Origin of the sequence: Trinickia sp., from assembly GCF_051953405.1 — a bacterium.
Lineage (GTDB): Bacteria > Pseudomonadota > Gammaproteobacteria > Burkholderiales > Burkholderiaceae > Trinickia.
Window position 1 is genome coordinate 1 of sequence record NZ_JBQCIV010000098.1, and the last position, 42,468, is coordinate 42,468.

At 64.2% G+C, this 42,468-nt stretch carries 40 protein-coding genes; 18 read left to right on the forward strand and 22 right to left on the reverse strand.

Annotated features, from left to right (window positions below):
- Positions 1–595 (reverse strand): APC family permease (locus ACTHN9_RS16940; RefSeq protein ID WP_440537935.1); only part of this gene is annotated, 595 nt, incomplete at its 3' end.
- A gap of 445 nt (positions 596–1,040) precedes the next feature.
- On the opposite strand from ACTHN9_RS16940, the gene ACTHN9_RS16945 reads away from it, so the two are divergent.
- Positions 1,041–1,244, forward strand: coding sequence for a cold-shock protein (locus tag ACTHN9_RS16945; RefSeq protein ID WP_102645243.1), 204 nt, complete (start codon positions 1,041–1,043; stop codon positions 1,242–1,244).
- A 114-nt stretch (positions 1,245–1,358) separates the two neighbouring features.
- Here ACTHN9_RS16945 and ACTHN9_RS16950 read toward each other — a convergent pair whose 3' ends face one another.
- Positions 1,359–2,609, reverse strand: a complete 1,251-nt coding sequence (locus ACTHN9_RS16950) for an Hsp70 family protein (protein WP_440537971.1) — start codon at positions 2,607–2,609, stop codon at positions 1,359–1,361.
- 192 nt (positions 2,610–2,801) lie between these two features.
- Here ACTHN9_RS16950 and ACTHN9_RS16955 point away from each other — a divergent pair, with 192 nt between their 5' ends.
- A complete protein-coding gene (locus ACTHN9_RS16955; RefSeq protein ID WP_440537936.1) occupies positions 2,802–4,274 on the forward strand; it encodes an MFS transporter in 1,473 nt (490 codons plus the stop codon).
- A gap of 20 nt (positions 4,275–4,294) precedes the next feature.
- Here ACTHN9_RS16955 and ACTHN9_RS16960 read toward each other — a convergent pair whose 3' ends face one another.
- On the reverse strand, positions 4,295–5,584 hold the full coding sequence (locus ACTHN9_RS16960; RefSeq protein ID WP_440537937.1) for an MFS transporter: 1,290 nt from the start codon (positions 5,582–5,584) through the stop codon (positions 4,295–4,297).
- A 260-nt stretch (positions 5,585–5,844) separates the two neighbouring features.
- Here ACTHN9_RS16960 and ACTHN9_RS16965 point away from each other — a divergent pair, with 260 nt between their 5' ends.
- Complete coding sequence (locus tag ACTHN9_RS16965) at positions 5,845–6,507, forward strand: TetR/AcrR family transcriptional regulator (RefSeq protein WP_440537938.1); 663 nt, start codon at positions 5,845–5,847, stop codon at positions 6,505–6,507.
- A gap of 78 nt (positions 6,508–6,585) precedes the next feature.
- Entirely contained in the window at positions 6,586–7,221 is a 636-nt protein-coding gene (locus tag ACTHN9_RS16970; protein ID WP_440537939.1) for a DUF1415 domain-containing protein, read from the forward strand.
- Between the two features lie 3 nt (positions 7,222–7,224).
- On the opposite strand, the gene ACTHN9_RS16975 is transcribed toward ACTHN9_RS16970, so the two are convergent.
- On the reverse strand, positions 7,225–8,061 hold the full coding sequence (locus ACTHN9_RS16975; RefSeq protein ID WP_440537940.1) for a class I SAM-dependent methyltransferase: 837 nt from the start codon (positions 8,059–8,061) through the stop codon (positions 7,225–7,227).
- Positions 8,062–8,404: 343 nt separating this feature from the next.
- Here ACTHN9_RS16975 and ACTHN9_RS16980 point away from each other — a divergent pair, with 343 nt between their 5' ends.
- Positions 8,405–8,728 (forward strand): DNA-binding protein, encoded by a 324-nt coding sequence (locus ACTHN9_RS16980; RefSeq protein WP_440537941.1) that lies wholly within the window; start codon positions 8,405–8,407, stop codon positions 8,726–8,728.
- Between the two features lie 64 nt (positions 8,729–8,792).
- Here the strand turns inward: ACTHN9_RS16980 and ACTHN9_RS16985 are convergent, their stop codons facing one another.
- From ACTHN9_RS16985 to ACTHN9_RS16995, 3 genes are all read right to left on the reverse strand, one after another.
- Positions 8,793–9,944: a methyltransferase gene (locus tag ACTHN9_RS16985; protein ID WP_440537942.1), complete on the reverse strand. Its 1,152-nt coding sequence runs from the start codon at positions 9,942–9,944 to the stop codon at positions 8,793–8,795.
- Positions 9,945–10,236: 292 nt separating this feature from the next.
- Positions 10,237–12,150, reverse strand: coding sequence for a methyl-accepting chemotaxis protein (locus ACTHN9_RS16990; protein WP_440537943.1), 1,914 nt, complete (start codon positions 12,148–12,150; stop codon positions 10,237–10,239).
- 214 nt (positions 12,151–12,364) lie between these two features.
- A complete protein-coding gene (locus ACTHN9_RS16995) occupies positions 12,365–14,263 on the reverse strand; it encodes a putative bifunctional diguanylate cyclase/phosphodiesterase (RefSeq protein WP_440537944.1) in 1,899 nt (632 codons plus the stop codon).
- A 431-nt stretch (positions 14,264–14,694) separates the two neighbouring features.
- On the opposite strand from ACTHN9_RS16995, the gene ACTHN9_RS17000 reads away from it, so the two are divergent.
- Both ACTHN9_RS17000 and ACTHN9_RS17005 read left to right on the forward strand, forming a co-directional pair.
- A complete protein-coding gene (locus tag ACTHN9_RS17000) occupies positions 14,695–15,216 on the forward strand; it encodes a hypothetical protein (RefSeq protein ID WP_440537945.1) in 522 nt (173 codons plus the stop codon).
- A gap of 152 nt (positions 15,217–15,368) precedes the next feature.
- Positions 15,369–15,899 carry a hypothetical protein gene (locus ACTHN9_RS17005; RefSeq protein WP_440537946.1) on the forward strand — a complete coding sequence of 177 codons (531 nt, stop codon included), beginning with the start codon at positions 15,369–15,371 and terminating at the stop codon, positions 15,897–15,899.
- Positions 15,900–16,052: 153 nt separating this feature from the next.
- Here the strand turns inward: ACTHN9_RS17005 and ACTHN9_RS17010 are convergent, their stop codons facing one another.
- From ACTHN9_RS17010 to ACTHN9_RS17025, 4 genes are all read right to left on the reverse strand, one after another.
- Positions 16,053–17,705 carry an L-lactate permease gene (locus ACTHN9_RS17010; RefSeq protein WP_440537947.1) on the reverse strand — a complete coding sequence of 551 codons (1,653 nt, stop codon included), beginning with the start codon at positions 17,703–17,705 and terminating at the stop codon, positions 16,053–16,055.
- A 252-nt stretch (positions 17,706–17,957) separates the two neighbouring features.
- A complete protein-coding gene (locus ACTHN9_RS17015; protein WP_440537972.1) occupies positions 17,958–20,132 on the reverse strand; it encodes a malate synthase G in 2,175 nt (724 codons plus the stop codon).
- A gap of 49 nt (positions 20,133–20,181) precedes the next feature.
- Entirely contained in the window at positions 20,182–20,589 is a 408-nt protein-coding gene (locus ACTHN9_RS17020) for a heme-binding protein (RefSeq protein WP_440537948.1), read from the reverse strand.
- Positions 20,590–20,950: 361 nt separating this feature from the next.
- Positions 20,951–21,646, reverse strand: a complete 696-nt coding sequence (locus ACTHN9_RS17025) for an aspartate/glutamate racemase family protein (RefSeq protein ID WP_440537949.1) — start codon at positions 21,644–21,646, stop codon at positions 20,951–20,953.
- A gap of 83 nt (positions 21,647–21,729) precedes the next feature.
- Here ACTHN9_RS17025 and ACTHN9_RS17030 point away from each other — a divergent pair, with 83 nt between their 5' ends.
- The 3 genes from ACTHN9_RS17030 (at position 21,730) to flhC (ending at position 23,605) form a co-directional block, all read left to right on the forward strand.
- Positions 21,730–22,548 (forward strand): helix-turn-helix domain-containing protein, encoded by an 819-nt coding sequence (locus ACTHN9_RS17030; protein ID WP_440537950.1) that lies wholly within the window; start codon positions 21,730–21,732, stop codon positions 22,546–22,548.
- 201 nt (positions 22,549–22,749) lie between these two features.
- Positions 22,750–23,067 carry a flagellar transcriptional regulator FlhD gene (gene flhD / locus ACTHN9_RS17035; protein ID WP_440537951.1) on the forward strand — a complete coding sequence of 106 codons (318 nt, stop codon included), beginning with the start codon at positions 22,750–22,752 and terminating at the stop codon, positions 23,065–23,067.
- Positions 23,068–23,080: 13 nt separating this feature from the next.
- Positions 23,081–23,605 (forward strand): flagellar transcriptional regulator FlhC, encoded by a 525-nt coding sequence (gene flhC, locus ACTHN9_RS17040; protein WP_440537952.1) that lies wholly within the window; start codon positions 23,081–23,083, stop codon positions 23,603–23,605.
- A 78-nt stretch (positions 23,606–23,683) separates the two neighbouring features.
- Here the strand turns inward: flhC and ACTHN9_RS17045 are convergent, their stop codons facing one another.
- The gene (locus tag ACTHN9_RS17045) at positions 23,684–25,252 is read right to left on the reverse strand and encodes an MFS transporter (RefSeq protein ID WP_440537953.1); all 1,569 of its coding nucleotides are present in this window, start codon (positions 25,250–25,252) and stop codon (positions 23,684–23,686) included.
- Positions 25,253–25,432: 180 nt separating this feature from the next.
- On the opposite strand from ACTHN9_RS17045, the gene ACTHN9_RS17050 reads away from it, so the two are divergent.
- Positions 25,433–26,332 (forward strand): LysR substrate-binding domain-containing protein, encoded by a 900-nt coding sequence (locus tag ACTHN9_RS17050; protein WP_440537954.1) that lies wholly within the window; start codon positions 25,433–25,435, stop codon positions 26,330–26,332.
- A gap of 42 nt (positions 26,333–26,374) precedes the next feature.
- On the opposite strand, the gene ACTHN9_RS17055 is transcribed toward ACTHN9_RS17050, so the two are convergent.
- Complete coding sequence (locus ACTHN9_RS17055; RefSeq protein WP_440537955.1) at positions 26,375–26,917, reverse strand: Spy/CpxP family protein refolding chaperone; 543 nt, start codon at positions 26,915–26,917, stop codon at positions 26,375–26,377.
- A gap of 295 nt (positions 26,918–27,212) precedes the next feature.
- Here ACTHN9_RS17055 and ACTHN9_RS17060 point away from each other — a divergent pair, with 295 nt between their 5' ends.
- From ACTHN9_RS17060 to ACTHN9_RS17080, 5 genes are read left to right on the forward strand one after another with little or no spacing between them, the layout of a single operon-like run.
- Positions 27,213–27,476, forward strand: a complete 264-nt coding sequence (locus ACTHN9_RS17060; RefSeq protein ID WP_440537956.1) for a DUF1924 domain-containing protein — start codon at positions 27,213–27,215, stop codon at positions 27,474–27,476.
- On the forward strand, positions 27,421–27,594 hold the full coding sequence (locus ACTHN9_RS17065; protein ID WP_440537957.1) for a hypothetical protein: 174 nt from the start codon (positions 27,421–27,423) through the stop codon (positions 27,592–27,594). The genes ACTHN9_RS17060 and ACTHN9_RS17065 overlap by 56 nt, the downstream gene beginning before the upstream one ends.
- The gene (locus tag ACTHN9_RS17070) at positions 27,566–28,297 is read left to right on the forward strand and encodes a cytochrome b/b6 domain-containing protein (protein ID WP_440537958.1); all 732 of its coding nucleotides are present in this window, start codon (positions 27,566–27,568) and stop codon (positions 28,295–28,297) included. Before ACTHN9_RS17065 ends, ACTHN9_RS17070 begins: the two co-directional genes overlap by 29 nt.
- Positions 28,298–28,322: 25 nt before the next feature.
- The gene (locus tag ACTHN9_RS17075; RefSeq protein WP_440537973.1) at positions 28,323–28,997 is read left to right on the forward strand and encodes a response regulator; all 675 of its coding nucleotides are present in this window, start codon (positions 28,323–28,325) and stop codon (positions 28,995–28,997) included.
- Entirely contained in the window at positions 28,994–30,376 is a 1,383-nt protein-coding gene (locus ACTHN9_RS17080) for an ATP-binding protein (protein ID WP_440537959.1), read from the forward strand. The genes ACTHN9_RS17075 and ACTHN9_RS17080 overlap by 4 nt, the downstream gene beginning before the upstream one ends.
- Positions 30,377–30,525: 149 nt before the next feature.
- On the opposite strand, the gene ACTHN9_RS17085 is transcribed toward ACTHN9_RS17080, so the two are convergent.
- From ACTHN9_RS17085 to ACTHN9_RS17095, 3 genes are all read right to left on the reverse strand, one after another.
- Entirely contained in the window at positions 30,526–31,467 is a 942-nt protein-coding gene (locus ACTHN9_RS17085) for a cation diffusion facilitator family transporter (protein ID WP_440537960.1), read from the reverse strand.
- A gap of 118 nt (positions 31,468–31,585) precedes the next feature.
- Positions 31,586–32,227, reverse strand: coding sequence for a hypothetical protein (locus ACTHN9_RS17090; protein ID WP_440537961.1), 642 nt, complete (start codon positions 32,225–32,227; stop codon positions 31,586–31,588).
- 255 nt (positions 32,228–32,482) lie between these two features.
- The gene (locus ACTHN9_RS17095) at positions 32,483–33,022 is read right to left on the reverse strand and encodes a cytochrome b (RefSeq protein ID WP_440537962.1); all 540 of its coding nucleotides are present in this window, start codon (positions 33,020–33,022) and stop codon (positions 32,483–32,485) included.
- Between the two features lie 558 nt (positions 33,023–33,580).
- On the opposite strand from ACTHN9_RS17095, the gene ACTHN9_RS17100 reads away from it, so the two are divergent.
- Complete coding sequence (locus ACTHN9_RS17100) at positions 33,581–36,163, forward strand: glucose/quinate/shikimate family membrane-bound PQQ-dependent dehydrogenase (protein WP_440537963.1); 2,583 nt, start codon at positions 33,581–33,583, stop codon at positions 36,161–36,163.
- Between the two features lie 367 nt (positions 36,164–36,530).
- On the forward strand, positions 36,531–38,849 hold the full coding sequence (locus ACTHN9_RS17105; RefSeq protein ID WP_440537964.1) for a dockerin: 2,319 nt from the start codon (positions 36,531–36,533) through the stop codon (positions 38,847–38,849).
- Positions 38,850–38,991: 142 nt separating this feature from the next.
- On the opposite strand, the gene ACTHN9_RS17110 is transcribed toward ACTHN9_RS17105, so the two are convergent.
- From ACTHN9_RS17110 to ACTHN9_RS17135, 6 genes are all read right to left on the reverse strand, one after another.
- Positions 38,992–39,843 (reverse strand): hypothetical protein, encoded by an 852-nt coding sequence (locus ACTHN9_RS17110; RefSeq protein ID WP_440537965.1) that lies wholly within the window; start codon positions 39,841–39,843, stop codon positions 38,992–38,994.
- Positions 39,844–39,984: 141 nt separating this feature from the next.
- Positions 39,985–40,563, reverse strand: coding sequence for a hypothetical protein (locus ACTHN9_RS17115; protein WP_440537966.1), 579 nt, complete (start codon positions 40,561–40,563; stop codon positions 39,985–39,987).
- Between the two features lie 197 nt (positions 40,564–40,760).
- The gene (locus ACTHN9_RS17120) at positions 40,761–41,051 is read right to left on the reverse strand and encodes an addiction module antidote protein (protein ID WP_440537967.1); all 291 of its coding nucleotides are present in this window, start codon (positions 41,049–41,051) and stop codon (positions 40,761–40,763) included.
- Positions 41,052–41,053: 2 nt separating this feature from the next.
- Complete coding sequence (locus ACTHN9_RS17125) at positions 41,054–41,194, reverse strand: type II toxin-antitoxin system RelE/ParE family toxin (RefSeq protein ID WP_440537968.1); 141 nt, start codon at positions 41,192–41,194, stop codon at positions 41,054–41,056.
- Between the two features lie 28 nt (positions 41,195–41,222).
- Positions 41,223–41,597 (reverse strand): HVO_A0114 family putative DNA-binding protein, encoded by a 375-nt coding sequence (locus tag ACTHN9_RS17130; protein ID WP_440537969.1) that lies wholly within the window; start codon positions 41,595–41,597, stop codon positions 41,223–41,225.
- Positions 41,594–41,890, reverse strand: coding sequence for a toxin-antitoxin system TumE family protein (locus ACTHN9_RS17135; protein ID WP_440537970.1), 297 nt, complete (start codon positions 41,888–41,890; stop codon positions 41,594–41,596). The genes ACTHN9_RS17130 and ACTHN9_RS17135 overlap by 4 nt, the downstream gene beginning before the upstream one ends.
- Between the last annotated feature and the right edge of the window lie 578 nt (positions 41,891–42,468).

The window sequence follows — 42,468 nt, forward strand, 5'->3', positions numbered from 1 at the left end:
ACCAGCCATACGGCGCGAACGAACTCGTGGTGCCGAAGTTCTCGCTATGAAAGCCCGACGCCATCAAGCCGAGGATCGTGAGGCCCGGAATGATGAACTTGAAGACGGTGATGGTCGTGGTCGCGCGCGCGGGCACGATTACGCCCCCGTATTTGAGCAATAAGTAGACGATCACCACAAACCCCCACCACAACAACCCGGGTGGTGTCGACGAGCCGTTCACGAACAGCGAGTGCGCCCAGGGATAAGGCCACGTGCTCATGTACTGGATCGACGCCTCGGCTTCGATCGGGATCACCGACACGATGGCGATCCAATTCGCCCATGCGCTAATGAAACCGACAAGCGCACCGTGCGAATAGCGCGCGTAGCGCACCATGCCGCCCGACTCCGGGAACATGGCACCCAGCTCGGCATACGTAAGCGCGATGGCGAGAATCACGACTGCGCCGATGATCCACGCGCACAACGCCGCCGGCCCAGCGATCTTGGCCGCCTTCCACGCACCGAACAGCCAGCCGGACCCGATGATCGAGCCCAGGCCGGTGAGCATCAGCGCAAATGGCCCGATGTTCCGTTGAATAGAACTTTTCACAACCTCTCCTTGGGGATAGACGAACGGCGCGCGGGTGCGAGGACACGCGCGCCGTTCTGCAAGAAACGTGCAACCGACGCAGGCACAGCGGCGAGGGGGAACCGCAACTAGGTGCAACCACATCGCGCGGCGCGTAGTTTACCGGCTGCAATCACTTAAATGGTGCAAATTGATCCGTCACCAAGAAAAAAACATCATGAAATGAAAGGTTTGTAAGAGGCACGGCCGGCTGGTCGGACGAATGCCGATGCTGCGCCGCGAAATTGTGTTGACCTTGAGACGATTTCGCCGTATAAAGATTCCCAAGCAGGATTTCAAGTGGCGAGTGTTGATTGGTCTTTCGTAGGTCGCCCCCATCAGGTACTCCGGTTGTCCTATTACCCTTCCTTGATTTTCATGCGCTCCCAGGCTTCGGCCATTTTTACCCAATTTAGGAATTTGTAATATGGAAACCGGTACCGTCAAGTGGTTCAACGACGCTAAGGGCTTTGGCTTCATCACCCCCGATGGCGGCGGCGAAGACCTCTTCGCGCACTTCTCGGAAATCCGCGTCGACGGCTTCAAGACGCTCCAAGAAAACCAAAAAGTGTCGTTCGAAGTGAAGACGGGCCCCAAGGGCAAGCAAGCTGCGAACATCAAGCCGCTGTAAGCATTCAGTTGCTTTAGCGCGCTTTATGCGCCGCGAAGCGCATTGCGCTTCGCCACGATAAAAACCCCGCACTTAGCGGGGTTTTTGCTTTTTGGGCGATGGGATGACCGAGGCCTAGGCAAAGAGGCGCTGAGCGTGGATGCCGAGCCCTGCCGCCACGCTCGCCAGCCGGTCGCCGAATACCGGCTTGGCATCGGGAAACGCCGCGCACAGCGCCTGCGTCAAAAAGCGCAGCCCGGTCGTGCCGCCGGTGAAATACAGCGCATCGACATCGCCTAGCGCCACGCCCGCCGCCTTCGCAGTCTCGCGCGCCGCAGCGGCGATCCGTTGCGCATCCTCGGCGCCGGCCGCGATCAATTGGGCCTCGTCGAAGGCGATGCGCAGGTCCGCTTCCACGTCATCGAGGTCGATCGAGGTGGCGCCGCCGGCCGCCACGCCGATCTTCGCCTCTTCGGCCCGCGCGGCAAGCGCGTGCCCCAGCCGCCGCTCGACGACGCGCATGAGCCGCTCGTGGTGGCGCACGTCTCGATAAAGATGCCGCATCAGGGCGAGTTCGCCCACGCGCTTGCCCGTATAGATCGTATTGATCAGATGCCAGGTCGCCAGGTCGAAATAGATGCGGTTCGGCACTTCGCGGCCTTCCGGATCGAGCGACCGGTAGCCGAGTTCGGGCAAGATCGTCTCCAGTTCCACGCGACGGTCGAAATCCGTCCCCGCCACGTGCACACCGTGATGCGCCAGCACGTCGTCCTTGCGCTCGATCCGTCGCATGCGGTCCGGGCCCACCCGCACGAGCGAAAAGTCCGAGGTGCCGCCGCCGATGTCGGCGACCAGCACCAGCGCTTCGTCATGTAGGCGCGATTCGTAATCGAATGCGGCGGCGATGGGCTCATACTGGAAGTGAATCTCGTTCAGGCCCGCCGCGCGGGCGGCCGCTTCGAGTTGTTGCTGTGCCAGCCGGTCGGCACGCGGATCGTCGTCGACGAAAAACACGGGGCGTCCCAACACGGCGCGGTCGATCGATACGCCCGCGCAGGCTTCGGCCTGCCGTTTCAGGAAGGCCACGAAGATCGAGATGATCTCGGTGAACTTGATCGCGCTGCCGTCGCCGAGATCGGTCGCGGTTTCGGCGAGCGACGACCCGAGGATGCTCTTGAGCGAGCGCATCAGGCGTCCGTCGAAACCGTCGATGTATTCGGCCAGCGCGGCGCGTCCGTACGCCCGCGTATGTTCGTCGGCGTTGAAGAAGACGGCGGTGGGCAACGTCGTGTGCACGCCCTCCACGGGGGCCAGCATCATCGTCTCGCCGCGCGGCAGCGCGACGGCGGAGTTCGACGTACCGAAGTCGATCGCACAATAGGGCATCGCTTGCATCGCAACTCGCTTTATGCGAACAGAAGGGAGCGGCTTTTTAACACGAACTGCCCTGCGCTAGCAATCGGTGCGCCTTCCGAGCCGCGCCCGTTCGGGCGTCAGGCACGCCGCGTGCGACGCAGCGGACGCCCCGCCGCTCGCGCGGCTCGCCCGACACCGCATCCCTCAGGAGATTGACTCGATATGAGCCTGAAGACCGCGGCGAGCGTTCCCGCCTCCCACGAGGACGTCATCGCCACCGATTTGCCCTCTCGGCTCGATCGCCTCCCGTGGGGCCGTTTCCATACGCTGATCGTGGCCGCGCTCGGCATCACGTGGCTCCTGGACGGCCTCGAAGTCACTTTGGCCGGGGCCGTGGCCGGTGCGCTCAAGTCGAGCCCCGTGCTGCGGCTCACCGATGCCGATATCGGCTTGGCCGGCAGCGCGTATATCGCCGGGGCCGTGCTCGGCGCGCTGGTATTCGGCTGGCTCACCGATCGCCTCGGCCGCCGCAAGCTCTTTTTCGCGACGCTGGGCCTGTATCTCATCGCCACCGCGGCCACGGCGCTGTCGTGGAACTTCGCCAGCTTCGCGACGCTGCGCTTGCTGACCGGGGCGGGCATCGGCGGCGAATACGCGGCGATCAACTCGACGATCCAAGAATTCACGCCCGCGCGGGTGCGCGGGTGGACCGATCTGGGCATCAACGGCACGTTTTGGGTGGGCGCCGCGCTCGGCGCGGGCGGCTCGCTCGTGCTGCTCGATCCGCACCTCTTGCCCGGCGATTGGGGTTGGCGCGCGTGCTTTTTCATCGGCGCGGCGCTCGCGCTCGGCATCGTGTTCATGCGGGTCTGGGTGCCGGAAAGCCCGCGCTGGCTGCTCACGCACAATCACCCCCAGGAGGCGCAGCGCGTCGTGGAAGACATCGAGGCACGCTGTCACCGCGCCGGCCGCCGCCCGCTAACGGACGAGCTGCAAACGCTGCGGTTCGGACGGCGCGAGAACACGCCGCTCGCGGAAGTATTCGAAGCGCTCTTCGTCACCCATCGGCGCCGCTCGCTCGTCGGTCTTTCGCTCATGACCGCGCAAGCGTTCTTCTACAACGCCATCTTCTTCACCTATGCGCTCGTGCTCACCGATTTCTATGGCGTCCCCGGCGCACGGGTGGGCTGGTATTTGCTGCCGTTCGCGCTCGGCAATTTTCTGGGTCCCATCGTGCTCGGTCACGCGTTCGACGCCATCGGGCGCCGGGCGATGATCGCGTTCACCTATGCCATGTCGGGCTTGCTGCTGATCGGCAGCGGCTACCTATTCGCACGCGGGATGTTGACCGTGAACGAGCAGACTGTGGCATGGATGGTGATTTTCTTCTTCGCGTCGGCTGCGGCCAGTTCCGCCTATCTGACGGTGAGCGAATCGTTCCCGCTCGAAATTCGCGCCCTGGCGATCGCAGTGTTCTACGCATTCGGGACGGCGCTCGGCGGCATCGCGGGCCCGGCCTTCTTCGGCCGGCTCATCGATACCCAGCAGCGCGGCGCCGTCTTCGAAGGCTATCTCGTCGGTTCCGCGTTGATGCTCGCGGCCGCAGCGATCGCCGCCATTTGGGGCGTGAACGCCGAGCGCAAATCGCTCGAGCACGTCGCCACACCCCTATCCGCGCTGCGCGATACGCCTTGAGGGGGCGGTGCGCGGTGCCGTCAAGCGGCCGTGGCCGTCACCGCCCGTACGGTGCCGCGCCGGTGAATCTGCAGCACCAGGACCGATGCGATCAAACACAGCCCGCCCGAGATCATCGACGCCACCGTATAGGTGCCGAGGCTCGATCGGAGCAGCCCCGCGCCGTAGGCCGCGAACGCCGCGCCGAGTTGATGGCCGGCCACCACCCAACCGAAGACGACCGGCGCCCGATCCTTGCCGAACGCGTCGGTGGTCAGGCGTACCGTCGGCGGGACCGTTGCGATCCAATCGAGCCCGTAGAAGGCGGCAAACAGCGGCAAGCCGAAGAAATCGATGCCGAACGCGTAAGGCAGGTACATCAGCGACAGCCCACGCAAGCCGTAGTAGAAGAAAAGCAGCACACGGCTGTTGAAGCGATCGGAGAGCCACCCCGACAAGGTCGTACCGAACAGATCGAAGATCCCCATCGCCGCGAGCAGCGATGCGCCTTGCACTTCGCTCAGCCCGTAATCGCCGCACATCGCGATCAAGTGAGTACCGACATAGCCGTTCGTGCTCGCGCCGCAAATGAAGAAGCTGAAAAAAAGCAGCCAAAAGTCGCGCGACTTGCTGGCGGTGGCCAAGGTCCCGAACGCGATGGCGAGCGGATTCTGCGCGGAGTGCGCGTCGGTGCGCGGCGCATCGTGCGGCTCGCCGTAGGGACGCAAGCCGACGCTCGCCGGACGCTCGGGCAGCAAGAACGCGACGAGCGGCAAGACCAGCGCCGCCACGACCGCGACGATGAGGACGACCGGCCGCCAGCCATGGTGCTGCGCCACCGCGGCAAGCATCGGCAGGAACACGAGCTGGCCGGTGGCCGAACTCGCGGTGAGCACGCCCATCACCAACCCGCGGCGCTGCACGAACCAGCGATTGACCACCGTGGCCGAGAGCGTCAGCGCCGCGACACCCGTCGCACCGCCCACCATCACGCCCCAAATCAAAATCATCTGCCACGGCGCCGTCATCATCGACGAGATCGCCACGCCGACGGCCATCACCACGAGCGCCGTCATCAGCGTGGGCCGCACGCCGAAGCGCTGCATCGAAGCGGCGGCAAACGGACCGGTGAGCCCATACAAGGCGATGTTGACCGAGATGGCGAGCGAAATCGTCGCCCGGCTCCAGCCCAATTGATGCTCGAGCGGCAGCATCAGCACGCTTGGCGTGGCACGCGTGCCGGCCGCGGCGAGCAAGACCAGGAAGACGACCGCGGCGACGACCCAGCCGTAGTGCGCGCGCCCATGCATTCTTGTTGCTATCCAGTTCATCGTCACTCCCGTTGGCGCGTAGACGCAGCCGCCCCTGTCGGCTTGCCCGCGCACGATTAGCGTGGTCGATCGGCGCGTCCCAGGCGACCTAAGCGAGGCGTTCGATCGCGCTTGTTACAGACCTGTCACAAGTGCGAGTTGCCATCGTAGTGACCGGTCGGTAACATGTCAAGCAGGTCAGATTCGTAGTCTTGGACGATCGGCCGATCGGGGCCACCTTCGGCACCATCGTCGCAGTCGGACAAAAGGGACACTTCACCATGAAAGACAGCCAGCTCGAGGTCACCAGCAAGCGCGCAACGGCAGCCAAAGCGGCGGCCGGACGCACGCGTCCCCACACCGACGGCGCCACGGCGCAGCAGCTGCTGCTACGCGCGGCAGCCGAGCTTTTCTATCAAGAAGGGGTGCGGGCGGTCGGCGTCGATGCCGTCGTGGAGCGTGCCGGGGTGAACAAAATGAGCCTTTATCGGCAGTTCGCCTCGAAGGACGACCTGATCGCGGCCTATCTCGAGCATGCCAACGATTGCTTTTTCGGCTACTTCGACCAGAGCATCGGCATGCATCCGGGACAGCCGCAGCGGCAGATCGCCCAGTACTTCGAAGATCTGGCCCGCCGCGCATCGCGCGAAGGCTACCGCGGCTGTCCGTTCGTCAACGTTGCGGCTGAATTTCCCGATCCGGATCACCCGGCCCGCAAGATCGTGGCCCGCAACAAAGCGCAACTCGTCGAACGGCTCACGGAACTGACGACGGCCGCCGGTGCGGACGATCCCGCGGGCCTCGCCGATGCATTGGCGTTGCTGATCGAAGGGGTCTATGCAGCCAGCCAAACCTTCGGGCCCGGATGCGGCCCGATCTTCGCGGCCCCGCGCGTGGCGGCCCAGCTCGTCGCGCTCGCCTGTCGCACGCGCGCCGACGCGTAAAATGCCGGCTTTGCCGCCAACCGTGGCGCGCCGTCAACGATATGCCGATTTGCCGATATGCCGAGTTCCGACACCGCCATGACCGATGATCGCCGCCCTTGCGCAACGACGCCAGCCGACGCGGATGAAGTCGTCGCCGCCATGCGCCATTGGCTCACGCGTGCCGTGATCGGGCTCAATCTCTGTCCATTCGCGAAAGGCGTGCATACGAAGCAGCAGATCCGCTATCGCGTGAGCGACGCGCGCGAACTCGAAGGGATGTTGACGGTGCTCGAAGCCGAGCTTCGCTGGCTCGTCGAAGCCGATCCGGCACGGATCGACACGACGCTGCTGATCTTCCCGCACGCGTTCGCCGATTTCCTCGAATTCAACGATGCCGTGTTCTTCGCCGAGCGGCTACTCGGCCAGTTGCGTCTCGACGGCGAGTTGCAAATCGCGAGTTTTCATCCGCACTATCGGTTCGAGGGAACCGAGGCCGAGGACATCGAAAACTATACGAATCGCGCGCCCTACCCGACGTTGCACCTGCTGCGCGAATCGAGCGTCGAGCGCGCGGTGCAGGCGTTCCCCGATGCCGCCGATATCTACGAGCGCAATCAGGAAACGATGCGTCGCCTCGGCCACGCCGGCTGGCGCGACTGGATGCGCATGCAAGCGGGCGAGCCCGCGTCCTCGGGCGTGGTGAGCGAGCCGAGCGCGCCCGACGGCCGTTAAGCGTTAAGCGGGCGCAAAGAACCGCTCGCGCAACGAATCGAGGCCGAACGTATCGAGCACTTCGGTCAAACGCTCGGTCGGCCGGCGCCGCGGCAAATCCTTGTACTGCGCGACGATCAGTTCGTTTTTCATCGAATGCTCCCATCCGACGAGTTCCGTCACGCTCACCTGATAGCCGTGCGCTTCCAATTGCAGGCAGCGCAGCACGTTCGTGATTTGACTGCCGAATTCGCGCGTATGCAGCGGATGACGATAGATCTCGGTCAACGCGTTGCCGAGCGATTTGCCCTTATTGCGGCGTAGCACCCCCGCCACCTCTGCTTGGCAACACGGCACGAGCACGATATAGCGCGCCCGCTTTTCCAATGCGAAGCGAATGGCGTCGTCGGTTGCCGTGTCGCAAGCATGCAGCGCGGTGACGACGTCCACCGTCTCCGGCAATCGCACCGAGCCGATCGAATCGGCCACCGATACGTTCAAAAACGACATCGCCTCGAAACCGAGCCGCGCGGCCAGCGCCGCCGACCGGTCGACAAGTTCCGCACGCGTTTCAATGCCGAAGATGCGAGACCCAGTGCCGGGCGGCAGGGACTTGAAAAAAAGATCGTAGAGGATAAAACCAAGATAGGACTTGCCGGCGCCGTGATCGACGAGCGTCACGGCCCCGCTGTTGCGCACGACATCCGCGAGCAGCGGCTCGATGAATTGGAAGAGGTGATAGACCTGCTTCAGCTTGCGACGGCTGTCTTGGTTCATCTTGCCGTCGCGCGTCAGGATATGGAGTTCCTTGAGCAGCTCGACGGATTGATCGGGGCGAATTTCGTAGGTCTTGGTCGACATGGTGGGACGGCGCTCGGGTAAGTCGCCGCGAGCGTGCGACAGCCTACAGAAGCGTAAAAACAATCGCGTCAGTTTACCCAAAAGCGCGGAAGACGCGGCAATTGCGTGCGGGAACGGAATTTGCATCGAAGCGCGGACGCCACTTTTTCGATGCAGCGCAGCGTACCGCACGCGGCGGCGAGCACGGCGCGATGAGGGCCGTCATGCCTTGGGGGAGGACGCGGCGCGCAGGCAGGCGAAGGCGCGTTACGTAACGTTACGCCGCGGCCGAAACGCCGCGCGCCATCCGCCCGCCATCGGCGAACGAACAGCGAGCGGTCAGTTTGACGAAAGGACTATAGCCATGGCCACGATACCGAACTCAGACGCGGAGCAGAAGTTCCAAGCGATGCTCGCCAACCTGCTGACGCCGCCTACCGGCTGGTCGGAAAAACAGCAATTGGAACTGGAAATGGCGCGCGACATTTCGGTCGAAATGCTGCGGCTCGCCGAATCGATGCGCGACACCGATCCGGGTCTCGAAGCGCTGCTGACGCTGCTCAAGTATGCGAAAGTCGTCGACTTCATCCTGACGACGCTCGCATCGAGACGCGACATCCGCCCGCAGACGTTGCGCGTCATCTTCAAGCTCGCTGGATTGAAGGTCGACGAAGCCTATCCGGGCTGAGCCGCCATTGCTGCGCCGAACCGCGCGAGCGCCGGCGCATATGGCATACCGGCGCACCCGTGCATTACTTCACCGCGAGCCGCCAGAGCGAAGTCACCTCTTGCACTCGGGCGCGGTGCAGCGGATCGGTCGGATCCGCCGCCTTCGGATGAGCCGGCCGAATATCGTCCCGGCCGATCACCTTCAATCCCGCCGCCTCGATCATCGCCAGCAACGCCTCGCGCGAGCGCAGGCCTAGATGCTCGGCAAAATCGGACAAGATCAGCCAGCCCTCGCCGCCCGGCTCGAGATGAGCCGCGAGCCCGTTCAGGAAGCCGCACAACATGCGGCTGTCCGGGTCGTAGACGGCACGCTCGATCGGCGCACTCGGACGCGCCGGCAGCCACGGCGGATTGCAGACGATGAGCGGTGCACGCCCCGGCGGAAACAGGTCGGCCTCGCAAACGTCGACCTGCCCGGCGAGGCCGAGGCGCGCGATGTTCTCGCGCGCGCAGGCAAGCGCGCGTGCGTCGGCATCGGTCGCGACCACCCGCGCGACGCCGCGCTTGGCGAGCAGTGCCGCGAGCACGCCCGTACCTGTCCCGATGTCGAATGCGAGCGCTTGCGACGGTAGCGGCGTACGCGCAACCAGGTCGATGTACTCGCCGCGCACCGGCGAAAACACGCCGTAATACGGATGGATGCGCGCGCCCAATGCGGCGATTTCGACACCCTTTTTGCGCCATTCGTGCGCACCGACTAAGCCCAGCAATTCGCGCAACGAGACTACGGACGGAGTACCGCCGGTACCGTCGGGGGCGAGCGCGTCGCCGTACACCTCTTGGCACGCCGCCTTCACGTCGGGCGCGCGTCGAAGCGGAATCGAATAATCGGCGTCGAGTGCAACGAGTAGCATCCCGAGCGTGCGCGCGCGCTGCGCCTGCGCCTGCCGATGCGCATTGAAGGCATCGAGCGGCGAAGCCGGCGGTTTGCGCCGTTTGCGATCGATTCTGCGCGCCATAGCCTGCAACAGTTGTCGCGCGTTTTGGAAGTCGCCGCGCCACAGGAGCGCGATGCCTTCGCTGGCTTGACGGTAAGCGGCGTCGGCCGTCGTGCGGTCGTCCGCCAGCACGACGCGCCGCGGCGGCGCCACGCCGGCTTCGGAGCGCCAACGCGCGCTCAGCTCGGCGCCGTCGTCGGTCCAATGGATCAGGGGAAAAGTCGGATCGGAAGTCACGAAACGGGAAAACGAAACGGAAAACGAAGGAATTCGGTCAAGGCGGGCGCTCGCGCAACCGCCGCACAAGCCGACACGATACCGCGCTTTTGCGCGGCTACCGCCGGCTATCGTCGATCTTCGTCGACGGCCGTGCCGTGCCGACCGTTCCCGCATCGCAAGCAACGATCTACAGCGGGCCTTCAGGGCTGGGTCCCGGCTCAACGACCTGAAGAGCGGGGTTTCAAACCGGCGTCGGTTTGACGACGAACGATGCCGCCCGAGGAGGCGGCATCGATTCGATCAAGCCGCGTCAGACCTTGAACGCGCCCACTACGTTCGACAACGTGCCGGTCTGATCTTGCATCGACCGAGCGGAGGCCGCCACTTGCTCGACGAGCGCCGCGTTTTGCTGCGTGGTCGTATCGAGTTGCGCGATCGCCTGGTTCACCTGCTCGATCCCACGGCTCTGTTCGCCGCTGGCCGTCATGATGTCGCCCATGATGGCGGCCACGTTGGTCGTGGCCGTGATGATGTCGCTCATCGTCTGGCCCGCTTGCCCCACGAGCGCACTACCCGATTCGATCTTTTCGGCCGAATCGGCGATCAGGGCCTTGATGTCCTTGGCCGAAGACGCCGCGCGCTGAGCCAGGTTGCGCACCTCGCTCGCCACGACCGCGAATCCGCGGCCTTGCTCCCCGGCCCGCGCCGCTTCCACAGCCGCGTTCAACGCGAGGATGTTGGTTTGGAACGCAATGCTGTCGATCACGCCGATGATCGCCACGACCTTCTGCGACGATTCGTTGATCGAACTCATCGTCTTGACGAATTCGCCGATCACCTCGCCGCCGCGCGTGGCGGCGCTCGATGCCGTCGTCGCGAGACTGTTGGCTTCGCTCGCGTTTTCGGCATTTTGCTTGACGGTGCCCGTGATCTGTTCCATCGATGCGGCCGTCTCTTGCAGCGAAGCGGCCTGCGCCTCGGTGCGCGCCGACAGATCCTGGTTGCCGCTCGAAATCTCGCGGGAGGCGGACGACAGCGACGCGGCCCCGGACACCACGTCCTGCACGACGCCTTGCAAACGCGCGACGAAGCGGTTCAGGCTGCGCGCCACGGCGCCGAACTCCTTGCCGCCCGTTTCGGGCAGCCGGCGCGTGAGATCGGCTTCGCCGGCCGACAAGGCGTCGATGTTGCGCTTGAGCGCCGCGAGACGCCCCATGAACGCGCGAATGCCGACGATCATGACGATGAGCAAGGCGATTGCCATCGGCACCTGCACCGAGGCCAGTCCGGCGAGGATGCGATTGCTGTTGGCCATCAACATCGACGAAGGCACGGCCGTGGCAATGAACCACGGGCTGCCGGGAATCGGCTTCAGAAAGAGCGTCTCGCTGCCGTCGGCGGCATCGAATTGGCCGCTCGTTTCGCCGCCCGATTGCACAGCCGGCAACAGCTTTTGAATCTCGGCCGCCATCGGCGAGCCCTGCGCGATGTCCGATACGTTCTTGAGCACGATGTTGCCGTCGATCTTCGAGCTGTTGCTGACGATCTTGCCGTCCGCTTCGACGATCAGAATCTGACCGTGGATCTGCTGCTCCATATCGGCGACAAGGCGATTGAAGAAACCGAGCGTGACATCGATCGTGGCCACGCCGTACAGTTCGTCGCCCTTATAGATCGCCATCGCGCAGTTCGTGCGCGGCTGCGGGCTCGCATCGTCCTGATAAGCCTTCGCCCACTTGCAGTGGCCCTTGGGCGCCGTCTTGCCGTTTTCGTACCACGGCTGTTCCCAGTAGTTGAGCGATTCCGGCGAATTCCAATGCGTGTTGACGGCGAGCTGGCCCGTCTTCGCATCGCGCGCGTAGAACGTGCTGAATTTGTCGCGTCCCGCCTGCCGCTTGTTCGGCAGCGGCCAGATTCCGCCGCCGAATACGTTCTGATCGCCGTATTGATCGACAAGCGCCGGCAGCAAGGCGTCGATCTGATCGCTCTCGAGTTGCGCGACCGTCTGCGTGATGCTGCGCTGCTGCGCTTCGACCTGCCGCAGTTGTTCGCTGATGCGCACGGAGATCTGGTCGACCTCGCTCGCGATGACCTTGCCTTCGAGCGTGGCAAGCTTCGGCGTCACGAACAGCCGAATCACGGCAAAGGTCGCGATCAAAAGCGCCGCGAATGCGATGCAGGCGACAAGGGTAAAGCGGGTCTGGGTGGACGCGGGTGCTTTCATTTAATAGTTGTATATGGGAGGAATCAAAAGAGCGCAGACTGTCTATCGGCAGATCATTGGCCGTGCTGAAGCCTAAAAATTAAGGGGCAGTAGAAGCAGTATTCGAACGAACGAATCGGCGCGTGCCGATGCTGCGCTGCACTAGCCGTTGCGCATCGGCGTTTCTCGCGCCCGGGCAGAAAGCGCTAAGGCGTACAGGACCAGGCGGGGATAATCAGGCGGCCGCGACCCCGCGGCGCTTGCCGCTATGGCCGCCTGCTGCGGGAACGGGCAATATGGCGCCCTGCAGCAAAAGCCGCGTCGTCGCATCGGCGTCGAGCGGCTTGCTGAACAAGAACCCTTGCGCATCGACGCAGCCGAGCGCCACGAGAAACGCGCGCTGCGCCTGGGTTTCGACACCCTCCGCGATCACGTCGAGGCCGAACGCCTTGGCGAGCGTGACGACAGCGGTGGCGATGGCCCCCGTGTCCCCTTCGCCGATCCCCCGCACGAATGCACGGTCGATTTTGATGCGATCCACCGGCAGAGCGCGCAATTGCCCTAGGCTCGAATAGCCCATGCCGAAGTCGTCGATCGCCACGCGCATGCCAAGACGGCGAAACTCCGCGAGGCGGCGCGCCGACGCCTCGGGGTTTTTCATCAATGCTGTCTCCGTCACCTCGAGTTCAAGCAGAGAAGGATCCATTCCCGTTTGCGCGATGACGCGCTGGAAGGTCTTGACGATGTCGGCTCGCTGCAGTTGAAGCGGCGAGACGTTGACCGAAATCGGAATCGGCACCGCCTGCAGCGCGCGCCACAGCGCGACTTGCTCGCACGCCGCGCGCAGCACCCATTCGCCAAGCTGCGAGACGAGCCCCGAGGCTTCGGCCACGGCCACGAAATCGACGGGATTGATCACGCCGTGGTCGTCGTCGCGCCAGCGCACGAGCGCCTCGAGCCCGCGCACTTGGCCGGTACGCATGTCCACTTGCGGTTGATAGTTCAGATGCAGCTTGCCGCCTTCGATCGCTTTCCTTAGGCGTCCCGACAATTTCAGCCGCGCGTCCGCATCGCTGCGCATGCGATGGCGATAGAACTCGAAGCAATTGCGACCCCGGCCCTTCGCCGCATACATCGCCGTATCGGCCGCCCGGATCAACGATTCGGCGTCTTCGCCGTCTTCGGGAAACACGCTGATGCCGATGCTCGCACCGACGACGAGATCGTGCCCCGCCACGAAGATCGGCTCGGCGAGCGCTTCGAGGATGGCGCTGGCGAGCGCCTCGTGCACTTCGTTGCCGCCCATTTCGCTCACGACGATGAACTCGTCGCCGCCGTAGCGCGCCACGACGTCGTCGTGCCCTGCGCACGCCGTGAGCCGCCTGCCGACTTCCTTCAGCAATTGGTCGCCAATGTTGTGACCGAGCGCATCGTTCACGGTCTTGAATGCATCGAGGTCGATGAACAAAACATGAAGATGATCCGCGCCGGCGATCATCGCTTGCAATTTCGCCGAGAACGACATCCGGTTCGACAAGCCCGTCAAACTATCGCGCTCGCTGAGATCCCGCAGGCGGCTCGAACGCTCGGTGAGCTTCATGTAGACGTCGTACGTCGTCTTGGCGAGCACCAGCGGATAGCCGATTAGGACGGGGAGCCATGCGAGGGCGGCGTGCAGCGGCATGACATGCGCGACTTGCGCACCGAACACGAGCAGGCCGCCGCCCGTGCCGAGCGCCATGGCAATCAGGCCGAAGCCGAACAGGCGCCATCCGCCCGCCGCCATGTTGTCGATCGCGAACATCAAGAAAACGACGACCGTGGCGATCGGCGCGAAATGCACCGCCGCGACGAACCAGCCGCCGTTGATCGAATCGACCAAAAAATTCCAGCGTTCGCGCACCAGCGGTTGCGGCGCGTGGCGCACCCGGAAATAGGCGATATGCGGCCAGAGAAAACAGGTTGCCGCGACGGCAGCCTCGGTCCAGATGGATGCGTGTTGAGAATGCAGGCAAAGCAGGAGCGGAAAGAAGCCGACCCCAAAACCGAAAAGCCGCAGCACGTAGATGCGGCGCACAAACCCCGCTCCCGTACGCGGCCGGCTCTCGCGATACGCGCTCGGTGCAGCGGTCATGCTCGGCAACTCATTGTGCATAGGAGAAGGATGCAACGCACGTGCGCCGCGCGGGCGCGGGGTACATCGAAGCGATGCCGCCAGTGTACTAACGGCCGTTCGTCCTAAAAGTTTAGACAAAAGCGCTGCAGCCCGCTACGGACGGCATGATTCGCGGCGCACCCTGCGCGGCGCGCTGCGGCAATCCGCTGCCGCCGATCCGGCCAATCCGACCGATCCGACCGATCCGGCCAACTAGCCGCCGTGCAAGGCGCCCCGTCGGCGAACGAAGGTGCATGTCCACCATCGACGTCACGCAGCAACGAAAGGACCGGCGGCTCGCGCGAGCACACGAACGCGCCCCCCGCCGCGCCCGGTCATCGGCAGGAATTTCCTACTCGATTAGTCGACGATCTCTTCAACCTAGCAATAGAAAGTAAGGAGTACGAACGATGATCGAGTTCGCACGGCATCCGGTCGCCGGCACCCCCAACGTGGGCGAGTACTGGGAAGGACAAGGGGGAATCTATGCAGGGATTATGCCCGACTATGAGGGTACGTCGCCCTACCACCTCGTGCTGTCCATGGACGAGGCCGTCGACGTCAAATGGGGGCCGCACGGCGCGCCCGACGACGCGGCGCGAAGCCAGAGCGACGGGTATGCCAATACCGACGCGTTGACCCGCTGCGGACATGTGCATCCGGCCGCGCGCTGGGCCGCCCAATACGAAAAAGACGGCCATGGCGATTTTTACCTGCCGGCACTGCGCGAACTGGATATGGCGGCAGCCGCGCTGCCCGAGCGCTTTTCCCGAACGCAGTGGTATTGGTCGAGCACCGAGCGCACGGCGGACGAAGCCCAGGGCGCGAACTTGAATGGGATTGCGCTCGGCGCGTTGTTCAAATCCTTCGCCGGCCGCGTCCGCGCGGTGAGGCGGATCTTCGTGTCGGAAGCGGCATCGAAGCCGGCGTAAATGCGCCGTATTCCGTCGGATCGGCGCTTCGATCGTGTCCCTAAGTCCTAAAAGCGTGTAGAGGTGCGCACGCGAGGCGGCCCCGCGGCAAGATCGCGGACGCCGCTTCGCCGCCCGCATACGGCAGCGGGCCCATCGAGAGGAAAACGAACATGATCGATACGAGCACCCGAGGTCTTACGCTGGCCGACGCCCCGAAGGTCGGCGAATATTGGGAGGGGCAAGGCGGTTTCTATGCCGGCATCATCCCCGACTACGTCGGCACCCAACCCCGCTTTTTGATCTTCGCGGCGGACGAAGCCGTCGACGTCGAGTGGGGCGGCACGGGGGCGGACGATGCCGGCGCACTCGATACCGATAACGGCTCGACGAACACGCATTCGCTGACGCACAGCGGCCACGCCAAGCATCCGCATGAGGCGGCTCGATTCGCGTCGGCCTACGAGAAGGACGGCCATCGCGATTTCTATCTCCCGTCGAAACGCGAACTCGACGTGGCCTTCGAGACGATCCGCGACAAGTTCGACCCGATGGACTGGTACTGGTCGAGCACGCAGCAATCGAGGTTGGGCGCATACGGCCGCTCGTTCGGCGATTCCACCGTCCCGTCGCTCCCCAAAAACATCCAGGGACGAGCGCGCCCCGCTCGCTCGATACCGGTAGTCGAAGCGGGAGCGGCGTAACGCAGGTGCGCGTTCCATGCGGAACCCAGACGAACAAGGCGCGAATCGACGATCGCGCGAGCCGTTGCCGCCACTTCCCTTCCGGTTACCGCACTTCGATTCGCGGGCATGTCGCGATCGTACCGAATCGCACGATCGCGACACCCGCCCCACCTACTGCTGCATCGCCGGAATCATCCAAGTGAGCACATGCTGCTGCAAGAACACAAGCACGCCAAGCAACAGCGTCAAAAACACGCTATGCCAAAACGTGCGGGCGAATACGACGCCTTCTTGGCCTTTGAGGTCGGTCGTCGACACGCCCGTCGCGATGTTCTGCGGCGAAATCATCTTGCCCATCACGCCGCCCGACGAATTGGTCGCGGCCATTAGCACCGGGTCCAAGCCCAATTGCCGAGCCGCCACAACCTGCAGGTTGCCGAACAGCGCATTGCCCGAGGTATCGCTGCCGGACAGAAACACGGCGATCCAGCCGAGCGACGCCGAGACGAGCGGAAACAGCGCGCCCGTCGATGCCACGCCGGTGCCGAGCGTGTAGCTCATGCCCGAATAGTTGAGCAGGTACGCCAGGCCGACGATCATCATGACGGTCGCAATCGCGATGCGGGTTTGCCGCCAGGTCTGGGCGATGCAAGCGAAGAAATCCGTCACGCTCGCGCGCGAGAACACGGCCGTGATGATCGCCGCGAGCAAGATCGCCGTGCCGGTGCCAAGCGGCTGGAAGTCCCAGATCGCGGCGTAGGGTTTGTTGTAGAGCGAGACGAAAACGGCGTTGTGCAGTCCCGGCCATTTGATCTTGATGTCGCCGATCATGGCGATGTTGGCATGGACCCAGAAGATGACGATCACCGATACGACGATCCAGGGCAACCATCCGCCCCAGCCTTCGCGCCGATGCGCCGCACCCACGCCCGCCAGCGTATCGCCGCTGCGCGCGATGGCGAACTGCGGATCCGCCTGCGGCCGCCATACCTTGAGGAACCCGATCGTCACGATGAGGGAAGTCAGCGACGAAAGGACATCGGTCAGCTGATAGCTCAGGTAGTTCGAGGTGACGAATTGAGCGAGGGCGAAGCTGCCGCCCGAGACGAGCAGCGCAGGCCACAATTTGCCGATGGAGCGCATGCCGCCGTACACGCCGACGACGTAAAACGGCAGCAGCAGCGCAAAAAACGGCAACTGGCGTCCGACCATCGCACCGAGCGTTGCCGGATGAAGCGAAGTCACCGCGCCCAGTACCGTGATCGGTACGCCGAGCGCACCGAATGCGACCGGGGCTGTGTTGAAGATCAACGTGTACGTCAATGCTTCGAGCGCGGGGAAGCCCAGCGCGATCAGTAGCGCGCTCGTGATCGCCACCGGCGTGCCGAAGCCGGAGATGCCTTCGAGCAAGCAGCCGAACGAGAATGCCACCACCAGCAGCACAAGCCGTCGGTCATCGGGAAGGTGATCGAGCATCCATTGCCGGAACGCGTCGAATCGCCCTGTCTTCACCGCAATGTTGTAGAGCAGCAGCGCGTTGAAGACGATCCACATGACCGGCACGAGCGCGAGCGCCATGCCCGCGCCGACGGCGTCGAACGCAAGCCCGGCAGGCATGCCCCACACAGCGATCGCCACGACGAGCCCGACGACGAGCCCGGCCAGCGACGCTTGCCATGCCGGTCGGCGCAATACGCCGAGCATGATCAACGCGGCCGCGATCGGCAACGCGGCGACGATAAACGAAAGCAAGAGGGAATGGCCGACGGGGGTAAGCGGTTGCGCGAACACCGTTCCCGGTGGGAGTGCCACGGCTGGATTCATGCTGTCTCCTTGAGTCATCGTTGTCGGGCGGACATCGATACCCCGGGAGCCTTTACGCTTCGGCCCTTGCATCGTCGTCGACCTGTGACGTCCCCGTTCTGATTCGTAGGACGACTCACAGCTTGAGCCCGATCCTCGGCATCGTTCCGTCGGTGGGGCAACACTTCGCTCGATATCGCGCGGCATCCGCGCGCTATCCATACGACACGGCTTGCACGCCGCCGCCCCGAGGCGGCGCGCCGGCCGATCCGGTTAGCCGCCGGCTAAGCGACGCTTGAACTCGAGGCGGAATCGATGCAGCAGCGGCTCGGTGTACCCGCTCGGCTGAGCGCGCCCTTCGAATACGAGCGCACAGGCGGCGCTAAATGCAATCGAAGCGGCGTACTCGGGTGCCATCGGGCGATAGTTCGGATCACCCGCGTTTTGCTGATCGACGACGCGCGCCATCCGCTCGAACGTTTCGTTGACGAACTCGGGCGTCACGACACCATGGCGCAGCCAGTTCGCGATGTGCTGACTCGAGATGCGCAGCGTCGCCCGGTCTTCCATCAAGCCGATGTCGTGAATATCGGGCACCTTGGAGCAGCCCACCCCCTGGTCGATCCATCGCACGACGTACCCGAGGATGCCCTGCGCGTTGTTCTCGAGTTCTTGACGCACCTCGTCCCGCGACCATGGCGCGCGCTCCACGACCGGCACCGTCAGCAAGCCATCGAGCAGCGCATCGCGTTCGCTCGCATAGTCGATCCGTTCGAGCGATTGCTGGACGGCTTGGACATCGATGTCGTGATAGTGCAGTGCATGCAAGGTCGCGGCGGTCGGCGAAGGGACCCACGCGGTGTTAGCGCCGGCGCGCAACTGCGCGCCTTTTTGTTCGAGCATCGCGTGCATGAGATCGGGCATCGCCCACATGCCCTTGCCGATCTGCGCGCGCCCGCGCAACCCGCACGCCAGGCCGACGAGCACATTGTTGCGCTCGTAAGCGGCAATCCAATTGGCGTGCTTCATATCGCCCTTGCGCAGCATCGGCCCCGCTTCCATCGCCGAATGCATCTCGTCGCCGGTACGATCGAGAAAGCCGGTATTGATGAAGGCGACGCGCCCCGCCGCCGCCGCGATCGACGCCGCCAGATTCACGCTGGTGCGGCGCTCTTCGTCCATGATGCCCATCTTGATCGCGCGAGGCGGCAGGCCATACAAGCGTTCGACGCGGCCAAACAACTCGTCGGCGAAGGCGGCTTCGGCCGGCCCGTGCATCTTCGGCTTGACGATGTAGATCGCACCCTCGCGCGAGTTGCGCCGGTTGCGGCGATCGTGCAACGCGCACAGCGTCGTGACGACCGCATCGAGGATGCCTTCGGGGATTTCGCGTCCGTCGCGATCGAGCACCGCGCTCGTCGTCATCAGGTGGCCGACGTTGCGCACGAACAGCAGCGAGCGGCCATGCAACGTCAGCGTGCCGCCATCGCCCGTCCGGTAGACGCGGTCCTCGTTCAAGCGCCGCGTGAACGTTTTGCCGTGCTTCTCGACCCGCTCCTCGAGCGTTCCTTGCATGAGCCCGAGCCAATTGCGATAGAGCGCGACTTTGTCCGCGCTATCCACCGCGGCTACCGAGTCCTCGCAGTCGATGATGGTCGTGATTGCAGCCTCGAGTACGACGTCGTTCACGTGCGCCGGATCGGTCTTGCCGACCGGCGCTTGCGCGTCGAACTGGATTTCGATATGCAGCCCGTGATGGGCGAGCAAGACGGCGGAGGGCGCGTCGGCCTCGCCCTGGTAGCCGACGAATTGAGCCGGCTCGGCCAGGTGCGCTTCGCCTTTTTTCGTGCGCACGACGAGTTGGCCGTCGCGCACGGCGTAGGCCGTCGCGTCGCGATGCGACGCCCCGCCGAGCGGCGCCGCGCGATCGAGCAACGCACGCGCGTAGGCAACGACGTGCGCGCCGCGCACCGGATTGTAGCGATCGGTGCGCGTCGCACCGTCGTCCTCGGGCAGGGCATCGGTGCCGTACAGCGCGTCATACAGGCTGCCCCAGCGCGCGTTCGCCGCATTGAGCGCATATCGCGCGTTCGAGAGCGGCACGACGAGTTGCGGCCCCGCTTGCTCGGCGATCTCCACGTCGACGCCGCTCGTGGTCACCTCGACGTCGGCCGGGGCCGGCACGAGATAGCCGATCTCTTGCAGGAACGCGCGGTAGGCTCGCAAGTCGCGAATGGGGCCGGGGTGTGCGCGATGCCATTCGTCGAGCGCCGTCTGCAGACGGTCGCGCTCGGCCAGCAACGCACGATTGCGTGGAGCGAGTTCATGGACGATCTCGGCGAACCCTTGCCAAAAGGCCTGCGCGTCGATGCCGGTGCCCGGCATCGCTTCGCGCTCGATGAAATGGCTGAGTGCCGTGTCGACACGCAGCCCGGAGTGGTCGGTCAGATTCATGGTGCGCTTCGCTTCGTCCCTGTCGTTGAAAATCGGCGTTGGGCTAACGTTCGATACTTTGGGCGGCGGTCCTCGCCACGTGCGCGTCCTGTTCGGACTTGACGCCCGAGACACCCACCGCGCCGACGACTTGGCCATCGACCACCACCGGCACGCCGCCCTCCAACGTGCCTTTGATCAATGGTGCGCTCAGAAATGCGGTGCGCCCACCGTTGATCATGTCTTCATATGCTTTCGATTCGCGTCGGCCGAGCGCCGAGGTGCGCGCTTTCTCGATGGCGATATACGCGCTAACGGGCGAGGCGCCGTCCAAGCGGGTCAGCGCGAGCGGGTGTCCGCCGTCGTCGACCAGCGCAATGGACACGTTCCAGCCGTGCTTTTCGGCTTCGGCGCGTGCCGTTTCGATGATCTTGTTCGCTTCGGCGAGACCAAGTACGGGTTTCGTTTGCATCGATCAGCTCTCTCTCAAAGGTCAAAGGAAGGTGCGACGTCGGCGCGGTGTACGGCGCCCGCATTCATTGTCGCAAGCTTGCGCTTGCCCGAAGGTTGCGTGAACGAATACCGACCTGCTGTTCCACAGCATAGATGCCAATCCCGACCTTAAGTAGATCGGCGCCATTGCGCGCTTGTGCACTGCGGCGACGGCGGCTCGAAAACGCTCGTGGCGAGCGGCGACAATCCCATTATTCACAAGAAAGTCGCGACTCGTCCATCGGCGCGCATCGAACCGCCGCATACGGCTTTGCGCGGCCCGCCTTTCACTGCGCTGACCGCGCGCCCCCGCGTGCTCGGCGATGCGCCCGCTTTAGGGTTCAGGGGTTCAAGGCGAACTCGAATGCCGCCATGGCGTGCAGGTGCGTCGTATCGAGCACCGGCAGCGGGCTATCGTCCTGCGAGATCAATAGCTCGATTTCGGTGCAACCGAGCACGATCGCTTGTGCGCCACGCTGCGCGAGCGAATCGATCACCTCGATATAGGCGCGGCGCGAGGCGTCGCTGACGATGCCTACGCACAGCTCCTCGTAGATGACGCGATGCACGAGGTCGCGTTGCGCCTCCGACGGCACGCTCATTTGCACGTCATAGCGCTCGTGCAAGTAGTCGATGAGGAACGGCTGGCGCATCGTAAAGCCCGTGCCCAGCAAGCCCACGCGATTCCATCCTCGGCTGCGGCATGCCTGGCCCAACGGATCGCCGATGTGCAGGAACGGGATCGGCACGCTGCGCGCGATGGCTTGCGCGACCTTGTGCATCGTATTCGTACACAAGACGATACAGTCCGCTCCGCCCGCATGCAGACGGCGTGCCGCATCTTGCAAGATGCCGGCCGCGTCTTCCCAACGGTCTTCGCGCTGAGCCTGCTCGATCGGCCCGAAATCCACGCTGTACATGAGGAGTTGCGCCGAGCGCAAGGGTCCCAAGCGGCTTCTAGCCGCTTGGTTCAGGATTCGATAGTATTCCGCGGAAGACTCCCAACTCATCCCGCCGATCAAGCCGATCGTTCGCATCGTCGTTTCCTCCAAAGGTGATGGTGGTGCGAAACACGAGCGTGCCGCGTCGGCACCGCTACCGTCTATCGAGAAATTTCATCGTGAATGCCGGCACATCGACGTGCGCCGGCCCGCGCGTCGGCCAACCGGTTTCATTGGCCGACGGCCGGCTGACGCTGCAATTGCTCCCGCGTGCGCCTTATAGCGCGTGCGATCCGGCACATGTGGCTTCCATCGGCGTCGCGCTCGAGCGGCAAACGGGCGTGCATGCCATCGGCTCGGATCGGCGCGAATCGTTCGATCGGTGGCCCGGCACACTTGCGCGCACGCCCGCGGGCGTCGACGTGTTTTCGGAATCCGCGATCGGCGGCGAATATCTCGTTCTGCGCTGCGCGAACGAACTCGTCCGAGATCGAACGCGCGTTTGTTTCGGGGGCGCGCGGGAAGCGTTCGCGCTGGCGCGCGCGCTGCGCCGCGCCTTGCTCGCGCCGGCCCGCGACGAGGGTTCGATCGCAGACTTGGCATGGCGCCTCGCGGCGCTGGGATTGGGCTTGGGGTTGGGTTCGGAATCGGAAGGCTCGGCCCGTCGCGGCGACGCGGATCGCCCGCGCTACGCCCGTGTCCTGGCCCGGATCGCGGACGCCTTCGAGCAACCGCTCCTCATCGACGAACTCGCCGCGCTCGTGGAGCAATCGCCGCTCGCGTTCCTGCGCGGCTTCACAGCGGCAGTCGGTGTGACCCCGCATGCCTATCTCACCGAGCAGCGTCTGCAGGCGGCGCGCCGTCTCCTGGTCGCCGGCCGCCTGACGCTCGCGGATATCGCGCTCGCGTGCGGTTTTTCGCACCAGTCGCACTTCGGCGATGCTTTCAAACGCGCGTTCGGTCTGACGCCCGCCCACTACCGCCGCTTGCTGGCCTGAGCCAGCGCAAGCCGCATGCCCGCACGCGTAGGAAAACGCTGACATTCGAGATCGGTGCGGACGACATCATGTTCCGACGCCGCTGATTGGTGCGGGCAACGATCTGAACAATACTTTCATCCAACGCACGCATCCCGCTGCCGACTTAAAGCGGCCCCCCGATGAACGGCGTGCACCCCGTTACCAGCCGCGGAGGCTACAGTGGACAATCGCGAAGTGCTCGAAACGATACGCGAAATCAATCTCTCGTATCTGATGCTTGCGCAGCACATGCTCAACGAAGACTACGCCGAAGGGCTGTTCAAGCTCGGCCTGTCGTCGCAGATGGCCGATTTGATCCACACGCTCTCGCCCGCTCAAACGATCAAGCTCTCGCAATCCGAAGACATCGTCTGCGATTTCCGCTTCGACGACGCGGCGATGCTGACGGCCTTGACGACTGTCGATAAAGGGCTCGATGCCACCGCCACGCACGCGGCCATCTTGCTGGCCGCGCAGCCTGCCCGCCAATTCGCCTAACAGGGAGATCGCCATGCCGAAGACGAGCCTGATCGAAGAAGCGCAAGAAGTGTCGCGCGCCGTCGCGCTGATCGAACTGGGTGCCCGCATGCAGGTGCTCGAATCGGAACTCTCGCTCTCGCGCGAGCGGCTGATTCGCTTGTACCGCGAGGTCAAATCGGAGTCGCCGCCGAAGGGCATGCTGCCCTCGTCCGCCGACTGGTACATGACCTGGCAGGCCAACATCCATGCTTCGCTCTTCTATCACACCTACTCGTTTCTCAAGGACGAAGCGCGCTGCTCGCACGTCGAAGCGCTGACGAAGGGCTATCGGCTCTATCGCGAACATTGCGCGAACGGCGGCTTGGACGTGCATCTGGATTTGACGCGCGCTTGGACGCTCGTGCGCTTCTTCAACGGCGGCATTCTCGAAATGCATCAATGCTGCCGCTGCAAGGGCAAGTTCGTTTCCTACAAGCACGATCTGCCCCGCGCGAAAGCGTGCGTGATGTGCCAACCGCCTTCGCGCGCCGGCAAGAAAGCCAAGGTCCTGAACTGAGCGCGAAGCACTCGTTCCACGGGCGGGGCGCGCCGAACCGCTGCACAGCCCACCCGCCCGAACTCGCGCGTCGGCCGATCAGTTGCACGGGGACATCCGGGATTGGGTGCCGGTATCGTCGACCGATGCCGTCGGACGGCTGAGGAAGCCAATCACCAAGCACGCCGACAGCACGGTAATCGCAACCAGCACGTAGAGCAGCGAATGAAACGCCGCGCCGTACACGTGGATCAGCGCACCGCTCGTCGCACCGTGCAGCTGCGCGGCGGCCGCCTGCACATCGCCCATGGCGAGCCGGTTCGCGGCATGCGCGAGAGCTGCTTCTTGAGCGCCGCCCGGCAGCGCGGCCCGCAGGCTCGCCTGCGCGAAATTCGCGAGCAGCGCCGCGACGACGGCAACGGCGATGCATTCGCCGGCCACGCGCGTCGTATTGAAGATGCCGGCCGCCATGCCGGCGCGCTCCTTCGGCACAACGCTCACGGCGAGCCCGTCCATCAGTCCCCAAGGCAAACTCACCCCGGTACCGATGAGCACCATCGCGGCCAGTAAGTGGCCGACGGGTTGCCCGGGCGCGCATTGCGCGAGCCAAAGCTGCCCGCAGGCGCATAGCAGCAAGCCCACGCCCAACACGACGCCCGGCGCGATCGAACGCGCGAGCCAGGCGGCCACGAGCGGCACGACAAGCATCGGCGCCGATAATGCGAACATCATCCGCCCCGCTGTCACGCTGTCAAATCCTTCGATGCCGATGAGCCGCACCGGCAACAGCACGAGCAGCACGACGTACGAATAAGCCGGCGCCGCCGCGAGAAATTGCACGCCGACGAAGCGCGGATAACGCAGCAGCGCGAGATCGAGCATAGGGCGTTCGGCACGAAGCTCGATCGCGACGAATGCCGCCGCGGTCGCGGCCGATGCCGCCAGCAGCGCGAGCACGGGAGCACTCGTCCAGCCGCTGCCGGGTGCACGCAGCACCGCATAGGTGAAGAGCGCCAAGGCACACGTAAACGTCGCCGCGCCGGGCCAATCGAGGCGATGGGCGAGCGGGTCGCGTGTTTCGCGCATGCATTTCGCACCGAACGCGGAAGCGAGCAAGGTGACGAACGTCACGATCGCGAAAACGGCGCGCCACCCCAAATGTGCGACCAGGGCGCCTGCGAGGACAGGCCCGAAGGCCAGCCCCACGCCGAACGTCGTGCCGAGCAAGCTGAATGCGCGCGTGCGCGCATCGCCGTCGAATTCTTGGGCAAGCGCGGCGGCGCCGGCCGACAGGGCAGCGGCGCCGGCCATGCCTTGCAAGGCCCGCGCGAGATCGAGCGCCAGCAGCGATGGCGCCAGCGCGGCGACGATCGACGAGAGCGCGAAGCCGAGCGTGCCGCAAAGGAATACACGCTTGCGGCCATAACGATCGGCGAGCGTCCCCGCCACGAGCAGACAGCTGCCGAACGCGAGCATGAACGCGTTCGTCACCCAAGCGAGTGCGAGCGGCGAGCCCCCAAGCGTTCGGGCAATGGCGGGCAGCGCCAAGGCCGGTCCGGTAAAGCTCAGCGGCATCGAGACGGCCGCCAGACAAACCGCTCCCAAGATCGAACGCTTCTCGGCGACACGCGATGTTTCGACATCGATCGTTTCGGGACTTGCCTGCATAAGCTCCTCGGATGGCATGTGCGATTGCGTTTTGCCGAGCGCGTGTCGACGATGCTGTGCGACACATCGCGACAACGCTTACCGGCAGTCATGGAGCCGCCATCTTATGCACCGAGCGATCGTGTTTAAATAGGCGCGCATTCCGCACTCACAGGACAACTTTTCCTCAATCGCTCATCGATGGATACGCTTAGTGGGCTTGCCGTCTTCGTCCGCGTCGCTCAAACGCGCAGCTTCGTCACGGCGGGCCGCGCGCTCGGCATCTCGGCATCGGCAGTCGGCAAAAGCATCGCGAAGCTCGAAGAAGGCCTCGGCGTGCGCCTGTTTCATCGCACGACGCGGCGCATCGGCCTGACCGATGAAGGCGCAATCTTTTTCGAACGGTGCCGCCGCGCGCTGCAAGACATTCAAGACGCGCAAGCCCAGCTCTCTCAGGCGAGCGGCTCGCCGCGCGGCCGGGTGCACGCGAGCATGCCCGCCATCGGCTATCGCCTCGTGCTGCCCGTCATTGGAGCGTTCCGCGCGCGCTATCCCGACATCGAACTGGATTTGGATTTCAGCGATCGCCACGTCGACGTGATCGAAGAAGGGTTCGACGTCGTCATCCGCGGCGGCGAGCCGGCGGATTCGAGTTTGCAAGCGAAGCCGCTGGCGCCGTATCGATTCGTCGTCTGCGGCTCGCCCAGCTATTTCGCGCAGCATGGCGTCCCACGGCTAGCGAGCGAGTTGGCCGATCACGTCTGTCTACGTTTCAAATATCGATCGAGCGGAAAGTGGCAGGACTGGCTGATCGACGGCGAGCCCGCGCTGTCCGGCGCCGCGAGCGCGCCGCTCGTGTTCAACCATGCCGAAGCCGTGCTGACCGCGGCCGTCCAAGGGCTCGGCATCGCCTATCTGCCCGATTTCTTGGTGCGCGACGCGATCTCGTCGGGCCAATTGAAGACGGTGTTGGAAACGTCGCGCACGCTGGAAGGCACGTTTCGCGCGCTCTGGCCGGCGACCCGTCACATGCCGCCGCGGCTGCGCGCGTTCGTCGATTTTCTCGCCGAGCGGCTGGGCGGCGGCGCGCGCATCGATTGATCGGCGCCGCATGCGGCATGCGTGCCGGCGAGCGATTGTGCGCTACCAACCCAGTTGGTCTTGCTGATTCTGGAGCGTGCGAAGCTGGTCGAGCTGCTTCTTGGTCAGAACGGCTTCGATCCTTTTGCGCGCATCGGCGGACGAATCGATCATCTGCTGACGCATGCCGTCGATCGCCTTATAGGTGCTGTCGATCGCGGCCGTATCGCGTTGCGGCGCCTCATACAAATCCCTGAGCTTCGCCTGCTGATCCATCATGGAGCCCATCAGCGTCCAGTGTCGCTTGCGCGTCTCGTCCTGGATCTGGTGGATCTTCGTGCGCTGCTCCTCGGACAAATCCAATCCGCCCGCCCATGCGTCCGACATCATCGCACCCGGGCCCATGCCATACCCGCGCATCATGCCGCGTCCGGGGCCGTAGCCCATCATCCCGCCCCCCCCGCCCCAGCCGCCCATCATTCCGGGGCCACCCCAAGGTCCGGCGCCTCGCGGCGGCGAAGCGGGCGATTGAGCCAAAGCCGCGCTCGCCACGGCAATGCCGACCAAAGAAAAGAGAACGCCTCTCATACGCGCGACCGCAATCATCTTCCTCTCCTTTGTCATGAGCCATGAACGTTCGCTCGTTCGCAGCGAGCGCCGATGGTTTTCAATGTAGGAGTACCGGTGGCCGAGCCATTGATTGGCATCAAGCCCTCGCGAATTCGCCCCGCGCGACGCGCTTGCTCGGTGAACGCTCGATCGCCCCCAACCCAATCCCGTCGATTTGATGCGGGTCAAGGAGGCGTTCCGAGTCCCGTCGAACAATGGGACCGATGCCGGAGTTAAGAATCCGGTAAGCAAGCCACCCGAACATGGAGAACATCTACCGGGAGGAATCACGATGCTCACGTCTGAGCGCTTGCGCGTATCTCGTTCGCTGTTCGTCCTCGGCATGATTGCCGCCGCTTCAGCTTTACCCGCTTACGCGCAATCTCTTGCACAAATTCTCCAAGGCTATGCCGCACAGGCGGGTACCGCCCCCGTGCCCGCGCAGGGGCAACGGTTCTTCACGACACGGCATGGCCGCGAGTGGGCTTGCGCGACGTGCCATGGCGCCGTGCCGACCGGCAACGGACTCCCGGTGGTTCATCGCCGAACACGATGAAATCGCCGCATCCACTTGGCAGCGCGCCTCGATCAAAAGCGCCTCGAACTGCGCTGCCTGTCATACCCGAGCCGATCAAGGAGATTTCGATGAACGATACGTCCGCATCCCGCGCTGAACAGCACGCGCGCCCCGCCGGAACGGTCCGGATCCTCGTATGGGACGCCCCCGTCCGCGTATTCCATTGGCTCATGGTCGCCTTGTTCGCCGGTGCGTGGCTCACCTCGGAAAGCGAGCAGTGGCGATTGATCCACGCCACCCTCGGCTACACGATGGTGGGACTCGTGGCGCTTCGCATCGTCTGGGGCGTGGCCGGCACGAAATACGCGCGATTCGCCTCGTTCGTGCGCTCGCCGGCGTCCGTCATCCGCTACGTGACGCTGCTCGTCAAAGGGCACCCGGAGCGATACGTCGGCCACAATCCGGCAGGCGCGCTCGCCATCGTTGCCATGCTGCTCCTGACCTTGGCGCTCGGGGCAACCGGATGGGCGGAGTACAACGACGCCGGCGGGAAGTGGCTGGGCGAATCGCACGAAGGCGTCGCCAACGTCATGCTCGCGCTCGTCGCCCTGCATGTGCTGGCCGTGCTGGCCAGCAGCTTCTTGCACCGCGACAACTTGGTTCGTGCCATGGTGACGGGCTACAAATCCGGCCGTCCCGACGAAGGCATTCGCAAGGCGCGCTGGGGTATCGCCGCGTTGCTGATCGCGCTCGTCGCGGGCGGATGGTGGATGCAATGGACGAGCGCACCGCTTGCCCCCGCGGCGACGCAATCGACCGGGGACGCCGGGCATTCGCGCGCCGATGGCGACGGCGACTGACCGCGTCGCGGCGAACGGTTCGATCGTGCGCATCCTCCTCGTCGAAGACGACCCGCTGCTCGGCGACGGCATCCGTGCCGGGCTGCGCCAGCAGGGTTTTCAGGTCGACTGGGTCCGCGACGGCGAAGCCGCGCAGCGCGAGCTGCGGGCGCAACCGTATGCGGCCGCCGTGCTCGATCTCGGTTTGCCGCGCCTGGACGGCATCGAAGTGCTGCAAAGCGCCCGGCAGGCCGGGGTGGAGGCGCCGATTTTGGTTCTCACGGCCCGCGACGCCGTGCCGGATCGCATCCGCGGCTTGGACATCGGTGCCGACGACTACATCGTCAAGCCGATCGACCTGCATGAACTGGGCGCGCGGCTGCGGGCGCTGGTGCGCCGCGCCCACGGCCGGCCGCGCGAGCGGCTGCAAGCTCAGGACGTGGTGCTCGAACCCGCCTCGCGGACGGTGCTGCGCGCAGGCACACCGGTCACGCTGTCCACTCGGGAATTCGATCTGCTGCACGTGCTCATGCTCAACGCGGGCCAAGTGCTTTCGCGCGAACAAATCGAGCAGCATCTGTATAGCTGGGGGCAGGAAGTCGACAGCAACGCCGTGGAAGTCCACATCCATCGCCTCAGAACGAAATTGGGCAGCGGCCTGATCCGCACGGTGCGCGGCGTGGGCTATGTCCTGCTGAACGAACGCACGGAAGACCGATGATCTTGCCTCGCTCGCTGCAGCAGCGCCTGCTCGTGCTCGTGATCGGCGTCGTCCTCGCGGTGTGGACGATCGCAGCGATACTTTCGTGGCTGGATACGCGACGCGAAATCGATCGGCTGCTCGACAGCCATCTCGCGCAGGCCGCGGCGCTGCTCGTCATGCAGACCGCTCAAACGAAAGACGACGACGAGGCGCTCGACGCGCCCGTTTTGCATCCCTACGCGCCCAAGGTCGTCTTCCAAATCTTCCACGAGGGACGTCTGGGGCTTCATTCGGCCAATGCCCCCGGCGTGCCGATGGTACCCCTCGGGCGAGACCGAACGCCGAGCTTCCGGACGGTGCGCATCGAGGGCCGCACGTGGCGCGTCTTCGCGGCACCCGGCCTGCAACGAGACATCGACGTCTACGTCGGCGAGCGGATCGATTCGCGCACCGCGATTCTGCTGGCGGTGATGCGCAGTGCGCTCTGGCCGCTGGCCGGCGCGCTGCCGGTGCTCGCATTCGCCACCTGGTGGGCCGTTCGGCGAGGCGTATCGCCTTTGCGCGATCTCGAACGCGTACTGGCTCGCCGCGATCCGCGCGCATTGGATCGCGTGGAGATGACGCGCGCGCCACAGGAAATGCAGCCTCTGCTCGACGCGCTCAACCGTCTGTTCGACCGGATTCGAGCCGTCTTGGACGCCGAGCGCAGATTCACGGCCGATGCCGCGCACGAGCTGCGCACCCCGATCGCCGCCATCAAGGCGCAAGCCCAGGTGGCCATGGCGGAGCCGAACGCGCAATTGCGGCGCCACGCGTTGGTCGGCGTGCTCGAAGGGTGCGAGCGCGCCGCCCATCTGGTCGACCAACTCTTGCTCCTATCGCGCCTGGATGCGGGCCTATCCGGCGAGCACGCCTTGGTCGATCTTGCCGCACTCGCGCGGCGCGCGATCGCGGACATCGCGCCCCGGTCGATCGCCAAATCGCAGCAATTGGCGCTCGATGCGCCGGGCTCATGCGTTGTATCGGGCAACGCCGTGCTGCTCGAATCGCTGATCCGCAATCTCGTCGACAACGCGGTCCGCTATAGCCCCGCGCGCGCGCGTATCGACGTGTCGCTGGCGCGCCGAGGCGCACGCGTGGTCTTGGCCGTGCAAGACAGCGGCCCCGGGCTTTCGCCGCACGAGCTTAAGCGGCTCGGCGAACGGTTCTTCCGCGCTCGGGCGGACAGCCCGCCCGGGAGCGGGCTAGGCTGGTCGATCGTGCGGCGCATCGCGAGTGCGCATGGCGCCGACATCCGCGCGAACCGATCGCCTGCGCTGGGCGGTCTGCTCGTCGAGGTGTCGTTTCCCGCTGCGGCCATTGACTCAAATCAACGGGTATCGAACAGGGATTGCTAAGGTCGTCGATACGTGCAAGCTCGACATCCGGTGCGCCATGGAAACCGTCTTTTCCATCGAGGCAGTGAGCAAGGTCTACCCAATGGGGGCCGTTAAGGTGCGCGCCTTGCACGACGTGATACCGGCGCTCGAGCGGCCATTGCGTCGTTTTAGGCAGCGGACGCCCCCCGGTCGGTCCGCCGCCGCGGATCGACATGCGTCATGAGGTTGAGCACCCTGTGGCGCTTGAGCACACGTTCGCGTGCCGCGACGGCAATGCCGTGCCCTGCTTCGACGGATATACCGGCGTCGACCTCGATATGAACGTCGGCCACGATCATGTCGCCCATCTTGCGCGTACGCAAATCGTGAATGCCGATGACGCCGGGCGTATCGAGGATCGTCTGCCGGATCGCTTGGGTTTCCTCTTCGTCGGCGGCCCGGTCCATGAGATCGTGCAGCGCGTCCGAGCCGAAGGCCCACCCCATCTTCAACACGAGCAGGCCGACCACGAGCGCTGCGATCGGATCGAGGATCGGATAGCCGGCCAGATTGCCGACGATGCCGACCCCGACCACGAGCGACGACGCGGCATCCGATCGCGCGTGCCACGCGTTGGCGACGAGCATGCTCGACTTCACGCGCTTGGCCACCGAGAGCATGTAGCGAAACAGCAGCTCTTTCACGATGAGCGCCGCCAGCGCCACCCACAGCGCGACGATATGGACGCGCTTGAGCGACGCCGGATCCACAAGCTTCCCGAGCGCGGCCCAGAGCATACCGACCGCCACAGCCACGAGCAGCGCACCTAGCACGAGCGAAGCGGCCGTTTCGAAACGCTGGTGGCCGTAGGGATGCCTTTCGTCCGCGCCCTGCTTGCTATGGTGGCTGGCGAAGAGCACCACGAAGTCGGCAATGAGATCCGAGAGCGAATGAATGCCGTCTGCCACGAGGCCTTGCGAACCGGACAAGACACCGGTCAGGACCTGGCCCAAGGTTAGGGACACGTTGACGGCGACGCTGACCCACGTGCTGCGCGAGGCCGCGGCGGCACGCTCGGCGGCGGAATGCGCGGTGTCCTCGGTGTCGTCGAAAAGTTCGTCGGTCTTCATGTCGTGCTTGCATCCTGAAAAGCGAGGCCTGCCGCGAACGCGGCTTGTGCGTCGAATGCCGTCGCGCAGGCGGTACCGTGGCGGCTTACTGCTTGCCGCTTATCGCTCACGGTATCCGTCAGCGCGGCGTGCTCTTGCCGTGCTCCGTTTGTTCGATCGGCTTGACCGGGCGTCGCCAGCTTAGTTTTCGTTGCTCCAAGAGCGCTTGCCAATCGAGTTTCATGAGCGCGTACACGAGGGCGAGCAACGCTATCTGCGTCACGACAAAGTAACCGCTGAGGTAGCCCCCTTCGAATTGCGTTTCGGCATCGAGACGCATCGCGGCGAATCGGCCAAGATACGCCCAAAGCGAGTAGCTCGTTGCCCGGCCGATAAAGAATGCGGCGCCGACCGCTCTAAGCGGCAGGCCCGACAGCCCGTAGGCGATGAACAGATAGTTCGACGGAAACGGGCTCAGCGCATAAAAGAAGAACGCGCCGGCTGTCATCGTCCTGTGCTTCTTCAGCCGCGCCTTGATGACGTCGATGTTTTGCCGATCGGCCTCGCGTATCAGCCGGCTGCGCACGAGCACACGCGCAAGCGTGGCAAGAATCACTCGGCCGATCGTGGCTGCGCTGGCGGCCACCAAGGCGAAGACGAACGGGTTGCCGCCCGGCACATTGAACCCGACCCAGGACATCGCCATCCATGTAGGCGGGGCAAATGCCGGCGCGAGATTGATCAATAGCACGACGACGAACAGCACGGCCAGTGTCGCCACGACGGACCTCGGCGCGGATGGACCTCGGGCCTTTCATTGTGCTGCCCGGCTATACGACAGCGATTGAGGTAGGTCAATCGCTTGCCGAGTCCGCTTAACGAAAGCGAGTCGGCACATCGATCGCATTCGGATCGGCTGGATCGGGCGAATGGGGTGAATCGAGCGAATCGGGACAATGGGGCGAATGAGGCGGCTCGTTCCACGCGGTGGAAACCGGCCGCCCGCATCACGCCGACGCGGTGATCGAGGGGCGAATCACCAGGTAATCCGTTGCAGCACGTTGTCCTTGCGTACGAAGCGATGAAACAGCGCGGCGCCGATATGCATGCCGATCAGCGCCAGCAGCACCCAAGCGAGGGCGCTGTGCACGTCGCCCATGGCATGTCCGATGCTCGAGCCCGTGGGCGAGAGCGCCGGCAACGGCAGTGCGCCGAAGAGCTTGACCGCCCAACCGCGAGACGATGCGTTCGCCCAGCCCAGCAGCGGCACGGCAATCAGCGCGGCGTAGAGCAGAAAGTGGGTGGCGCGCGAAGCGGTATCCATCAGCGGGGGCAGATCCGTGGGCGGCGGCCGGTGCGTGAGACGCCACAAGACGCGCGCGACCATGGCCGCGACTAGCGCGGCGCCGGTTGCGAGGTGCCACGCGATGAGATCGACGGGCTGCGTGTCGCGATGCACGTCGGGCATCGTCCAGCCGAGCACGAATTGGACGGCGACGAGCACGACGATCAGCCAATGAAGAAGTCGCGCCACGAGGTCGTAGCGCTCGCTGCCTGAATGTGAGATGCGGGACATTGCTCAGCCTCGAAGAGTCGGATTGGCGTGCATGTTGCCTGAAAAGCCTTACCTCAAGCTTAAGGCGGCGGCCCGCGGCAACTGCCGGATCGATGCCATCGGACGAATAGGGACAAGACGCAGCGCCTTGTCCGGTATGCCATTGAGCGCGATTGGCGCGCCGCCGAATTCCCATCGTCGTCGAAGCCCCCGCCACCGACAGGCATAACCCTTGCACGCAGCAGTACGTCGCGCGCTCGGCATCCGATCGCGGCGACGCGAAACGCTGAACCCTGAACGCTCGCGCGGGCGGTCGCCGCGCCGCATGCCGCCCCCGCGGCCAATTTGTCACTCGAGGATCGAACGCGATGAACATCCAGGCATTGACGCGTCCGGGGCTGTGCCTCTCGCTCATGGTCGCGGCAGCCGGTGCGTTTGGGCAAGCCAGCTCGGAGGCCGCGCCGCCGAAAGTCCCTCCGGAGAGCCTTTCGATACCGTCGCAAAGCAGTGGCTTGAGCGATACCGTCATTACCGCGCCGCATCCCCTCAATCGTCACCCAGGCGGAGTTCGAGTCCATCATGTCCACCGCATCCAGTCCTAGGCCCGTTCTCAACATCGTGTCCGTCATCTTCTGCGGGCTTACGGCGCTTTATCTGATCGTCGGCGGCATATGGCTGCTTACAGTGGGCGGATCGCCCTATTACGTCGTAACGGGCATCGTCCTGCTGATCGTCGCCTGGCTCATGTGGCGGCGCCATCCGGGCGCGTTCATGCTCTACGCACTGGTGCTCGTCGGCACGGCCGCATGGGCGCTGTGGGAATCGGGCCCGGACTTCTGGGCGCTCGTGCCGCGCTCCGACGTACTCGTCGTTTTCGGCATCTGGCTGCTGCTGTTCGTCAGTTGGTCGCTCGTGCCGCCCCGCGGCGCGGCCATCGGCGTGCTGCTCGGCGCGCTCGTCATTTGGGGCGGCGTGCTTGCCTATGCCTGCTTCAACGATCCGCAAACGATCGACGGCACGCTGACCGCACAGTCGGCGCCCGCCTCTTCGTCGGCTAGCGCGAGCGCGGCCGACTGGCCCGCGTATGGCCGCACGCAAGAAGGCACGCGCTATTCGCCGCTCGCACAGATCACACCGGACAACGTCAAGCACCTCGCGGTCGCGTGGGTGTTTCGCACGGGCGACATGAAGGGGCCGAACGATCCCGTGGAAATCACGAACGAAGTGACGCCGCTCAAGATCGGCAACCTGCTTTACCTGTGCTCGCCGCACCAGATTCTGTTCGCCCTCGACGCGCAGACGGGCAAGCTCGCCTGGAAATTCGATCCGAAGTTGAAGGCGGATCCTTCGTTTCAGCACGTGACCTGCCGCGGGGTGTCGTATGCGGACCTTTCGGCCAATGGCGGTGAGCCGGCCGGCGCCGCGACGGCCACCGGAGGCGCCTCGGACGCCTCGGCAAGCCAGGCCGCGCTGCCGGCGTCGGACGCCTCGGCGGCAACGCCGGGCAGCACGGCGAGTACCGCTACCGATACTGCGGATACAACCGCCGGCACCTCCACCGCAGCCAGCGCGGCCACTGCGGCCACCGCCGCTTCCGGCGCGGCGGCAGCGCCGTCTGCCACCGAGGCCGGAACCGGGCCGTGCACGCGACGCATCTTCCTACCGGTCAACGACGGCCATCTTTATGCGCTCGATGCGCAGACTGGCCAGCGGTGCGCAGACTTCGCGACCGACGGCGATCTCGATCTCCAGCATAACGAGCCTGTGACAACGCCGGGCATGTACGAGCCGACATCGCCGCCGGTCGTCACGAGCAAGGTGATCGTCGTGGCGGGTTCGGTGGAAGACAATTTTTCGACGCGCGAGCCGTCGGGGGTGATTCGCGGCTTCGACGTGCGCACGGGCAAATTGCTCTGGGCCTTCGATCCGGGCGCGCAAAATCCGAATGCGATTCCCGGCCCCGGTCAGCACTACACGTGGAATTCCCCGAACTCGTGGGCGCCTGCCGCGTACGACCCGAAGCTCGACCTGGTCTACCTCCAGATGGGCGTATCGACGCCGGACATTTGGGGCGGCAATCGCACGGCGTTGCAGGAGCGCTATGCGAGCGGGATTTTGGCCCTGCACGCCTCGACGGGGCAGTTCGCATGGTTCTACCAGAGCACGCACCACGACCTGTGGGACATGGATCAACCCTCGCAGCCGACGATCGCCGACATCGCCGGCAAGGACGGCAAAACCGTCCCCGTGGTCTACGCCCCGGCGAAGACGGGCAATCTGTACGTGCTCGATCGCCGCACCGGTGTCCCGGTCGTGCCCGCCCCCGAGCGCTCGGTGCCGCAGGGTGCGGCGCCCGGCGATCGCGTATCGCCGACCCAGCCGTTCTCCGATCTCACGTTCCGGCCGAAGAAGAACCTATCCGGCGCGGACATGTGGGGCGCGACAATGTACGACCAGCTCGTGTGCCGCGTGATGTTCCATAGGCTGCGCTATGAAGGGATTTACACGCCGCCATCGCTGCAAGGCACGCTTGTGTTCCCGGGCAACCTGGGGATGTTCGAATGGGGCGGCATTGCGGTCGATACGGATCGTCAAATCGCGATTGCGAATCCGATCGCGCTGCCGTTCGTCTCGCGGCTTATTCCCCGCGGCCCCGGCAATCCGATGGAGCCGGTGGCGGGCGCCAAGGGCAGCGGGACCGAAGCGGGCATCCAGCCGCAATATGGTGTGCCTTACGGCGTCACGCTCAATCCTTTTCTTTCGCCGTTCGGGCTTCCGTGCAAGCAGCCCGCATGGGGCTATATCTCGGCGATCGATCTGAAGACGAACCAAATCGTCTGGAAAAAGCGTATCGGGACCACGCGCGACAGCTCGCCGATCCCGCTACGGTTCAAAGTGGGGATGCCGATGCTCGGTGGTCCGATCGTGACGGCGGGCGGTGTGGCGTTCATCGGCGCGACAGCCGACAACTACCTGCGTGCCTTCGACGTCGACAACGGCAAGCAATTGTGGCGTGCGCGTTTGCCCGCGGGCGGACAGGCGACGCCGATGACGTACTCCGTCAACGGCCGGCAATACGTGGTGATCGCGGCAGGCGGTCACGGATCGTTCGGCACGAAGTTGGGCGACTACGTGATTGCTTATGCGTTGCCGAATCGGTGAGCGCCCCCCCCACAACCCACAAAAGCAGGAAATCGCCACCCAAAAAGAAGGATTTCCTTACAAGCATTTCGGCCAACCGCTCAATGATTTTTCGCAATTGGACAATTAAGATAGCCGTAATAGTAGGATAGTTAGGACTACTAATCGATAGCGGTTGTCATTCCGTTCGGAATGCGTTGCGCAGTTCGGCCGAGCGAGGTCTTGTAGCCCACGACCGACGGACCGGGTGACCTATCGCCGACGTTGCTCCCGACTCCTCTATTGATCCAGAACGCCGCAGCGAAGACGCAAGGGGTGGACACATTGCGTCGAAAGCTGCTGCCTAACGCGGTATAGGCGGTATGACCGAACGGGACACAAGATGAAGATGAGAAGTCGAATTCGCGGGGGAGTATGGGCAGCAGTCGCAGCGTTGCCCCTTGTAGCATGTAACGGAGGCGGGAGCGCCGGCACGACGGGCAGCGCTTCGCACGCTTCCGCGCAAACGTTTGCAGCGGCCGCTGCCGCGACGAGCGCTCCGGCCACGAGCTGGACCAGCGTCAAATGGGGCGGGGGCGGCTATGTCACCGGCCTGATCTACCATCCGACCAACGCGAGCCTCCTATACGCGCGCACCGACGTCGGGGGCGCCTACCGCTGGGACTCGACCGCGTCCTCGTGGATCCCGCTCACCGACGGCCTGGGTTTCGGCGCGACCGAGGGGCGATACCACGGCGTCGAAAGCCTGGCGCTGGACCCGACCAACGATCAGCTCGTCTATATGGTCACGGGCGACACCACGTACTGGGGTAGCAACGGCCGTATCTACATCTCGAGCGATCGCGGCGCCACATGGTCGTGGTACGCCTTGCCGTTCCCGGTAGGCGGCAACGATACCGGCCGGGCTGTCGGCGAACGCCTGGCGGTCGACCCCAACAATCCGTCGACGTTGTTCTACGCCTCGCGCACGGCCGGCCTGTGGAAGAGTTGGGATTCGGGCCATACCTGGAGTCAAGTCACGGGCTTATCGTCCACGACGATGACCGGTACCCCGATCGGCGTCGAGCAAGTCGTGTTCGACAGCTCGACCGTGGGCAGCGGGCAGCCCACCTGGATCATGTGGGCCTCGATCGCGCCGGATTACGCTCAAGCAGCAGGCCTGACGTCGACGCTGTACCGATCGTTCAACGGCGGGGCGACGTGGGCGCCGGTGCCGGTTCCCGCTGCCGTGTCCGGCTACTACATCCCGCACATCGTGCGCACCGCCGACGGCATGTTCTACATGGTGTTCAACAAGAACGCCGGGCAAGGCGCCGGCGGGCCGGGCTATCTGTACCAATTCGGCGCCAGCGACAACGGCAGTTGGACCTTACTGAACAGCAGCACATACGGGGGCTACGGCGGCTTGTCCGTCTCCGGCCTGGGCTCGAGTGCCCGCATCGCGCTGGGCGTGACGGGCACCTGGGGCAACTACCCCGGAATGCAAGTCACCCAGCTCTCCGACGACGGCGGCAATACCTGGCGCGAAATCGAAGCCAACATGCCCCATAACGGCGGCAACGGCTATTCGGGCTGGAACGAAGACACCGTGATCGATCCGGCCAACCGCGACCACATCATGCACATCTTCGGCGGCGGCATATGGGAAACCACGGACGCCTCCTCGACAACGCCGACCTGGAACCTGAAGGTGAACAACCTCGAGGAGACCGCGACCTTATCGATCACCACCCCGCCGGCCGGTGCGCCGTACAAGCTGATCAACAGTGCGGGCGACATCGGCACGTGGGTCATTACGGATCCCACGACCAAGCCGACCCTCGGGCCCACCGCCAATTGGAGCAGCGGCAACTCGGCCGACATGGTGTGGTCCGATCCGCTCTATATCGTCGGTGCGGGGGTGGCGAACTGGTCCGGTGCGAGCGGCTTCGGCTTCTGGTCGGGAGACGGCGGCAACACGTGGTCGAATTTCGCGACCCTGCCTGCCGGCGCTCAGTCGAACACGGCACCCACCGGCAATATCGTGGCGACGTCCCGCAACAACGTTATCTGGGCACCGGCCAACTCGGTGCCGTCCTACACCACGGACAACGGCGCGAGCTGGACATCGACCGACCTGCCGGCGCTACCTGTCGTCGGCCAAGGCTGGCCGCGCGGCTATCGCTTGGCGGCGGACCGTCAAAATCCGAACAAGGTCTACGCCTACGATTCGGGCGGCGCGACGTGGGCAACAGCGGGCAAGGTCTATGTCTCGACCGATGGCGGTCATACGTTCGCGCTGAGCCAGGGTTCGGTGTCGGCGAACTTGGCGCCCAACGACTGGGGCCATAGCTCGATGGTGGTCAACCCCAACGTCGAGGGCGATATCTGGCTGACCGACGGCAATGCGGTGTACCACTCGGTGGATTCGGGCGCGAGCTGGACGAAGTCGAGCGGCTTCGCGCCCGCCAACGGCGCGGCAGGTGCCAGCCAAATCGCGCTGGGCAAGCCGGCGGACGGTGCCCCCTACTCGGCCGCGATCTATGTGGTGGGGACGATGAACGGCGTGTGGGGCGTGTATCACTCCGACGACGGCGGTGCGAGCTGGTCGCGCTTCAACGATGACGCGCATCAGTTCGGCGGCATCGATCACATCGCGGCCGACTGGAACACATACGGGCGCATCTATGTGAATGGCACGGGCCGAGGGCTGATCTATAGCAATTGATTCGGTGGACGCGCGCCCGTTCGGTTGCTATCGCAATCGGGCGGGCGTAGCGGATCGTAGTACCCATGCCGGTTGTCATGCAGCCCTGTCGATCGGTCGCGACACGGGCTGCATTTGCTGCCGCACCGACTCGATTGACACCTCAGTCACTCTTTCGGCCACTGCGGTCGTAGCGTTGTTTGCCGTCTTCGAAACCGGAGGCAGTAGCGCGTAGAGACGGGGGCATGTCGGGACGCCCCTTTATCTCGTCGAAGTCGACCTGGAACACCTTGGCGTCGTTGACAACGAAGTAGGTCAGATTCCTCTCGTCCCCGACGAGTTGAAGAGCATGATCGGGATTCATCCCGGGCACGGCTCTCCCGTAGAAATACACGTGGGCGCGATCGGCAGACCAGGCGTGCGTGTCCTGCGATCCCTCCGGAATCACACGGCGGAACGATTGCAGGTCGGCGTCTCTGATGCGCAGGACCGTGTCACTGATGCCGCCATCGGAAGGGTGCGTGATGAGGAAGACCGAGTTTCCATCCGTCGCATATGCCTGAATATCCCAGAAGCCGCGTTTGTCGATCCGTAACATGCGATCGAGCTCCGCTGCGCCCAGCGGAACCAATTTCAGATCCGCACCATCGGTAATCTGGTAGTAGTAGTTGTGATATTGGTTTTCGAAATGTCGTAGCGGCTTCGGCAGCAGGCACTGTGGGTCGATTATTCCGTCGCCCGACATGCCGCAATTAGGCGCTAGGCCGCCTTGGTATCGGTTGATGAAGTAGCCTTTGCCGTCGACGATGGCAAAACCTTCGGTCTGCTGGTAATCGCGCCAACCAAGGACCTTGATTTCATGCCGTGCACAGCTATCTTGCTCTCGCTTTAGCGTGAAAGCGCCGACACTGCCATCGTAAACACCCGACGTTCCGTTGAACTCCTTTCCCGGAGTCGGCACAAACCAATGTTCGTCGCACGTGTTCGTCGTGTATGCGATGGCAGATGGTGCCAACCATAGGCTCGCCATCGCGATGGCTGTATGGACACACGTCAATCTGGACACACATATAAAACTCATCAAAGCGCTGATTCCCTGGAAGTCACGAATAAATCGGCCTGCTTTCCTCGAAAGCGATACTCGTATTGCTCGAGCTTACGGCGCGCGGCGCGCATAGGCGAATACCGAGCACAGCCGACTGACCGAGTGCTCTTCCGGCTTTCCCGACCACCAATCGTTGTCGACCGTGCGGCCATCGCGAACGGCGATGCCGACGTGCCAGTGAGTAGTGCGGCATCGCAATATGCCCGTGCGCCGTGGTCGCCAAAACACGACGTCACCGGGCTTAAGCTCTTCGATCGCCGTGACCTTCGGCCAACGCGACAGCGCAGCGTCGACAGAGGAAACCGAAGCAAGATTGCCGATCGGGTGGCATGCCGCCCGGAAGATCGCACTCACCGTGTACGCGCACGAGAGCAATCCTGGAAATTGCAGGCCGAAGTAGCTCGCGTGCGTGGCGGCAGTCCAGCGCTGTACGCCATAGAGAGATCCGTCCTGCTGCACGGCGTTAGGCGACGCGAGAGCCGCCTGCGTCAGACGCTGCGCGAGCGGTTGTCCGCATTGCATGGAGGATAGGTCGCCGCTCGTCGCGTGCGGGCTGACGCCGGCCAAGACGAGCGCCACCCACGCCGTCCCGCAAAGTCGCTTTGCCGCTGTCGATCGATTGCCCTGCATTGCCATCGTTTCCGGTTTCTGTCGAACACACATTCAATCTGCGGCCGCACATCGGCCCCGTCCAATCTCCCGCTACCCGCTTCCAACGGCGGGATAGCTATGGACTTGACCACGTTCTCGATTAGAAAACGGCGCATAGCTCAAGGCGGGGATACCACAGGCGACTAAGAACTCGTCGCCTTACTTGGGGCCTATGCCTATTGGAATTCAGGATGCAAACGCAGCCCCAACGCGCGCAGGACCTTAAGCATGGTGGAGAAATCGGGACTTCGTTCGCCGGATAGCGCCTTGTACAGGCTCTCTCGGGATAGTCCGGCATCGCGTGCGACCTGCGTCATGCCGCGTGCGCGCGCGACATCGCCCAATGCCCTCGCGATGAACGCCGCATCGTCGCCGGCCTCTTCAAACGCGGCTTCGATGTACAGACGCATTTCTTCTTCGTTGCGCAAATGGTTGGCGACGTCGTATTGCAGAGTGACCCTTCCCATTGTCAAAACTCCAGTTCGCTGGCCATAACCAGCGCTTGTTGGATGTCGCGTTCCTGGGTGCGTTTGTCTCCGCCACATAGAAGCAGAATGACGACATCACGTCGCTGCGCGTAGTACACGCGATATCCAGGACCGTAGTCCACGCGCAATTCCGAACTAATACCGGGAGGTCTAGTCAATCAAGACGTGTAAGTCGACGCGCGACGCAACGGCTCGCACTATTTTTTGCGTGCCGTGTCCAGGGTTCGCGGCCGTCTCGACCGACACCAATCCCGCAGCAAGCAGCGCGTCAACGTCGCGTTTCACCGCACTGCGATCGCGATGCAGGCGCGCCGCAATCGCCGTGATAGAAGCGGGTTCGGCTTTGACCGTGCGGAACAGACCGATGCGCGCCTGAGTAAGCAACTGGGCAACGTCAGCCGGATCGTCGAACGTGACGATGTGAGTTTCGGCAAGGCGTTCGCCGCGATCGACCTGGCGAGCGAGACGCTTGCCCCGTGCGAAAAATTCAGCCTCTGTACCGGTTTCGATTCGGGTCTTGCTCATGATTTGCTCCGCAATGCGGTCCAGTCACGCGCGAACTGGTCCCCGATGTCTTCGAAGCTGACGAAGTCAATCGGCTCCAACTGTCCGAAATAGTGTCGATGATGGTAACCGTGCGCGTTGTCGTAGCCAATCACCCGCCCGTTGTCGCCTTGGTAAAGTTCGTGGTTGATATAGGCGAGGTTGTAGCGAGTGATACGACCGGCCGCATCGACCCAGACCTCACGCCTCAGCTCTCCGTTCCCTCGTCGCTTGGTAATGACGTGGCGCTCGTCATGGATTTTCGTTTCAGCCATGACGCAATATATCACGCCTGATCGGCTTACGTAAAGCCTACGGACCGAGAAAAGGTTCTTGCGTCCTGGCACACATATGCATAGCAACGCGCGGTTCCCATCACCTCATCAACCGCCGAGCCGCCGCGCCATGGGGCACGGCTGACCTGACGGCTGAGTGCATGGAAACCGCCCGGTCATAATTACGACGACGTAAGCGCTGATGACTTAATCAATTACAAAGCGTTGTCGGTAGCACGCCGGCCGAAGTTACTGCCCCCGACGCTGCCCCGAAAATGGCGCTCGCCGACGCGCAGCCGTTCGAGTACAGCGAGGATGCGTCGGTCGGAGACGTGCAGCAGGACTGCCGGCTTTTTCCTCGCGCCGGAAATCGAGGACGAGTGCATGCAGCAGCACTTCGTCGACATGGACGACTGTAGCGCCATCTGGGCATGGGGCACGCGGCGATGGGGCCTGTGCAAGGAACAGGCGTCGATGCGACTATCACGCTGCCTACCGGAAAAGGAGAGATCGACTAATGAAACGACAGCGAAAACCTCGTGCGGTGTTGCTTGCCTATGACGCCGAGGCGCAGGCCA

Excerpts from the sequence above, each read along its gene's own strand:
- ACTHN9_RS17135 (WP_440537970.1), bottom strand. The coding sequence starts at position 41,890 with ATGGCTGAAACGAAAATCCATGACGAGCGCCACGTCATTACCAAGCGA.
- ACTHN9_RS17105 (WP_440537964.1), top strand. The coding sequence starts at position 36,531 with ATGAGAAGTCGAATTCGCGGGGGAGTATGGGCAGCAGTCGCAGCGTTG.
- ACTHN9_RS17130 (WP_440537969.1), bottom strand. The coding sequence starts at position 41,597 with ATGAGCAAGACCCGAATCGAAACCGGTACAGAGGCTGAATTTTTCGCA.
- ACTHN9_RS16970 (WP_440537939.1), top strand. The coding sequence starts at position 6,586 with ATGACCGATGATCGCCGCCCTTGCGCAACGACGCCAGCCGACGCGGAT.
- ACTHN9_RS16965 (WP_440537938.1), top strand. The coding sequence starts at position 5,845 with ATGAAAGACAGCCAGCTCGAGGTCACCAGCAAGCGCGCAACGGCAGCC.
- ACTHN9_RS17065 (WP_440537957.1), top strand. The coding sequence starts at position 27,421 with ATGGCGCCGTGCCGACCGGCAACGGACTCCCGGTGGTTCATCGCCGAA.
- ACTHN9_RS17085 (WP_440537960.1), bottom strand. The coding sequence starts at position 31,467 with ATGAAGACCGACGAACTTTTCGACGACACCGAGGACACCGCGCATTCC.
- ACTHN9_RS17050 (WP_440537954.1), top strand. The coding sequence starts at position 25,433 with ATGGATACGCTTAGTGGGCTTGCCGTCTTCGTCCGCGTCGCTCAAACG.
- flhC (WP_440537952.1), top strand. The coding sequence starts at position 23,081 with ATGCCGAAGACGAGCCTGATCGAAGAAGCGCAAGAAGTGTCGCGCGCC.
- ACTHN9_RS16950 (WP_440537971.1), bottom strand. The coding sequence starts at position 2,609 with ATGCCCTATTGTGCGATCGACTTCGGTACGTCGAACTCCGCCGTCGCG.
- ACTHN9_RS17055 (WP_440537955.1), bottom strand. The coding sequence starts at position 26,917 with ATGATTGCGGTCGCGCGTATGAGAGGCGTTCTCTTTTCTTTGGTCGGC.
- ACTHN9_RS16980 (WP_440537941.1), top strand. The coding sequence starts at position 8,405 with ATGGCCACGATACCGAACTCAGACGCGGAGCAGAAGTTCCAAGCGATG.
- ACTHN9_RS16945 (WP_102645243.1), top strand. The coding sequence starts at position 1,041 with ATGGAAACCGGTACCGTCAAGTGGTTCAACGACGCTAAGGGCTTTGGC.
- ACTHN9_RS17120 (WP_440537967.1), bottom strand. The coding sequence starts at position 41,051 with ATGGGAAGGGTCACTCTGCAATACGACGTCGCCAACCATTTGCGCAAC.
- ACTHN9_RS17115 (WP_440537966.1), bottom strand. The coding sequence starts at position 40,563 with ATGCAGGGCAATCGATCGACAGCGGCAAAGCGACTTTGCGGGACGGCG.
- ACTHN9_RS17010 (WP_440537947.1), bottom strand. The coding sequence starts at position 17,705 with ATGAATCCAGCCGTGGCACTCCCACCGGGAACGGTGTTCGCGCAACCG.
- ACTHN9_RS17000 (WP_440537945.1), top strand. The coding sequence starts at position 14,695 with ATGATCGAGTTCGCACGGCATCCGGTCGCCGGCACCCCCAACGTGGGC.
- ACTHN9_RS17025 (WP_440537949.1), bottom strand. The coding sequence starts at position 21,646 with ATGCGAACGATCGGCTTGATCGGCGGGATGAGTTGGGAGTCTTCCGCG.
- ACTHN9_RS17020 (WP_440537948.1), bottom strand. The coding sequence starts at position 20,589 with ATGCAAACGAAACCCGTACTTGGTCTCGCCGAAGCGAACAAGATCATC.
- ACTHN9_RS16975 (WP_440537940.1), bottom strand. The coding sequence starts at position 8,061 with ATGTCGACCAAGACCTACGAAATTCGCCCCGATCAATCCGTCGAGCTG.
- ACTHN9_RS17080 (WP_440537959.1), top strand. The coding sequence starts at position 28,994 with ATGATCTTGCCTCGCTCGCTGCAGCAGCGCCTGCTCGTGCTCGTGATC.
- ACTHN9_RS16955 (WP_440537936.1), top strand. The coding sequence starts at position 2,802 with ATGAGCCTGAAGACCGCGGCGAGCGTTCCCGCCTCCCACGAGGACGTC.
- ACTHN9_RS16960 (WP_440537937.1), bottom strand. The coding sequence starts at position 5,584 with ATGAACTGGATAGCAACAAGAATGCATGGGCGCGCGCACTACGGCTGG.
- ACTHN9_RS17100 (WP_440537963.1), top strand. The coding sequence starts at position 33,581 with ATGTCCACCGCATCCAGTCCTAGGCCCGTTCTCAACATCGTGTCCGTC.
- ACTHN9_RS16995 (WP_440537944.1), bottom strand. The coding sequence starts at position 14,263 with ATGACCGCTGCACCGAGCGCGTATCGCGAGAGCCGGCCGCGTACGGGA.
- ACTHN9_RS17005 (WP_440537946.1), top strand. The coding sequence starts at position 15,369 with ATGATCGATACGAGCACCCGAGGTCTTACGCTGGCCGACGCCCCGAAG.
- ACTHN9_RS17060 (WP_440537956.1), top strand. The coding sequence starts at position 27,213 with ATGCTCACGTCTGAGCGCTTGCGCGTATCTCGTTCGCTGTTCGTCCTC.
- ACTHN9_RS17045 (WP_440537953.1), bottom strand. The coding sequence starts at position 25,252 with ATGCAGGCAAGTCCCGAAACGATCGATGTCGAAACATCGCGTGTCGCC.
- ACTHN9_RS16990 (WP_440537943.1), bottom strand. The coding sequence starts at position 12,150 with ATGAAAGCACCCGCGTCCACCCAGACCCGCTTTACCCTTGTCGCCTGC.
- ACTHN9_RS17070 (WP_440537958.1), top strand. The coding sequence starts at position 27,566 with ATGAACGATACGTCCGCATCCCGCGCTGAACAGCACGCGCGCCCCGCC.
- ACTHN9_RS17095 (WP_440537962.1), bottom strand. The coding sequence starts at position 33,022 with ATGTCCCGCATCTCACATTCAGGCAGCGAGCGCTACGACCTCGTGGCG.